Origin of the sequence: Morganella morganii, from assembly GCF_041099235.1 — a bacterium.
Taxonomy (GTDB): domain Bacteria; phylum Pseudomonadota; class Gammaproteobacteria; order Enterobacterales; family Enterobacteriaceae; genus Morganella; species Morganella morganii_E.
The window spans coordinates 115,344-173,014 of the sequence record NZ_JBFZSO010000008.1 but is presented as its reverse complement, the minus strand read 5'-3'; the positions used below and the strand labels follow the sequence as shown (position 1 = coordinate 173,014).

Below are 57,671 nucleotides of genomic sequence, written 5' to 3'. Positions count from 1 at the left end.
GGGTATCGGTTTTGGCGTGACCAGCATTGTTGATAATGCAAAAAGCATTAAAGCACAGAAAGGCCGCGCATAATTAAATTCAGTATTATTATGGATGTTAAAAGGGATATTTACCCGTAATAAATCTGAATCTTATTGGATATCAATCCGCTGACTCATGAGGGCGGATTTTTGATATTAAAAAAATGCCTGCAATATATATTGCAGGCACCCGGTGTTGACTTAAAAAATAAATAATTTAATTATCTTGTTATATTTTTAAACGCTTCTGTGGTGGCTTTTAATGCCACTTCTGTCGGTAAACGCTCCATGGAACTGGCTCCGTAAAAACCGTGGCAGTCCGGGCAGCGATCTAAAATGTATTGTGCATCTTCCGGGGTCGCGATAGGGCCGCCGTGACACAATACAATAATGTCCGGACGGATTGCTTTAGCCGCTTTCGCCCAGTCATTGATCATCTCAACACAGTCATCCAGCGTGGTGGCGGTTTCCGCCCCGATATTACCGCCGGTGGTCAGGCCCATATGCGGCACGAGGATATCCGCACCGGCTTCGGTCATGGCAATGGCATCTTCACGGCTGAAAACATATGGTGTGGTCAGCAGATCCTTTTCACGTGCCTTGCGGATCATTTCCACTTCCAGCGCATAACCCATGCCGGTTTCTTCCAGATTGGCGCGGAATTTACCGTCGATCAGGCCGACCGTCGGGAAGTTCTGTACGCCGGAAAACCCGGTGGCTTTGATATCGTCGAGGAATTTATCAAACTGACAGAACGGATCCGTTCCGTTGACACCCGCCAGAACCGGCGTATGTTTCACGACCGGCAACACTTCTTTTGCCATATCCATGACGATTTCATTGGCATTACCGTAAGCCAGCAGACCGGCCAGTGAGCCGCGTCCTGCCATGCGGTAACGGCCGGAGTTATAGATAACGATGAGATCGATACCGCCGGCTTCCTCACATTTTGCTGACAGACCGGTACCGGCACCGCCGCCGATAATCGGCTCACCGCGTGAAATCATGTCATTGAATTTTTTCAGTAATGCGTCACGGGAAAGTGGCATCTTGTGTCTCCTTATTTCGCCCGTAATTGCTGGTGTTGGTTAATGACAAAACGGGTAAATTCCGGGTCATTAATGTGATACGGGCATTTGCGTAAAATACGTTTTTCTGTCTGTTTATAATAAGTTTCGAACGCCTCAATAAAGGCGCGGTCCGCATCCGGTGACCGGAACGGCATACCTTCAGCATCGAGGGCGGAGAAACCGCCTTCCGGAATGATAAAAATAACATCGCCGTGACACTGGTTGAGTTTTTCCGCAATCCAGCGTCCCATCTGTGCATTTTCTTCCGGGGTGGTACGCATCAGGGTGACCTGGGCGTTGTGGTGATAAAACTGACGATCGGCGAATTTTTCCGGGACGGTGGACGGGCGGCCGAAATTGACCATATCCAGAGCACCGCAGGAGCCGATATACGGTGTCTGTGAACGGGCAATGGCACCGAAACGGTCTTCATCACAGGCCAGAACGCCGCCGAAAAGATAATCACACACTTCCGTGGTGGTCAGGTCAAGGACACTGTCGAACAGATGATCGTCCGCCAGTTTTTCCATGGCTTTACCGCCGCTGCCGGTCGCGTGAAAGACCAGACAATCGTAATCCGCTTCCAGTTCTTTGCTGATTTGCTGGATACACGGTGTGGTGACACCAAACATAGTCAGGGCAATGGCGGGTTTATCAGTAACCTGCTCTTCCTGACAGAAGTAAACCGCCCCGGCAACCTGGTTAGCCGCATTACGGAGAACTTTACGTGAAATTCGGTTCAGGCCGGAGACATCAGTGACAGAGTAGAGCATGGCAATATCGCTTGCGCCGATATAGCCGGAAATATCACCGGAGGCCATGGTGGAAACCATGAGTTTAGGGATGCCGACAGGCAGGGATTGCATTGCTGGTGTAATCAGTGCCGTTCCACCGGATCCGCCCAAACCGAGAAGTGCTGCAATATCATTTTGTTTTGCAAGGAAACGCTCAAAGGCGACAGCCATTGCCGCAATAGCACGGCCGCGGTCACCGCAGAAAACCGCGCTTTCGCCGTCAGGGTGACAGGCGGCGACGTCGCGGGCGCAGACATCCGCTTCCCGGGCCAGCTGACCGGGTTTTGTGGTTAAATCCACAGTCTTTACAGCCAGGCCGGTGCGCTGAATCAGCTCACTGACATAAAAAATCTCATCACTTTTGGTATCGAGCGTTGTGGCGATATAGACAGCGCCTTTATTGCTGTTCATGGTTAACCTCAAAGGGATATCGGATGTCTGATAACGCATCATAACCAGAATGAGACTGCAGTATCATTTTGTTTGGCGGATTTTGAGACATGTATCTCAATTTGTCTATCTTTAAATCAGCTTTTTGATAAAAAAAACACCATAAGGGTGTTGCCGGCGGGGATGTTGTGTAAGATAGCCGCGCAAAATTCACAGAAAATCGTTAAAGGAAAATCAGTTATGGCCTGTACTGATGATGGGGCACCTTACTCCGGCACACGGAAGCGGACATTTAATCTGCTGATCAATACCGCGCTGGCACTATTTGAGCAGGGTGCGATGCCGTCAGTCTCTGAACTGGCGGCGGAAGCCGGAGTGTCACGGGCAACGGCTTATCGCTATTTTCCGACACAAAGTGATTTAATCGCCGCTACTGTGGATGCTAGTCTCGGCCCGATTCTGACCTGGCGCTCAGACAGCCCGGAAACCCGCGACCGGATGGAACAATTACTGGCTTTCGCGTATCCGCAGATGTTCCGCCACGAAGGCGCACTGCGTGCGGCACTGTATGTGTCATTGCAGCAGTGGGCGCAGGATCGCTCTGCATCGGCCAAATCACAGACCAATGATGAGAAAAAACTGGTCAGAGGGCACCGCAAGGCGATTCTGGCGAATGTCACCGAGCCGCTGAAGGCGCATGTCGATCAGGAAACACTGGATAAAGTGATCCGTGCATTCTCGCTGGTGTACGGCTCGGAAGTGTTCCTGGTGATGAAGGATATCTGGAAGATGAATGACGGTGAAGTCATTGATATTACACAATGGATGGCAAAAGCGATTCTGAATCAGGCCATGGCGGACAGCCGTGAACACGATGAACAGCCGTAATCACGGCTGTTCTAACGTCTTGCGGAAGTAAATACGCTCATGCGTCCGGGGATAGGATTCCAGTATCAGCACTTCCTCAAAACCCATTTTCAGATAAAAAGGGCGCGCCTGGAAACTGAAGGTATCCACCTGGGCGAATTTTGCACCATGCTCCCGCGCACTTTCCTGCGCCTGACGCATTAATGCCGTACCGATACGCTGCCCGCGCAGGGATTTATCCACCCATAAATATTTTATCCGCAGCCAGTTACCGATGATGTCGCCGGTCAGTCCGGCTTTGATTTCACCGTTGACCTCATGGAAAACAGCCAGCTCAGTATGTTCGCTTTCATCGAAGAAACCGGTGTTATGGCTGCGCAGACCATTTTGCACCACACTGATTTCCGCTTCTGATGGCGAGAAAGTTACCCGCATAATTATATCCCCTGTAATTAATTGATTCCGGTGATAGACTGATTTTCTGTTCCGGCAACCGGCTGACATTATAACAATATGAATATTATCAAAACAGCAGCGGGGATTTCGGCCTGTTTCGCTGCCGGATTACTGCTGGCGTACCTGAATGTGCCGATGGCGCTGATGTTCGGCCCCATTATTCTGATTATTATTGCGCACCGTTTCACTATTTCGCTCACCATTCCGAAGGGAACATTAACCTTTGTTCAGATGGTGCTCGGAACATCCGTCGGGCTGATGTTTACCCGTGTCGATCTCAGCCAGTTTGATCATCTTCTGCTGATAATGCTTACCATGGTGTCGTGTCTGGCGGTGCAGTTTACCGTCAGTTTCCTCTGGTTCCGCAAACGGGTGGGGTGGTCTGTTCAGGAATCTCTGCTGGGGGCGGTGCCGGGGGCAATGGCGGCGATTCTGGCGCTGATGGATCACACCGGTACACCGCCGCAGAAGGTGGTGATTTCTCATACTATCCGCCTGATTATTCTGATTATGCTGGCGGGCGTGGTGGTCGGCAGTGATCATCCTGTCCCGCCGCCTGCGGATATTCCGCCGCAGAGCCTGGTGTCCGTGCTGTGGCTGCTGGTGATTGCGGTGTGCGGGTATTTATCCGGCAAAGCGCTGGAAAAAATCAATGTCCCTGCACCGTTTATGCTGACATCACTGGGCACAGCGATTGCTGTTCAGAGTGTGGTGAGTACTTACATTGTTTTCCCGCTGCCGCTGAATGATATCAGTATGACGCTGATCGGCATGTATATCGGGAGCTATTTTGTCCTGTTTCCGCTGAGGTCACTGCTGCGCAACATGGTGACTTCCGCGCAGGTGGTGCTGATCAATATTGTGCTGACTGCACTGATTGCATTCGGAGCATCTCACCTGACCGGCTTTTCCTTCCCGATGCTGCTGCTTTCCTGGGCGCCGGGCAGCATGGAAGCGATGACATTCGCTGCAATTGCGATGGGGATAGATGCGGGTTTTGTTATGCTTAACCATATTCTCCGCATGCTGATTATTCAGAGCGTGCCGTCAGTGGTGCTGTATATTCAGGAACGGCGGAGTAAATAATTAAGCGTAGTAAGTAATTACTCCGCTTTTTTCACCGTCAGCCGCAGGGAATAGACCGGATCAGAACTTCCGCACATGGTGCGGTAGGCTGCGCCTTTGATGTTTATCCGGACGTTGCCGTGCTCTGGCGGCGTTCCCTGCAAACGGGCGGCGATCAGCGGACGTTCATCTGCTTTCATTACCCGTGTCTGCCACTCCTCTTCGGTGATAAGCGGGAGCCATTCCCCGGCCTCATTTTTTGACATCAGTGTGACCGTCATCCAGTCCGGTTTCTCACTGACGTAAAACGGGATCATCCCGGTATTCCGGGCGATTTCAATCGTTTGATCATACGCCTGACCGGCCACCGCATCCGGTGCCGGGAGTTTTGTCACTGATTCTGACGGCGTAAACAGGGCCATACTGCCGCACATGGCACCATAAAAGACCCCGCAGCCGCTTAACATCCCGCACAGCAGCAGTACAACGGTTCCCCTGAGAAATGGGTGAGACAGGCGCATTATGGTTTCTTCCCTGATATTTATGCAAAAAATAATTTTGTCAGTATAAAAAAAGATCACAACAAAAACTGTGCCCGGTATCTGTCAATTCAGGAAATCACACAATATGTACTGGTTAATACGAATTACTCTTGTTAGACTTTTGAAAATGTACTAATTAATACATTTTATGAGTGTCTGTTAACCGTGTGAGGAGTAACAATCAAATGACAGAAAAAGCGCAGGATCCGTCAAGACGATCTTTTCTGAAAAATGCTGGTCTCGGCACAATGGGGCTGGCGGCCGGTGCGCTCGGCAGCCACTCTGCATTAGCGGGCGGAAGTGCCGTGCTGGCGGGGGACGATGATAAAAATAAACGCTATATCAAAACTGATAAACAAAACAAACTGATTTATAACGGTTATCTGATCACCATGGATGAAAAATATGGTGATATTGCTGACGGTGCGGTGCTGATTGACGGCGATAAAATTGTCGATATCGGCCCGGTGTCCAAATTTGCCGGGGTGGATGCGGAACTGATTGATGCGGACGGCGGCATTATCCTGCCGGGTATTATCGACAGCCACCGTCATACCTGGATGTCACTGCTGCGCGGGATCTCCGCAGATATGTCACTGGCCGGATTCCTCGGTTCCACGTTTTACGGAATCGGTTCAGTGATGGAGCCGGAGGATATCCGCATGGCGGCGCTGGTGGGATCGGTTGAGGCACTGAATGCCGGGGTGACCACCATTCTTGACTGCTGTGACTGTGTGAACTCACCGGATCATGCCCCGGCAGCGATTGAATCCCTGCGTGCTTCCGGGATCCGCAGTATCTATGCCTACGGTATGCAGGCTTATGATTATAAAGGCAGTAACCGCTTCCGCAGCCATCAGCAGCGTCTGGATGTGATGAAGAATATTCATCAGCACTATTACGGCTACAGCAACCGCAGCCTGAATCAGATGGGGGTTCTGCTGAGTGATTTCGGCACCATTCCGTTTGCCGATACCGCGAAAGAGATCGAACTGGCGAATAAGCTGGGAATTTTTGTCGCATCCCATACCGGGGCGGCGGAAAAATCCATCCTGCTGAAAGGGCTGCATGAGCTGAAACACAATAATCTGCTTAAGCCCGGTCATCTCCATATCCATTGCACGTCACTGGATAACAGCGAGTGGAAGATCCTGAAAGAGACCGGCGGTAAAGTCTCTATCGCGCCGGAAACCGAAATGCAGATGGGGATGGGACGTCCGCCGTTCCGCGCCAGTCTTGATCACGGCTTTAAACCGGGCCTGAGCAGCGACATTGTCTGCGTCGGCTCCGGTGATCTGTTCTCTCAGATGCGTCTGGGTCTTCAGTTCCAGCGCTGTATGGACAACGAAGCAGAAGCAAACCGCACCGGTAAAACCACCACCAAAATTGACCTGAGTGTGCGTGATGCGCTGACCTGGGCGACACACGGCAGTGCGGAAGCGATGGGTATGGAGAAAGAGATCGGCTCCATCAGCAAAGGTAAAAAAGCGGATATTATTATCGTTTCCCAGAAAGAAGCCTTTGTGCCGTCCAGTTATCCGGCGGGCTCAGTCGTATTGCAAACCACCGCGTCCGGGGTGGATACCGTTATCGTCAACGGGGATGTGAAAAAACGTTTTGGTCAGCTGACACAACAGAATACCGATAAAATCCGTTCTGATGCGACAGAAGCACTGCACCGTATTCAGAAAGCAGCGAAAAAGCTGCCGAAGCAGACCGCAGAGGAGGTGGCAACCTTCTTTGATGCCGCTCAGGAGCAGGCGCGTGAGAATTTCTCAGCCGGTTACAACTATAAAAAATAATTGACTGTGCCGTGTGAGCAACACAAAAAAACCGCTTCCGGGAGGAAGCGGTTTTGCATTTCAGGGGAAAATTACTGCTCTTCCGGCAGAATAAACATGCCGTAAGGGTGGATTTGCAGGAACAGACTGTCGCCGACAGACGGCTGCAATTGTGTGGCGTTAATCTGTAACAGCATGGACTGGCCGTGCCAGTCGACAGTCACTTCATACTGCGGCCCCATATAGGCCACATGAGACACGGTGCAGCGCTGGCTCTCATCGCCCTGCAAACTCAGGGTAATGGCTTCCGGACGCACACCGACAGTAACACTGCTTTTGTCCGTGATGAACTGCGGCGGACGCGGCAGGCGGTAGCTGAAAATCTCAACGGCATCACCGGTCAGTGTCGCCGGGAAGATGTTGGCATCACCCATAAAGCTCGCCATAAACTTTGAGGCAGGCTGACGATACAGTTCCTGCGGCGAGCCCAGTTGCATGATTTTCCCTTTGTTCATCACCAGCACCATATCCGAGACCGCAAAGGCCTCGCTCTGGTCGTGAGTCACATACAGGGAGGTGATATTAAACTGCTGCTGCAATTCACGGATTTTTTCCCGCATACTGCGGCGCAGGTTGGCGTCGAGGTTACTCAGCGGCTCATCAAATAACAGCACTTTCGGCTTGAGGATCAGCGCACGGGCCAGCGCAACACGCTGCTGCTGTCCGCCGGAGATCTGATCGACAAAGCGATCGGCGAATCCGGCCAGATCCACCAGTTCCAGCGCTTCCTCCACCCGCTCTTTCACTTCCGCTTTCGGGCGGCCCAGCATTTTCAGCCCGTAACCAACGTTATCGCCGAGGGACATATGCGGGAACAGCGCGTAAGACTGGAACACCATACAGATATCACGCTGCTGGATGGAACGGTCTGTGACATCTTCGCCGTCAATGAACATCTTACCTTCGGTCGGTTTTTCCAGCCCCGCTACCAGACGCAGCACGGTGGTTTTTCCGCAGCCGGACGGGCCGAGCAGGGTGACCATGCTGCCCGCCGGAATAGAAAGACTTAAATCGTCGATGACCGTGTTGGTGCCAAAGCGTTTAGTCACATTTTTTAATTCAACAAAACTTTGTTGTGTCATGTCGGTTACTCCATGATTACTGTGCATTTTTGGCTTTGGAACGTGAAACACGGGCTTCGCCAATCAAAAAGTCGAACAGGAAAATAATCGCCAGCATCACGACGATCAGGATTGAGCCATAGGCAATCGCCACGCCGTACTCGCCGTCTTCCACGCGGTTCAGAATATAGGCGGTTGCCACACGGGTGTCCGGTGTCACGAGGAACACAATGGCACTGACCGTGGTGATGGCGCGGACAAAGCTGTAAATCAGTGCTGACAGAATCGCCGGACGCAGCAGCGGCAGCAGGATGTGGAAGATGGTCCGCATCGAACCGGCGCGCAGACTGAGTGATGCCTCATCCAGGGATTTGTCGATTTGCCCCAGACCGGCGATACCGGCGCGGATCCCGACCGGCACATTTCGCATCGTCATGGAGATAATCACGATTGCTGCGGTTCCGGTTAAATAGAACGGGGAATCGTTAAAGGCGAGGATGTAAGACACACCCGCCACCGTTCCCGGCACCGCGAAGCAGAGCATGGTGGTAAATTCGATGGTCTTTTTACCACGGAATTCCTGACGCACCACAATGTAGGCGATCAGCAGGCCGAGCACGGCGGTGATTGGTGCGGCGATCCCGGCGTAGAGCAGGGTGTCGAGCAGTGAAGGCCATGCGCCGTCATTCATACCCTGGCCGAACAGCTTGATAAAGTTGTCCAGGGTTAAGGTGTAATCCACGCCCCAGTTCACGGTAAAGCTGCCGTAGAAGATGCTGCCGTACAGCACCAGGTTGAAGACAACCCAGATAGCGAGGAACGTGGTGACAAACGCAACCAGTGCGGCAGGCAGCGGCTGCACATCACCGCGGTACGATTTACCGGACACCGTGACATAAGAGCGTTTACCGATCCACATATACTGCACGCAGAAGACCAGCAGCGAGAAGACCAGCAGGGAGGCACCGAGGGTACTGGCGGCCTGATAATCAAGCTGGGAACCGGTGATATAGAAGTAAATCTGGGTGGCAAGCACGTCAAAGTTACCGCCGAGAACCAGCGGGTTACTGAAGTCTGCCAGGGATTGCACAATCACAATCAGGAAGGCGTTAGCCAGCGCCGGTTTCAGCAGCGGCATAAAGACGTTGAAGAACGTCTGAAAACGGTTGGCGCGCAGGGTGTAAGATGCTTCTTCCAGTGACGGGTGAATGGTTTTGATGGCACCGTCGAGGATCATAAAGGACATCGGCGTAAAGGCGAGCACCTGAGCCAGCCAGATCCCGGTGAAACCGTACAGCCAGTTGGTGTTTTCCAGCCCCGCATAAGTTGCGAGGAATTCGGTCACATAACCGGAACGCCCCATCATCAGGGTGACACCCAGGCCGACAATAAACGGCGGGGTGACAATCGGCAGGATGGAGAACACGCGGCCGATAATTGCCGAGCGTTTTGCGATACGGCTGGTATAAATCGCCAGAATCAGCCCGAAGAAGGTACAGCCCGCCCCCACCGCCAGTGAGAGCATCACGGAGTTCCAGATGACCTGCACAATATGGGACTGTGTGAGAATCGACACAAACGCGAACGGCGCGAAATCCCCGTTATTGTCGGTGAACATCGGGATAAAAATCGCGACACTCGGGAATACGATAAACAACGTAATCAGCCCGACCACCGCAATCAGTGAGCCGATAACAAACTGGTCACCGCCCAGCCACTCCAGGCGCTTGAGGGCGAGGGTCATAATCATGCCGAGCGAGATAAACAGCACAATGGCGGAATAGCCGAGACCTTTTCCTCCCCATACGGCGCTGACAACCGCCACAACCGCCGTCAGAACAGCAACCGCAATATCGGTATAGTGGCGTCCGCGCTGGTGGCGGGATGCCGGTGTCAGTGAGCGGAAAAACAGCACGGACGGCAGCAGATACCAGAGCCAGCTGACATTCAGTCCGTGCCAGCCGTAAGCGGCAAGAATTTCATCTGATGTGGAGTCGGTTAAACCATAATCCAGGCTCCAGGACGGCAGCAGGGCAAAGCCCAGCCACGCGATCAGCAGCCATAAGAAGATGGAATCCCGTCCCTGTTTTGAAGGCAGAGTCAGGGTTTCAGACATTAAAGAATCTCCCTTGCCCGTCTTCATTCAGGAGAATGAGACAAGACAATATAATTATTATAATAAAAACAAAACCGCGCGGCAGAACACCGCGCGGCAGACAACATTACTTACTCATTTTGACTTCGGTGACCCACTTGTTGATCAGATTCTTACGGGTTTCTGCATCGCCGTATTTATCCATATCGTAGTTGATCAGTTTCAGATCAGAGAGTTTCAGTGACATTGGTGAGGATTCAGCCGTGGTATTGGTCAGGATCTGGTAAGATTTACCCTCTTTCCAGCTGATTTCCTGGGCTTCTTTGGAGAGTACGAAATCCACGAACAGTTTGGCGTTGTCCATGTTACGGGCATTTTTCAGGATACTGATGCCGCCGATTTCATAACCGGTGCCTTCACACGGGGAAATTAACTCCAGCGGAGCGCCGTTTTCCACTTCCAGGGAATAGTCGTGCAGGAAGCCGATACCGATAGCAGATTCACCACGGGCGGCGTTACGCGCCGGGGCAATACCGGATTTGGTATACTGGGAGATATTGCTGTTGAGTTTTTTCAGGTAATCGAATGCCTGATCGGTGCCCCACAGCTGGTCAAATGTCGCCAGCGCGGTGTAAGCCGTACCGGAACTCTGCGGGTCAGCAATCTGGATTTCGCCTTTGTATTCCGGCTTGGTCAGATCTTTCCAGCAGGTCGGAACCGGCAGGCCTTTCTCTTTCAGACGATCTTTGTTCACACCGAAACCTAAGATACCGACATAAACCGCAGAGGAGTAGTTGCCTTTGCGTTTGGCCGGGTCACGGAACTGCGGCATGATCTGATCTAAATTCGGGGATTTGTATGCTTCCAGCAGATCCATCTCACCTGCCTGTGAATGCGGATCTAATGTGCCGCCGTACCAGACGTCAGCCTGCGGGTTGCGCTTTTCCGCTTCGATTTTGGCCAGGGTGCTGCCGGAACCGTTACGGACAAACGTGGTTTTCACATCATATTTTTTGGCGAAAGCCTGTGTTTCAGCTTCACACATGGCGTTGGTCGCGCTGCAGTAAACCACCAGACGGCCGGCGGCATTCGCGGATGTGGTAACAGCAGCCAGTGATAAACCGGCGGCAGCGAGAGCAGAGAGGGTCTTGAGTTTCATTATCAGTTCATTCCTTATTATAGGGTTCTGTCATCGGAGAGTGAAACAGAGCCTGCCAGATGTTCCCGCTTGCTGACATTGGCTATCAGCAGCGGCATCAGCAGTAATCCCGTCAGTGCCGCGGCACTGGTCAGCAGGGTAAACATGCCCTGCCAGCCGTAATGTGCCATGACCTGCGCGAGCGGCCACCCGGCCATTGCCGCCCCTAAGTAGGCGTAAAGACCCAGGTAACCCGTTACCGTACCGGCGGCTTTTTTATGGCAATATTCTGTCGCCGCCAGTCCGATTAACATTTGCGGCCCGAATACAAAAAAGCCGGTACTGAAGAAACACGCCGCCAGCAGTCCGTAGTGATGAATCGGTATTAACCACAGGGCGCTGACAGCGATAAACAGGCCGAGGGAAAACAGCAGAATCATCGGGGCGCGCTGACCACGGAATAAAATATCCGATCCCCAGCCCGCACAGACCGCACCCAGCAAACCGCCCAGTTCAAACAGTGACAATGTGGCATTGGCACTGAGCAGATTGCTGCCGTGTGTTTCGGATAACCACAGGTTTCCCCAGTCATTGATCGCCATCCGGATGAGATAAACGAGAATGTAGGAGAAACCGAGTAACCAGATCATCCGGTTACATAAAATGGTCTCTTTCAGGATCACCCGCATCGGCAGCGGCGGGGATAACTGCTCCTGACGCAGTTCTGACGGGTCATGCCGCCATTGTCCGACAGACGGTAATCCTTCCTCCTGCGGCGTGCCGTGCAACCGGCCGCACAGCCACAGGCCTGTCACCATCCCGATAATACCGGGCACTATCAGGGCGGTCTGCCAGCTGTAACGGGTTGCCAGCCAGGCAGTCAGCAGCGGCAGGGTAATGCCGCCGAGGTTGATGGAGATATTCCACAATCCCCACCAGAAGCCGCGTTCGTTGCGCGAATACCAGTGTGTCAGGATGCGCGCGCACGGCGGCCAGCCCCAGCCCTGGAAAAAACCGTTCAGTGTCCAGACAATCAGCAGAGCAGGAAATGACAGGCACCATGCGAACACAATATTCAGCACGCCGGTCATAAACAGCCCCGCGCCCATAAACCAGCGGTAACCGGTGATATCGTGGAAAATCCCCGATACAAATTTTGAGATGCCGTAACTCAGGTAAAACGCGGTCGCTATCAGGCCGATATCGCTTTTATCGAGATGCAGTTCTGTCTGCATCACCGGCATCACAAAGTTAAAGCTCTTGCGGGTCAGATAAAACGTGGCGTAACCGATGATCATCGATAACATCAGTTTGTTGCGCCAGAATCGATAGGTTTTATCCATGGTTTTAGTCTGTTTTCCGGCCATTACGTTATGTCCCGTTCAGGCTGCAAATGTAATCAATCTGTCAATAAAAAGGATGAGAGAAGGTAGTAGATGACTAGGAATAAGTCTTAGTTTTCGTGATTTTTATCAGAAAATGTGGGCAGGTTAACAATAATCCGGGTTCCGCCAGCGGTGGTCAGTGTCCAGTCGCCGCCGAGTGCCCTGACCCGCTCCTCAATACCGCGCAGACCAAAGCCGCCGCGGCGTTTGCTTTCCGGGATACCGATGCCGTTATCAGAGACGTGAAGCTGTATCGTGTCACGTTGCTGTTTCAGGGTGATGAGGATATGAGTGGCTCCGGCATGCTTGCTGATATTATTTAACAATTCCTGTACAAGCCGGTAAAGCGTGAACAGCACTGTTTCATTTTCCGGCGGCTGTTTCAGCTCATAATGAAACTCACACTGAATGCCGTTTTCCCCGAACGCAAATTCCGTAATCAGATGGCGCAGTGCATTTTCAAGAGACATTTCACTCAGCACCGGCGGACGCAGCTCCCGCAGTAACTGACGGGTGGAGTGGTGGATTTTTTGTGCCAGTTCATTGATTTGTGCCGCCGCACGGCTGCTTTGCGGATCCGGCGCGGTTTTTCTGACCAGCATCGACTGGATCTGAATTGCCGTGATGTTCTGACCGATTTCATCATGCAGCTCGCGGGCAATCGCTTTTTTGACATCCTCTTCCGTATGTACCAACTGCTGCATCAGATCCCGCCGCGCCTGTAACTCCTGCTCCAGCCGTTCGCGGTAGCGCTGCAAATTACGTGACAGCTGCTGCTGACGGCTGATGGCAATCCCGAGGCCGATACCAATCAGCGCCTGGGTGCTCATAAACATCTGCAATTCCTGTAAATCGGCAAATGCGCCGTTAAACTGGCGGGCAAAGGTGATGATCAGACTGCCGAGCAGGGCAGAGAGCACACCGCCCTGCCAGCCGTAGCGGTAGGCCATAAAGACATTGGGGATAAAAACCAGCAGCACCAGCAGGCGCTCAATTTCCGGGGTAAAAAAGAGCTGGGCACTGAGCCCGGCCAGGCAAAACAGAAAACACCACATGAGTAATGAGGTGCGCAGCTGCGGATCCGGTGTGCCGTAATCCAGGATCAGGCGGAAATGCTGTTCATGGAGGTATTCATAGATCAGATAGACAAACGGTGTCAGCAGGATACCGCCGGTCAGTGTGGTGAGGAAAATCTGAGTAACACTCAGCGGTGTCAGCAGGCTGAACACCAGGGTATGCAGCAGACTGTTGATACCGACACCGGCGATCAGCAGTAACAGGCGCTGCCAGTAAAGGGTGTAGCGCCACCAGGTGGTCTGGATAATAAAGGCGGTGATAAGGCTCAGCAGCGGCGACAGCAGGATCACCGGCTGTGACAGCAGCTGTTCCTGTGCCAGCCAGATATTCAGCAGCAGCTCGGCCAGTAACAGGGTCGGCCAGAAGCGCCGCCACAGCAGGATCATCAGCGCCAGCCGCAATCCTTCCGGCAGAAAAAACGCAGACAACACACTGTTCTGACTGAGGTAAAAACCGATGATCCACAGACCAATCCAGGTCAGGGAATAGGTAAACAGCAGAAATACCGACTGTAACAGCAGACGAGCGCCGCGCCTCATGGCTTATTGCCCCGCGATAAGGTGATGCGCCAGGGCAAAATGAACCAGATCGATCGTGCTGTCACACTGCAGTTTGCCCAGCACATTGGCGCGGTGGACATGCACAGTTTTATGGCTGAGCTCGAGTTTATCCGCAATTGCCCGCACACTCATCCCGGCCACCAGCAGATCAAATACCTCGCGTTCACGCGGGGTCAGCTCTTCCAGCGCCCGGTTCTCCGGCGGTGACTGGCGCAGCGCGCGCATGGCATCCGCACACAGATAGCAGCCGCCCTGATGCACGGAACGCACCGCCTGAACCAGCTCTTCCGGGCCGCAGCGTTTGGTGAGATACGCACTGGCACCGGCATCCAGTGCACTCTGCACAAAGGCAGGGGTATCATAAATACTGAGAATGATGGTACGGAAGGATGTTTTGCGCTCCCGCAGACGGGCGAGCAGCTGTAATCCGTTTTCATCCGGCATGGAAATATCCATGATCACCACATCAATATCCGGACGGGTCAGTGCGGGCCAGGCTTCCGCCGCACTGGCATATTGTCCGGCGATGGTAATATCCGGCTCCAGTGTCAGGAGCTGGGCGAAACCGGATCGCACAACTACATGGTCATCGATGAGCGCTATTTTTATCATGTCCGGACAGCGTATTATCAGCAGAAAGGGATCAATTATTGACAGAGGTTATATCAATATAGCGGGTGATAATCGAGGATATTCATACAGAAATCCGCTCTCCGGCTGTTTTTTTACCGCTTAACCGATTCGGTTGCAGGTAAATTATTTCACATAGGCAAGCAACGGCAGTGAATCACGGGCCAGTGCGGTGCATTTGTAGTTTTCCGGCAGCTTTATATGTTTGATGTCGAAATAGTTCTCTTTATTCATTTCCGCCATCTGCCGGATATCATAATTGCTCATATCCCAGCGGTTACTTTTGGCAAACAGTAAGATCGCTTTTTCGATACGGGCATTCGGTAAATTCCCGTAGCCGCAATCATTTTTCAGATAAATAAAAACCGCAGTCAGTCCGGCAAGGTCTTCAGCCTGTGACGGCGTCAGCGCTTTCGCGGGCAGGGAAAGCAGCAGGGCACAGCTGAATAAAGCGTGAAGGAATATTTTCATAGTAAGTAGTTTACCGGTAGCGCCTGTCAGTTTATGTGAAGATTTTAATAGTTTTGTCGCGAATGTCATCCGCTGACTAAAGTGGTGTAAAGCCCTTATTCCGGTGAAGGGAACACATTGACCTTACCCTTAGGGCAGGGTTTAGCCTGAGCTATAACAGAACCCAATCATTTTGTCATAGCATATCACCACTGATGATAAAGGAAGCATATCATGCAACGACGCGATTTTTTGAAATATAGCGCATTCTTAGGTGCTGCCACGATGCTGCCGGCATGGAGCCGGTTTGCTTTTGCGGCACAGGAGCGCCCGGCTCTCGGTATTCCGCCTCTGTTAACGGCGGATAATGCACAAAAAATCACTCTGAATATTCAGCAGGGAAAAATGGCGTTTATTCCCGGCAAAACCACCCAAACCTGGGGATATAACGGTGATTTACTGGGCCCGGCACTGAAACTGCGGCGCGGTAAACCGGTGACAGTGGATATCGTCAATAAACTGCCGGAAGCGACCACTGTTCACTGGCACGGTCTGGAGATCAGCGGTGAGCAGGATGGCGGGCCGCAGGCTATTATCGCCCCGGGCGGCACCCGCACGGTCAGTTTCACGCCGGAACAGCCGGAAGCCACCTGCTGGTTCCACCCGCACACTCACGGTAAAACCGGCCATCAGGTCGCAATGGGACTGGCCGGGCTGGTGCTGATTGAGGATGACAATACCGCTTCAACCGGCCTGCCGGGCGAGTGGGGCATTGATGATATCCCGGTGGTATTACAGGATAAGCGTCTGACTGCAGACGGCGAAATTGATTATCAGCTGGATGTGATGTCAGCGGCGGTCGGCTGGTTTGGCGACACCATGCTTACCAACGGCGTAGTTTACCCGCAGCATATGGCCCCGCGCGGCTGGTTGCGGCTGCGGTTGCTCAACGGTTGTAACGCCCGCAGTCTGCGGATGGCAGCCGGTGACGGTCGTCCGCTGTATGTGGTCGGCAGTGACGGCGGCCTGCTCGCCGAACCGGTCAAAGTGCAGGAGTTGCCGATGCTGCCGGGGGAACGGTTTGAAGTGCTGGTGGATACATCAGACGGAAAAGTCTTTGATATTGTCACCTTGCCGGTTCGTCAGATGGGGATGACCCTGGCACCGTTTGATGAGGTACTGCCGGTGTTGTCTGTCCGTCCGGCACCGGATGCCGCACGCGGCAAACTGCCGGATGTGCTGGCAGCTATGCCTGCGCTGATCGACACTTCCCGTCTGCCGGTACGTGAGTTCCGTCTGATGATGGATATGCGCCTCGACATGCAGGGCATGATGATGCTGACCGATAAATACGGCCCGCAGGCGATGGCCGGAATGGGCATGCACGGCAACATGGGCGGCGGCCATATGAGCGGCATGAAAGGCATGAGCCGTGGTATGCATAATAACGGCGGTCATTGCGGCTCCGGTGATGTTGATCTGATGAATGCCAACAGCATCAACGGCATCCCGTTCTCCATGACCGAAAGTGCCTTTGATGTGAAACAGGGACAGGCGGAGCGCTGGATTATCTCCGGTGTCGGCGACATGATGCTGCACCCGTTCCATATCCACGGCACCCGTTTCCGTATTCTCAGCGAAGGCGGACGCACACCGGCGGCACACCGGCAGGGCTGGAAAGATATGGTGCGGATCGAAGGCAATGTCAGCGAAGTGCTGGTAAAATTTGACCATCCGGCCACCAATGCGCATCCGTTTATGGCGCACTGTCATCTGCTGGAACATGAAGATACCGGTATGATGACCGGTTTTACTGTCACGGCCTGAATATAACATTAACCGGTGACAATCCGCGTCAGTCATGGCGCGGATACTGTTTATCTGTCCGTGGTATGCTAAACTAACGCGCTTTCTGACCGGTATTAAACCGGGTTTAATGCCGAACCACTGAAACAGCGTACCGTTGACGACAAAAAAATCATGAAGAAACACACCTTAGATACAATGATCTCCGAAGCTGAGATTCAGCAGCGCGTTGCCGATCTGGGCAGCGAAATTTCCGCACACTATCGTCACAGCAACAAAGAGCTGGTCTTAGTCGGGTTACTGAAAGGATCCTTTATTTTTATGGCCGACCTGTGCCGTAAAATTGATGTTCCGCATGAAGTCGATTTTATGACGGTATCCAGTTACGGCAGCGGCACCTCGTCCACCCGTGATGTGAAAATTGTCAAAGACCTGGACGAAGATATCCGCGGCAAAGACGTGCTGATCGTGGAAGATATCATTGACTCCGGCAATACCTTACACCGTGTGCGTGACATTCTGTCCCTGCGCGGCCCGAACTCTGTGGCTATCTGCACCCTGCTGGATAAACCGTCACGCCGTGAAGTGGATGTGCCGGTTAACTGGGTCGGCTACGCAATCGAAGACAAATTTGTGGTCGGCTACGGCATCGATTACGCCCAGAGCTACCGCCATCTGCCGTATATCGGCCATGTGACACTGCTGGAAGAGTAATCTGTCCGGATGTGACAGCGGAAAAAGCACCTGAGGGTGCTTTTTTATTATTGAAAATCTGTGAAACTCCCTTCATCTGTATTAACTGCCGCAGCACGGAGGTCAGAGGAGATGCTGAACGATGAGTAAAAAATCCATTCCGTGGGCAGAAGCCCGCGAAAACATTTTATCCGGCCCGGAAGTGATCGCAATTTATGAAGCGGAACTGCAGGCGGAACGGATCCGGGAACAATTACTGTCGTGCCTTTGTTCAGGATGAGCAAAAATAAAGCCCCGGCATCCGGGGCTTGTTTCTGCCGGGATCAGGACGACGGCATATTCGAGAGTTTGGCCACGGCCTGGCGGTAGACCAGTTCCATTTTCTCGCGGCTGTCAGAGCTGATATCCAGATCATGCAGCAGGCCGTTGTTAATCCCGTAGATCCAGCCGTGGATCATCACACGCTGGCCGCGTTTCCACGCTGCCTGCATAATGGTGGAGTGACCCAGGTTATACACCTGTTCGACCACGTTCAGTTCACACAAACGGTTGATGCGGTCCTGTGGTGCGAGTTCGCCCAGCAGGGAGCTGTGCTGATACCAGATATCCCGGATATGCAGCAACCAGTTATTGATAAGCCCCAGTTCGGTGCCCTCAATGGCGGCCTGAATACCGCCGCAGTTGTAGTGACCGCAGACGATAATATGTTCAACCTGGAGCACATCTACAGCATACTGGATAACTGACAGGCAGTTCAGATCGGTATGGATGACGAGGTTGGCCACATTACGGTGTACAAACAGATCACCTGGTGCGGCGTCGATCAGTTTTTCGGCAGGAACACGGCTGTCAGAGCAGCCGATCCAGAGAAAACGGGGCTTTTGAGCCTGTGCTAACTCTTTGAAAAAATCCGGATCTTTTTCATTTACAGATTCGGACCACTGCTTGTTATGAGCAAACAGTTCTTCGATTTTTTTCATCATGACGGATAGCCTGTTGCAGATCCTTTCGCTAGAATCTTTTGTATAAAAAATTTAAATTTTAATAAATTGTTATTAAATAATTTCAGCAAAGAAGACGAATTGTCAAGAACCGATTTCGGTTCGCAGGTATTATTGCGGTTTATATTGCACCCAAATTTCTAAATTAAAAAGGTATTTTTCTGTTATGACCTATGCACTGGAAATATCACAATTAACCAAGCAGTATGCGGGCGGCGTGCAGGCTTTACGGGGAATTGACCTGAAAGTCAGTGCCGGCGATTTCTACGCCCTGCTGGGTCCGAACGGCGCGGGAAAATCCACCACCATCGGGATCATCAGTTCGCTGGTGAATAAAACCGGCGGGAAAGTCTCCGTGTTCGGTTATGACATCGATACCGACCTGGTTCTGGCCAAACGTCAGCTCGGCCTGGTACCGCAGGAGTTTAACTTTAACCCGTTTGAGACCGTATTACAGATTGTCCTGCAGCAGGCCGGTTATTACGGGGTGCCGCACAAACTGGCGCAGGAGCGGGCGAAAACCTATCTGACGCAACTGGATTTGTGGGAGAAACGTGATGAGCGTGCGATGCGTCTGTCCGGCGGGATGAAGCGCCGCCTGATGATTGCCCGTGCACTGATGCACCAACCGAAACTGCTGATCCTCGACGAACCGACCGCCGGGGTGGATATCGAACTGCGCCGCTCCATGTGGGGATTCCTCAAAACCCTGAATGCGCAGGGCACCACGATCATTCTCACCACGCACTATCTCGAGGAAGCGGAAATGCTGTGCCGCAATATCGGGATTATCCAGCACGGTGAGCTGGTGGAAAACACCAGCATGAAAGCGTTGCTCGGTAAGCTGGAATCGGAAACCTTTATCCTCGATCTGGGCTCGAAAAACCCGCTGCCGCAGCTTGAGGGTTATACGTTCCGGCTGACTGATACCTCAACGCTGGAGGTGGATGTCCGCCGTGAACAGGGACTGAACGGTGTTTTTGCCCAGCTGAATGCGCAGGGCATTGATGTGTTAAGTATGCGCAACAAAGCGAACCGGCTGGAGGAATTATTTGTGCATCTGGTGAATCATGATTTGGAGGCTGCAAAATGATGTCGCTGTACTGGGTGGCGCTGAAAACAATCTGGCGCAAAGAAATCACCCGTTTTATGCGGATTTGGATCCAGACGCTGATCCCGCCGGTGATCACCATGTCACTCTATTTTATTATTTTCGGAAATCTTATCGGTAACCGGATTGGCGAAATGGGCGGTGTCGGTTACATGCAGTTTATCGTGCCCGGCCTGATTATGATGTCAGTGATTACTAACTCTTATGCCAACGTATCCTCTTCTTTTTTCGGGGCAAAATTCCAGAAAAGTATTGAGGAACTGCTGGTGGCACCGGTGCCGACCCACGTCATTATCGCCGGGTTTGTCGGTGGTGGTGTGGCGCGCGGTGTGCTGGTCGGGATTCTGGTCACGCTGGTTTCTCTGTTCTTTGTGCCGTTACAGATCCACTCCTGGTTTATGATCATTGCCACGCTGCTGATGACCTCCATTCTGTTCTCGCTGGCGGGACTGCTTAACGCGCTGTTTGCGAAAAGTTTTGATGATATCAGCATTATCCCGACGTTCGTCCTGACACCGCTGACCTACCTGGGCGGGGTGTTTTACTCCCTGACGCTGTTACCGGCGTTCTGGCAGGCGGTGTCCAAATTGAACCCGATTGTCTATATGATCAGCGGCTTCCGTTATGGTTTCCTCGGTATCAGTGATGTTTCCCTGACCACCACTCTCGGGGTACTGAGCCTGTTTATTGCCGTATTCTATATGCTCACCTGGCGCCTGATTGAGAAAGGGCGCGGACTGAGAACCTGATCCTGCTTTCTGATAATCCGCCCGGCACATCGTTGCCGGGCTTTTTGTATCTGTCCTTATTATTTTCCTGCGCTATGTAATTATTTTTCCTCGGTTTATCTCCGATTAATACAGACCTTCTCCCGTTCCCGTCACTGCCAAAGTTAAATCACAGAATTAGTATGCATTTATCTCCCGCTGCATAGATTAATTAAATTAATGTGTTTATTGTGTGCGGGCTGGTAAAAACCGGCTGTGTACTGATGTTTAAGGATAAATTTCACTCTGTTTCATTATTACATTCGGAGATATTTTTATGAGTATCGCTGCATACGGCAGGGAAGACGGATGGTCGTTGGTCGATGATGTATTAAGCAGCCCGGGACGGGGTAACGGACGCTGGATTAACAATAAAATCTCATATGATGCCTTTGATGCGGGCAGTCAGATTGTCAGAACCAACACCGGCTGGAATGGCGCGGGTGTGCTCGGGCAGCCGGCGGAAATCACCTATTCATTCCCGACATGGGAAGGGATGTATTATAACGTGGCAGGCAACACCGGGTTACACGGTTTCAATGACTATCAGAAAGATCAGGCCCGGTTATCACTGCAGTCATGGGCTGACGTGGCAAACATTACCTTTACTGAAGTGGATGCAGGCCGGGGAGATATCTACACCAATATCACCTTTGGTTATATTAATGATAAATACACACAGGCTTACGCCTGGCTGCCGCACACCAAAGATTATTTCGACAGGCCGTACACTGACTCACGGGGCTTTGATGTCTCCGGTCAGTCCTGGTACAGCTCGGACCCGGAGGCGCTCAATGTGATGCCGAAAGCCGGAAATTACGGGCGTCTGACGTTTACCCATGAAATCGGTCATACCCTCGGATTAAACCATCCGGGTGATTATAACGCGGGCCAGGGGGCACCTTCTTATAAAAATGCGGAGTACGCCGAGGATACCCGGCAGTACAGCGTGATGAGCTACTGGAGTGAGCAAATCACCGGGGCTGATCACAAAGGCTACTATGCTTCAGCACCGCTTCTGGATGATATTACCGCGATTCAGAAACTGTACGGTGCGAATTATCACACCCGCAGTGGTGATACGATTTATGGGTTTGATTCCAATACTGACCGTGACTATTACTCTGCAAACCGTTCATCAGATAAGCTGATTTTCACCGTCTGGGACGGCGGCGGCAATGACACCCTGAATTTCTCCCGTTATAAGCAGGATCAGTTGATCTCTCTGCGTGAAGGTGATTTTTCGGATGTCGGCGGCCTGACCGGAAATGTGTCAATCGCACACGGTGTGGTGATTGAAAATGCGTACGGCGGGTACGGGAATGATGTGATCATCGGTAACGATGCGGACAACATTCTGCTGGGGAACGGCGGGGATGATGTGCTGTACGGTGGTGCAGGGCAGGATCAGCTCTGGGGCGGTACAGGGCGTGATATCTTTGTCTTCTCGGCGGTGACCGATTCCCTGTATGACCGTCCGGATCATATCCGTGATTTCTCAACCGGTCTGGACAGCATTGATTTACAGGGGCTGAATCAGAACAGTTTCGGGGAAAAATTCATTTATTTCACCGATGAATTTACCGGTGCGGCCGGGGAAGCGGTGCTCCGCTATGATGACGGGCTGAACCTGACAGAACTGCTGATTAATATCAGCGGAAATCAGTGTCAGCCTGATTTTAAAGTGGATATCACCGGTATGGTGAATGTTCACACTGACTTTATCGTTTAACGCAGCAGGCGGGCGCGGCCGGTGCGGCGTCCGCAGCATTCAGGAATTCACTATGCAAATTTCCCGGTCAATATTGTTTTCGTTGCTGCTATCAGGGCAGAGTGCGGCAATCAGCCAGAAAATTCCCGCTGCAGAAGAGCTTCAGGGGCACTGGCAGTTTACGGAGGATGGGCAGACACTGCCGGTCGAACTCACGGCGGTTCCTGACAGCGCGGCAGGCGGGTTTCAGCTGCATTTCACGGCACAGCCGCAGATAACGGCCTGGCGCCCGGCACCGGACGGCATTGCGTTTCTTACCGCAGACGGTACAACCCGTTATTTCTTTTCCGCTGAAGCCCCCGGCCGTTACTGTGCGGAAATCTGGCATGACAATGGCGCACGTCTTCTGAAAGAGTAACTTCGTCTCTTTTTTACCCTGTGATTAATACTATCAATCCCGGCAGATATGCCGGGCGGAGTCCCTGTGTATGCTTTCCGGGAAAACCAGAAATGACATTACGGCATTTATTGCCGCCCGCAAGTCCCTGTTTACCTCACTGGCATTATTCAGTGCGCTGATTAATCTGCTGATGCTGGTGCCGTCTGTGTATATGTTGCAGGTGTACGACCGTGTTCTGCCCTCCGGCAACGAAATGACGCTGCTGATGCTGACACTGATGATGGCCGGATTACTGGTGCTGACCGGCGGTCTGGATTATTTACGCAATATGCTGGTGATCCGCATGAGTAACCAGTTCGATCTGGCGCTGAACAGCCGGGTTTACGATGCAGCATTTCAGGCAAAACTGCATCGCACGCCGGGGCATCTGCCGTTACAGGCACAGACCGATCTGATGATCCTGCGTCGTTTTATTACCGGCAACGGTGTTTTCGCTTTTCTCGATCTGCCCTGGTTCCCGCTTTATCTGCTGGTGATCGCCCTGTTTAATCCGTGGCTCGGTGTGTTTGCCTGCGGCGGAGCCGTCGTACTGATCGCGCTGGTATTGCTTAATGAACGGCTTTCCGGGCCGCCGCTGACCGCCGCAAACCGCTCTTCCTCCGCCGCACAGGGCATGCAGAGCAGCCATTTTGCTCATCCGGAGACGGCTGACGCGATGGGAATGCAGCAGTATCTGCGTCAGCGCTGGCTGCACCGGCACTGCGACAGCCTGAAGGAACAGACACAGGCCAGTGATTATTCAGCAAAAATCATGACAACCACCAAAACGGTCCGCCTGATCCTGCAATCCCTGATGCTGGGGCTGGGCGGCTGGCTGGCGCTGGATAACACCATTTCGCCCGGCATGATGATTGCCGGATCAATTTTGCTGGGACGCGCCCTGTCGCCGGTTGAACAGGTGACCGGGGTGTGGAAAAGCGCCAAAGAGAGCAGGCTGGCGTATCAGCGTCTTACGGCGCTGCTGGCGGCTCATCCGGAGCCGCCGCAGAAGCTGGCACTGCCGGTTCCTCAGGGCAATTTGTCTGTCTCGGTGATGCAGGCGGGGTATCCGGCCTGTGACACACCGCTGTTGCACAATCTGCATTTCAGCCTGGCGCCCGGAGAGGTACTGGGGATCATTGGTCCGTCCGGGGCAGGCAAATCAGCACTGGCAAAACTGTTGTCCGGGTTATGGCCTGCAACACGCGGGACTGTCCGGCTGGACGGAGCCGATCTCTGTCAGCAGGATAAAGCGGTGTCGGGGACGTACATCGGTTATCTTCCCCAGGAAATTGCGCTTTTTCCCGGCACAATCGCCGACAATATTGCCCGTTTCGATCCTGATTCCGATCCGGAAAATATCATCCGTGCGGCGCAACTGGCACAGGTGCATGAGCTCATCCTGCAACTGCCGCAGGGCTATGAAACGCTGACCGGTGCAGACGGCACCGGCCTTTCCGGCGGTCAGCGGCAGCGGATCGCACTGGCGCGGGCGCTGTATGGTTCACCGGCACTGATCATTCTGGATGAACCCAATGCCGCGCTGGATGATGCCGGACTCAGTGCACTGATATCTGCCGTTAACATTCTGAAAGAACAGAAAAAAACAATCGTTCTGATTACTCATCATAAACCGCTGCTGTCTGTGACAGACAAACTGCTGCTGTTGTCCGGCGGCCGGATGCAGCTTTTTGGCCCGACGGAGAAGGTCATTGAAACGTTTAATCATCAGGCTGGTAAAAATAGTGCTCACTAAATGGTTGTCCGGGCCCCCGGGGGTAAAAACAGATACCGGCGGGTATCAGCGGGCGGGCGGTTTTCTTATTGCCGCCGGGCTTGCCGGGTTTCTGCTGTGGGCGGGATTTGCACCGCTGGATCAGGGCGTTGCCGCATCGGGAACCGTTGTGATTGCCGGGAATATCAAGCAGGTACAGTCCCCGGCGGACGGCGTGATTTCGGCGATTTATGTGCAGAACGGCCAGCGGGCGGAAAAAGATCAGGTACTGGTACGGCTGCGCCCGGTGCAGTCTCAGGCTCAGGCGGTATCGCTGGCAGAGCAGCTCGACAGCACATTGCTGATCCAACGGCGGTTGGAAGCAGAGCTGCGCGGTGAACCGGCATTTACCCCGGCGGCGGATGATGTGTTTTATGCGCCGTCCGCATATGGCCGGGCGCAATTACAGGTTCAGAATGCACTGCTCACAGACCGGCGGCTTGAACTGGAGAGTGATCTTCAGGTACGTCAGATCACGGTTGACGGCCTGACGCGGCGGCTTATTACTCTGCGGGACATTGCCCGCAGCACTGCGCAACAGGCGGACAGCCTGACGGCACGGGCGGCAAACCTGAAATCGCTGGCGGATGAGGGGTATCTGCCGCGCCACCGCTATCAGGAGAGTCGCCGGGAAAGTGCGGCACTGCGCAATCAGGCGGATGACACCCGGTTACAGATAAGCCGTGCAGAAGAAGAAAAAGCCGCGCAGACAGAGCAGATCACACAGCGGCGGGCGGCTTTTCACAGCGGGATCCGCGAGGAATTATCGCGTCTGTCAGTTCAGCGCAGTGAGCTGAAAAAACAACAGATTATCGAAAACGATCGGCTGGAACAGCATGTTATTACCGCGCCGGTGACCGGCACCGTTATGGATGTGTCGGTGTTTACCGCAGGCGGTGTGGTGAGAGCCGGGGAAAAACTGATGTCAGTGGTGCCGGAACAGCAGACGCTGATTATTGAAGGCAAATTATCACCGCAGTGGATAGATAAAGTCGCTCCCGGTCAGTCTGCAGATCTGCTGTTTACCGCATTTAATCAGAACCTGACTCCCAAATTGCGCGGCGAACTGACGATGATCTCCGCCGATCGTCTGATCAATCCGGCAAACGGGGAGCCTTATTATCAGATTCAGATCGCGGTGCCGGAAACGGCGGCGGCTCAGGTGATTAAACCCGGTATGCCAGCTGAGATTTTTATCCGCACCGGTGAGCGGTCACTGCTCAGTTATCTGTTTAAGCCTGTGACTGACCGGCTCTTTTTCGCACTGACCGAGGAGTGATCTGTATGCATTCTGCAAAACGCCTTTCTGCGGCACTGTTGTGTCTGTTGTCCGCCGGTGTGCAGGCGGTGACTTTGTCTGAACTCGGTCAGTCCGCGCTGAATAATGATCTGTCATTCCGTGCTGCGGGTAAGGCATATGAGACGGAACAGGCAGAGGCTGCCGCCGGGGAATCACACCTGCTGCCGTCCGCCGGGCTGAGTTATCAGAACACGCCGTATAACCGGCTGACACAGCGGGCACCGGTGACCACTCAGCGGCGCTACAGCAGTCATTCCTTCAACCTGGTGGTGACGCAGCCGCTGTTTGATTACACGGCATACCATCAGTACCGGAGCGCACAGATACGCGGCACAGCCGCAGAGAGCCGCTTACAGATACAGCAGGCAGAACTGATTAACCGGCTGGTTTCTGCGTATCTGAACCTGGCCTGTGTTCTGGAAATACAGAAAACAGACCGGCTCCGGCTGGCGCTGAATACCGCTCAGCTGACCGCCGCACAGCGCCTTTTACAGCTCGGGGAAGGAACGGTGACGGAGGTTGAATCTGCCCGTACCCGCCTGCGGCAGCGTCAGGCGCAGGTTGCGGAAACTGAAGCGGAAAGTCTGAATGCGCTGTTGATATTGTCTGATCTCACCGGCCTGCCGCAGCTGCGGATGCAGGATCTTCCGGCACTGAAAGCGGGGGATTTCCGGCTGCCGCCGCTGAATGACGGCGATTATACGGCTCAGGAACAACAGATGCTGGCGGTGCATCCGGAAATCAAAGCGGCACAGCAGGAAACCGCGCTGGCAAAAGCGGCGGCAGAGGTACAGCGCGGGGCGTTTATGCCATCGGCACAGCTCTTTGCCGCCTGGTCAGATACCCAATCGGACAGCAATGATACTGTCGGTCAGCGTTACCGTAATCTCAGTGCCGGGATCCATCTTTCGGTTCCGTTATTCAGCGGCGGAAAAGATCTGGCGGGGATGAGGAAAGTGTCTGCTCAGATTCAGCAGGCGCAGTATGAGCAGGATGCGCTGGTACAGACACTCCGGCGTGATCTGGCGCGTCAGTATCAGGTGTTCCGCCACAGCGGTATACAGCTGGCGGCGCTGGAGCAGGCCGCTGCGGCAGCGCAATTACAGGTAACGGCGGCGGAAAAGGGGTATGCGGCAGGGCAGAACAGTCAGCGGGAGGTGACACATGCCCGGGATCAGTATTATCAGGCGGAGCAGGAACTGATAAAAGCCCGCTATGACGGGCTTCTGGCCTGGTTCCGGCTGCATTATTACAGCAGCACGCCGGAAACCGGGCTTTTCAGGCAGATTGAGGGCTATTTTACAGTGACGGAGAGGCCGTTTCACTGACCGCCGGGTTCGGCATGTTAACATGCAGGCAGTCGATCAGGCGGATATTTCCCAGCCAGGCAGAGGCCAGAATCACTGCCTTCTCGCTGTTGACGCGCACCGCTTCCAGGTCATCAGCATCACAGATTTCCAGGCTGATGTCGCGGAATCCGGCACGGCTTAAATCGTCACGGGCATTATCCAGACTTTCGGCAATAGCACTCGGGCGTTCACGGATCATATCCGCGAGGGTCTGCATAACCTGATACAGACGCGGTGCCGCCTCTTTTTCCTCTTTATTCAGCAGGGTATTGCAGGAGCTGAGTGCCAGCCCGGTTTTTTCCCGGACAGTCGGAATGGTGGCCAGTGCGATATCATAATTCAGGTCACGGATCAGACGACGGATAGTCAGGAAACGCGGATGGTCATTGGTACCGAAGAAAACGATATCCGGCTGCACCAGATTGAACAGCTTGCACATCACGGTGGCGATACCGCGCAGACGGGTGCGCTGATGCGGCTCATCACACTGGCTGAGCAGCGGCGGTACAACCACCTGAGTCTGGTGAGCCAATCCGTACGGATAGACATCACTGACTGCCGGGGCATACACGAGATCCACCTGCGCTTTGCTCAGTTTTTCGCAGTCTGCCTGGAGTGTGCGCGGGTAGCGCTGCAAATCATCTTCGCGGGGGAACTGGAGCGGGTTCACAAAGACAGACACCACGACAATATCTGCCTGAGTACGGGCTTCTTTTATCAGTGCCAGGTGGCCGTCATGCAGGTTTCCCATCGTCGGGATAAACGCAACACGTTTGCCGTCAGTCCGCAGACGGGCAATCTCTTTGCGCAGGATCAGCGCAGTTTCAATAATCCGCATCAGTGTCTCCTTGTCTGTCTGTTGAGCAGAAAGTTCAGCGTACCGGCTCTGATGATGACCAGAGGCCAAGCCCGTTTTCCGGGGTGCGGGCAACAACCGCCGCAAGTGGTTCGCCGTCCGGCAGAATCAGCCCGGGGGCGATTTCGGCCAGCGGGTACAGCATAAATTCACGCACTTTCAGGCCGTAATGCGGCACGGTCAGCCGTTCATCACTGATGACCATATCACCAAACAGCATGATATCTAAGTCTAACGTGCGGGGACCCCAGCGCTCATCCTTGCGGACACGGCCGTGTGCCAGTTCGATGGCCTGGGTGGCATCGAGCAGCTGGTGCGGTGCCAGGTTAGTTTCCAGCAGAACAGCTGCATTAAGATAATCAGGTTGTCCTGCGGGTCCCATCGGTGCTGTACGGTAAAAAGAAGAGTGGCGCACCAGGCGGCTTTGCGGGATCGTATCCAGCGCCGCAATAGCCCGGTTGACCTGGTCAAGCGGATCGGCAAGATTACTGCCGATCGCAATATAGACCGGAATCATGACTCGCTGTTTCCGTTACCCTGACGGGCGCGCGGATGACGGCGGCGCGGGCGCGGACGGCGTTTGACCGGATCACTGCCCAGTTCAGTCACCATCGAGCGCTGCTGCGGGGCATTCGCCTGCTGGAAATCCGCCCACCAGTGAGCCAGTTCCTGCAGTTCATGACGACCTTCCACATTCGCACGCAGTTCCAGCAGATCAAAAGCAGCACGGAATTTCTGATTTTCCATCAGACGGATCGCGCGTTTGCCCTGACGGCGCGGCAGACGTAACTGCAACTGCCAGATATCACGCATGGTGGTGGTCAGGCGTTTCGGAATAGCAATCGCGCGGCACTGTTCATCCAGGATGTCATTAATGGCGATCGCGAAGGCTTCGTAATAGGCGAGCCCGCTCTCCTGGGTCAGTTTTTCCGCATGTTCGCACAGCGGATACCACAGCATCACGGCAAACAGGAAGGCCGGATTGACGCGCTGATCGTTATGAATACGGTAGTCGGTATTTTTCAGTACCTGATCCACGATACGGGACAGCGGGGTGTCCGGGTTCTCTTTCAGCGGCCCGGCAACCAGCGGGAACAGCATATCCAGCAGATCGTATTCACGTAATAATTCAAACGTACGGTGTCCGTCACCGGCCTGTAATAACTTGAGAACTTCCTCGAACAGACGTGCCGGCGGGATATCGCGCAGCAATGTGCTCAGCGTGCGGATAGGCGCGGCCGTTTTCGGTTCGATGGTCATATCCAGTTTGGCGGCAAACCGGATGGCGCGCAGCATACGCACCGGATCTTCCCTGTAACGGGTTTCCGGATCGCCGATCAGACGGATAATGCGCTGCTGTAAATCCGCCAGTCCGCCGACATAATCACGGACAGTAAAATCAGCCACGCTGTAATAAAGGCTGTTAATGGTGAAATCGCGGCGGACAGCATCTTCTTCAATGGTGCCGAAAATATTATCGCGCAGCAGCATGCCGTTTTTGCCCTGCTGAGAGCGGGCTTTGCCGTCATCAGCCGGTTCATTATTGTCATGCGGACCACGGAAGGTCGCGACCTCGATAATGTCCGGGCCGAACATAATGTGAGCCAGACGGAAACGGCGGCCGACCAGACGGCAGTTGCGGAACAGTTTTCTTACTTCGTCCGGCGTGGCATTGGTCGCGATATCGAAATCTTTGGGTTTGCGCTCCAGCAGCAGATCACGGACACCGCCGCCGACCAGATAGGCGTCAAAACCTGATTTATTCAGGCGGTACAGAACCTTCAGCGCATTCTCGCTGATGTCCTGACGGGAAATAGAGTGACTGTTGCGGGGAATTACCGTTGCGCTGACTGTCCCGCTGTTATCCATATTTTTTGCCGGTTTTTTGCGTTTAGCGGCAGGACGCGCGGGGGAAGCCTCACGGGGTGACGGATTCTGCGGCGTATGGTCAGCATTCGGGGCCGGCCTTTCACTGGCAGCCTCTGTGCAATCTGCCTTATTCTCACGGGAAATCAGACTGCGACAGAACTTTGCGACTCGGTTTAAAATGGTACACCTCTGTATAACAATTAAATGATCTAAAAAATAAGCGACTAATAATATCGTACACTTGGTTTTTTGAGAATGCCTTAGCCCGGATATTGCGGAATTATTCCCTGTCCGTCACCACATCATCACGTGGTACGGCAGCAATATCCCAGTTTCGCACACTGTATGCCAGCAGTTCAGTCAGGGAAAGCGACAGCGGATCCGTTTCCGGCAGCGGCTGCCGGAGCACCTGCAACGCCTGCCATAACAGCGGGCGCGGATCACTGAGCGGCACCGGGGTGGCATGATTTTGCTTGGAGAGTTTACGCGCCGCCGGGCCCAGCATCAACGGCAAATGCAGATAATGCGGCTCCGGCAGCCCGAGCTGGCGGTATAATGAGAGCTGATGTGAGGTGGGATACAGTAAATCCGCGCCTCTGACCACCTCTGTCACGCCCTGATAATCATCATCGAGCACCACCACCAGGTTATAGGCAAACAGCTTATCTTTGCGGAAGATAATGATATCTTCCTCTGCCGTGGCGTTATCCGTAAACACATTGCCCCGCAGGCCATCGGTAAAATGGTATACCGGATGCGTTCTGATAAGCCGCAGTGCGGCGTTATCCGGCGGCAGTCCGCGCTGACGGCAGGTGCCGGGGTAATGGCCGCCGCTGTCATGGACATCATGCCGTGTGCAGGTGCAGTAATAGCAAAGCCCGGTGGCTTTCAGCTGTTCAATCACTTCGCGGTAAGCATCATGGCGGCGCGACTGATACAGCACATCGCCGTCCCAGTGCAGGCCGTAATGGTCAAGAATACGCAGAATGGCATCCGCAGCTCCCGGAACTTCGCGGGGCGGGTCAATATCATCAATACGGAGAAGCCAGCGTCCGCCGAGGTGACGGGCCTGAAGATAACTCCCCAGTGCGGTCACCAGAGAGCCGAAATGAAGCGCACCGGAAGGTGAGGGTGCGAAGCGGCCGGTATAGCCGGGCGCTGAGCCGGCAGAATATTCCGTCATCTGTAGTGGCATAAAAACGGACGGCGCTGTCAAAGCGCCGTCTGTGGTGAATCTGTCAGCCCGCCATCTGCTTTTCGCGGATTTCAGCCAGCGTCTTACAGTCGATACATAAATCTGCGGTCGGACGCGCCTCTAAACGGCGGATACCGATTTCAACCCCGCAGGACTCACAAAAACCAAAATCGTCGTCCTCAACCTTTTTGAGGGTTTTTTCGATCTTTTTGATCAGTTTGCGTTCGCGGTCACGGTTGCGCAGTTCCAGGCTGAATTCTTCTTCCTGAGCGGCCCGGTCAACCGGGTCAGGGAAGTTAGCTGCTTCATCCTGCATGTGCGTGACAGTGCGGTTTACTTCATCCCTGAGTTGGTTGCGCCATGCTTCAAGTATCAGCTTGAAATGGGCCAACTGGGCTTCGTTCATGTATTCTTCGCCTGCCTTCTCGTGATACGGCTCCACGCCGGCAATGGCAAGAATGCTCAGGGACGAGGTTTTACGTTTTTGCCCTTCTTGCATAATGCTTCTCCTACACACGCATGTCTGACAATATCCCTTAGAGGGGAAAAATAGGCCGCTATAGATAGCAGATGATTACGGATAATGCAACCCTTGCTTTCATTAGTTTTGTAAGGTGTGAAGAACAGCGTGTTTATTCACCCCGCAACTCACAAAACATCCTATTTATTATTAAAAAAATTGATATTCACCCTGTGAATGCAAAGGGTATCTTTTCTCCGGCAGTGATGCCATCCGGTGTCATCCGCATTCTGTAACAAATTACTTCAGTTCCGGATTGTGATGCCTGCTGCAAAAGTGATGAATATTTTTTATCAATGTGTGCTGCGTCCGATACGGCCTCAATCCCTGAATGCAGTACAGCAAAAAACAGAACAGCACGATTTCCCGCTTCAGCAATTGCTTGTAACTCACGTAAGTGTTTTTGTCCACGTAAAGTTACTGTGTCGGGAAAATAACCGTGTCCGTTTTCCAGCAGCGTGACGGATTTTACCTCGACATAACAGGGCTTTTTCTGCGGATCCGTCAGTAAAAAATCAACCCGGCTGTTTTCACTGCCGTATCTTACTTCCTGTGCCAGCGTCTGATACCCGGCAAGTTCCGGGATCCGGTTCTGTGTAATGGCCTCTGCCACCACCCGGTTCGCCTGCATCGTATTCACACAAATCAGATGCCCGGCCTGTGTCTGCGTCAGTTCCCAGCTGTGCGGGTACTTGCGTTTTGCATTGGCGGATTCGGAATACCAGACGGTATCACCCGGCGTGGCGCAGCCTGTCATCGCGCCGGTATTGGCACAATGAATGGTGATGGTGCGCCCGTCCTGCGTGATAATATCCGCCAGAAAACGTTTGTAACGCTGCACCAGCGTGCCCGCCTGTAACGGGGGATGAAATTCCATCGCAACTCCTGTCAATGTGACTGCACTTTTCAGGGGGCGGCAATGCTACAATGTTGCGCGTCGAAAGTTAAGCAGATAATGATGAGGTTTTTGTGACATATTCCCCCGTTTGTAACATTTATCCGGCACTCAGTACGGCACTGAAAAGTGCCCCGCAGGTGTTGTTACAGGCTCCGACCGGCAGCGGGAAATCCACCATTCTGCCGTTGCTGATGCTGAAAGACGCTTCTGTCACCGGACGGATTATCATGCTGGAGCCCCGCCGTATCGCGGCCCGCAGCGTGGCATACCGGCTGGCGTCACAGCTCGGGGAACGTCCGGGGGAAACCGTGGGTTACCGGATGCGTGGTGAAACCAGGATCAGCGCCGCCACCCGGTTTGAGGTTGTTACAGAGGGAATTCTGGTCAGAATGTTACAGCAGGATCCGGAATTATCCGAAGTAAGTATCATTATTCTGGATGAATTCCATGAACGGAATTTACAGGCTGATCTCGCTCTTGCGCTGCTGCTGGATGTCCAGTCCTCCCTGCGTGATGATTTGCGTCTGCTGGTGATGTCCGCGACCTTAGATAATGAACAGCTGCTGTCCCTGCTGCCGCAGGCGGAGGTGATCACGGCGGAGGGGCGGGCTTTCCCGGTGGAGAGACGGTATCAGCCGCTCAGTGCTCATCAGTCTTTTATCAGTGAGGTGTCCCGGGCGGTGTTACAGCTGTATCAGCAGGAGGAAGGCTCTGTGCTGGTGTTTCTGCCGGGACAGGCGGAAATCTGCCGGTTACAGGAACAACTGACCGGTAAAACGGATGCAGATACCCTTATCTGCCCGCTGTACGGCGCATTGTCGCTGAAAGAGCAGCAGCAGGCGATTGAACCGCCGCCACCAGGTATGCGCAAAATCGTGCTGGCGACCAATATTGCCGAAACCAGTCTGACTATCGAAGGTGTGACACTGGTGGTGGACAGCTGCCTGGAGAAAACCGCGCAGTTTGATCCGCGCAGCGGACTGACCCGGCTGGTACGCAGCCGCATCAGCCGCTCATCGATGACGCAGCGTGCCGGTCGCGCCGGACGTCTGGCGCCGGGGATCTGTCTGCATCTGTGCGGACAGGCGGAAGCGGAACGCGCCGCTGCGCACAGTGAACCGGAAATCTGTCACAGTGACCTGGCCGGGCTGATGCTGAACCTGGCGCAGTGGGGCTGCCGTGAGGTATCAGAGCTTGCCTGGCTTGATACCCCGCCTGCCGTGGCGGTACAGGTGGCGAAAAAATTACTGACAGAAATGGGCTGTCTTCTGCCTCACGGCGGACTGACCGCCAAAGGCGCGGCAATGGCAGCCTCCGGGACAGAGCCGCGCCTTTCTGCGTTGTGGCTTTATACCTTTAATGAAGAACCGGCGCAGATATACTATGCCGCCCGGCTGATTGCCGCGCTGGAAGAGCCTTCCCGCGAAGGTAACGGCAATCTTCTGCATGATCTGACACACCCGTCCGCACGATGGGATAAACGGGCGCACCAGCTGTTGCAGGCCGCCGGTCAGCCGGTCAGAAAACCATCTCATGATCCGGACAGTGGCTGGCTGTGCCGCACCTTATTACAGGGATTTCCGGACAGAATCGCCGGCAGCCGCGGGCGTTCCGGTGCGTTTCTGCTGGCAAACGGCACCGGCGCGGTTACGGATGAAAGCAGTCCGCTGGGTAATGAGCCCGGGCTTATTGCCCCGCTGCTCCTGCAAAATGAGCAGCAGGCTAACGCACGGATACTGAAAGCCGTGCCGTTTGCATTATCACAACTGACAGAAATGGCCCCGCATCTGCTGAAAACCGAAAACCGTCTGACCCGTGATGAAAACAAAGGCAACTGGCAGGCGTGGCAGGCGGTTACCTGCGGACAACTGATCATTGAACGCAAACCGCTGGCGGCACCGTCTGATGAGGTTGTCCGCGAAGCCCTGCTCAGTTGGATCCGCGAGCAGGGATTGTCTGTTCTGCCACTCAGTGAAGCCTGTGAGCAGTTACTTATCCGCCAGAATCTGGCAAACGATCTGTTCCCGGAACAGCCGCTGCCGGCGGCGGATAATGATACACTGCTCGCCGGGCTGGATGAGTGGCTGTCACCGTACCTGAGTGGTGTGCGCAATCAGCAGCAGCTGGCAAAGCTGGATTTATACGGCGCGCTGCGTCAGCGCATGGACTGGTCGCAGCAGCAATGGCTTGATGCACAGCTCCCGCGTCATTTTGAAGTACCCACCGGCACCCGGATCCCTGTAGAATATGCGGCGGATAAACCGCCGGTGATGGCAGTCCGCATTCAGGAGATGTATGGTGTGCGTGAAACGCCGGTGGTGGCGCAGGGACGGCTGCCGGTGACGGTCAGTCTGTTATCGCCCGCACACCGCCCGATACAGGTGACAGCAGACCTGAAAGCCTTCTGGGGCGGGAGCTACCGCGAGGTGCAGAAAGAGATGAAAGGGCGTTATCCCAAACATTTCTGGCCGGACGATCCGGCAAATGCACAGCCGACAAAGCGTGTAAAAAAGTTTATGTAAATGCAAAGATAGTCTTTGTTTAACGGATTTTTACTGTGTCTGTTGCCGGAATCGGCGACAATAGCAACTGATGAAATAACCGCCTGTCCCGCCCGGCACATTATTGTGCGGCAGACAGACTGACGGGAGAGACCATGTCTGATTTTGATCGTGAACCCACCGGCCGCAGGGGCAGTAAAGTCTCTGCCGGTAAAAAAAGAGGGCGCTCAGACCGCCGTCGCCGCCGGGATGAGGATTATGACGATGATATTGAATACGATGATGATTTCGGGGATGACGAACCGGATGATGATGATTATGACGATGAAGAGGACAGCCCGCGCATGAGTAAAAAAGGGCGCAAAAACAAGCCGCCTAAACGACGCTGGCGCTGGTTCTGGTTCCTGGTCAAACTCGGCATTGTGATGGCCATCCTGCTGGGGATCTATGGCGTTTATCTGGCCGGGAAAATCAGTGACCGCCTGGACGGCAAAGTCTGGGATCTGCCTGCCGCGGTTTACGGACGCACAGTGAACCTTGAGCCGGGTATGGATTACAGCCTCAATGAGATGGTGAAACTGCTGGAAGGTATGCAGTACCGCAAAGTCACCAAAATCACCCGTGCCGGTGAATTTTCCGTGACCGGTAATACCATTCAGATGCTGCGCCGTCCGTTTGATTTCCCGGACAGTAAAGAGGGGCAGATCAATGCCCGTCTGACCTTCGGCAGCAGCGGACTGGAAAAAATTGAAAACGTGGATAACGGCCGCGAATTCGGCTTTTTCCGCCTCGATCCGAAACTGATCACCATGATGCAGTCCGCGAATGGTGAGCAGCGTCTGTTCCTGGCCCGCAGCGGCTTCCCGGATGAGCTGGTCAAAGCCCTGCTGGTGACCGAAGACCGCAATTTCTATGAGCATGACGGTATCAGCATCACCTCCATCGGACGCGCCCTGCTGGCAAACCTGACGGCGGGACGTGCGGTGCAGGGCGGCAGTACGCTGACACAGCAGCTGGTGAAAAACCTGTTCTTATCCAACGAACGGACACTGGTGCGTAAAGCTAATGAAGCCTATATGGCGCTCATTATGGATTACCGCTACGACAAAGACCGCATCCTGGAACTGTATCTCAACGAAGTGTATCTGGGGCAGAGCGGGGATGAGCAAATCCGTGGCTTCCCGCTGGCGAGCCTCTATTACTTCGGCCGTCCGGTGGATGAGCTGAGTCTCGACCAGGTGGCACTGCTGGTGGGGATGGTAAAAGGTGCGTCGGTCTATAACCCGTGGCGTAACCCGAAAAATGCCCTTGAGCGCCGTAACGTGGTGCTGAAACTCCTGCAAACCCAGGGCGGTGTGATCGATCAGGAAATGTATGATGTCCTGAGCGCACGTCCGCTGGGTGTGAAAGAGAAAAGTGGCGTGATCACTCCGCAGCCGGCCTTTATGCAGTTGGTTCGTCAGGAACTGCGCGAGAAGCTCGGTGATAAAGTGGATGATCTGTCCGGCGTGAAAATCTTCACCACACTGGATCCGGTCTCACAGGATGCGGCTGAAAATGCCGTTGAGGAAGGCGTGAAAGCCATCCGTGCAGAGCGTAAAAAACCGGAACTGGAAGGGGCGATGGTGGTGGTTGACCGCATCAGCGGCGAAGTCCGTGCGATGGTCGGCGGCTCCCAGCCGCAGTTTGCCGGATTTAACCGTGCTATGGCTGCAGAGCGCTCTATCGGCTCGCTGGCCAAACCGATGACCTATCTCACCGCGCTCGGTATTCCGGACACTTATCGCCTGAACACCTGGCTGGACGACCAGCCGCTGACTATTAATGTGCCGGGCGGCGGCGGTACCTGGTCACCGCGTAATGACAGCAAAACCTTCAGCGGTCGTGTGATGCTGGTGGATGCGCTGGCGCGCTCTATCAACGTACCGACGGTTAATCTCGGTATGGCGGTCGGCCTGGATGCGGTGGCGGATACCTTTGTCCGTCTCGGCGCACCGGCGAAAAATATCCAGAAAGTCCCGGCAATGCTGCTCGGTGCGGTAAACCTGACACCATTACAGGTTTCTCAGCTGTTCCAGACCATCGGCAGCGGCGGTAACCGTGCGACACTGTCCGCACTGCGCTCGGTGATCGCGGAAGACGGTACAGTGATTTATCAGAGCTTCCCGCAGGCACAGCGTGCTGTGGCTCCGCAGGCGGCCTATATGACGCTGTACGGCATGCAGCAGGTGGTGGAACGCGGTACCGCGGCCCGTCGTCTGGGATCGAAATTCGGTAAATATCATCTGGCCGGGAAGACCGGGACCACCAACCTGATGCGCGACAGCTGGTTTGTCGGTATCGACGGCAAAGAGGTCACCGTATCCTGGATGGGGCTGGATGATAACAGCCCGTCCGGCCTGTACGGCGGCTCCGGTGCGCTGGTGCTTTACGGACGTTATCTGGACAATCAGCCGCCGCTGGCACTGAACCTCACACCGCCGGAAGATATCGCGGAGATGTCGGTCAATGCGGACGGCAATTTTGTCTGCAACGGCGTGGGTGTCACCCGGATATTACCGGTCTGGACAACAGACGCACAAGCGTTGTGCGGCCAGCAGGTCCCGGCTCAGCAGCAGGGCGAAGAAGCCCCCGGCTGGCTGAAAGAGATGTTTGAACAGTAATCCCCTGTTCTGTAAGAAGCACTGAAAACCCGCCTTTTGGCGGGTTTTGTTTTTTGTGGTATGTTTGAGTAATGACCAAATAATGAGTTATAAAATCATTAGATGGCATCTTTAAACGCATCTTTTTAAGTGCTATACATGTCCGGAGGATAACAGTGCGGAGGCGTAAAATGACGTATCAGATACTCAGTAATACGGCTGCAAGTATTACTGATTTAAAACGTAATCCGATGGGAACGGTACAGGAAGGTGAAGGTAATCCGGTTGCCATTCTTAATCGTAATGAACCTGCGTTTTATTGTGTTCCGCCAGAGTTATTTGCCTGGTATGTGGAACTGGCAGAAGATGCTTTGCTTAATCAGTTGGCGGATGAACGCATGAAATCACCTGAGATCGTGAGTGTATCTCTGGATGACCTATAAACTTGCATTTGAAAAGAAAGCACTGAAGGAATGGCATAAGCTTGGTCATCCTGTTCAGATGCAATTTAAGAAAAAACTGGCAGAACGTCTGGAAAATCCGTATGTCCCGTCAGCACGACTGAGCGGATGTAATAACCGTTATAAAATTAAACTCAAAGCGTCCGGTTATCGTCTGATTTATGAAGTTATTGATGACTGTGTTGTTCTGTTAGTGATTGCGGTCGCTAAGCGGGAAAATAATACCGTTTATCTTATAGCTGATGGACGCTGACATAATGAAGTCTAATCCATTGATGAAACAAGCTATCCGGATAGCGGCGTTAGGTTGTAACCCGGCATTCTGAAGACGATGTATGGCTTAATGAGTTGCCGGATGAACATACGGAATCACCTGAATTTGAAAAGAAATAGTACTGGCCGGTCATAAAGTGACCCATAGCGCCGGACGAGAAAAACAGTAAAAAAACACAACAGATGCTGATAATGCCTGATAGTGAAGAGTTAATTCGTCACGAAACGGAGGAATCAGAATAAAGCCAGTGTGTACGACTGAAATGTGCCAAGAGTAGACGTTGGTAATATCGAGCTATGTTGAACTTTGGCAGAGAGCTCAAATTATTAAAATGGAAAAATACCTTTGAAGTATGCATGGGAAAATTGCATCATAGACATTACGATAAATGTGGGTAACTTAGGCTTAGTTAAAAATAGTCTAAAAGTTAGGATGATAGCGAACGAGGGACGCTGATGAATATTGGTATTGTAATTGGTGTTGAAAATTATAAAAGCGATATTTACGACAATCTTACAGCTTGCAAAAATGATGCGGAGTTGTTTAAAGATGTTTTAGAAAGCGTAAAGGATTTTGAAGAAATCCTTTACCTAAATAATGATGACCCTGGAACATTAATAAAAAGAAATATTGCTGACTTTATCGAAAAATATAAAGAAAAAGAAATTTCTGAGTTTATATTTTATTTTAGTGGACATGGCGAAAGATTTGAAGATGATTTTTTCTATTTACCTTCTGATTTTGACAAAAAAAGAAGAGAAACAACAGGTCTACGAAATTCAGAACTAGATGAATGGATGAAATCCATATCTCCAAAGCTATGCGTAAAGATTGTTGATGCTTGCTTTAGTGGGACTCAGTACATAAAGAGTGAATTTAACACAGAAAATAACCTAAAGAAATCAGCAAAAGAGCATGGCCTGAATGATATTTATTTCTGGTTTTCTTCCAGAGATGATGAGGTATCATATGCTGGGACAGAATTTAGTCAATTTACAGAAAGTATCCTGACTTCGTTGCTAGATAGAAATGGAGAAATTCGATATAGAGAAATTATGGATGCAGTAGCTGATGATTTTGCAAACTCAGGAAGTTCTTCACCTATTTTTGTTACTCAATCAACTAACTTAGAAAAATTTGGTTTAGTTTCAAATGATACACATCAATTAATTTATAAAGCCTTTGGTATCAAATTAGATGATGAAACAAAAGAAAATAATGATAGTAAGCCTTCGCTACCATTAGAAGAAGATAAACAACCCAGTACTAATGTTTACGATTTAGTATCAATAAAATCAAAAGAAATTTGTTTCGATGAGGGAAGTTTACGAAATTTTGTTAAAGAATTTAATTCAAAATTATCATCTTGGAATCAAGATATAAAAAAATTATATACAATTAAAATTGATAACTCAGTTTCAAGTTACGATGTTCCAAACAACACTAAGTTGGGGGAGTGGCTTGAAAGTAATAAAGAAAAGAACTATTACGCTGTTGCAACTTTTGATACAGAAGATTATGAGGTTGAAGAATACAAGCAATTGCCTAAAAAGCCGAGAGGAATATCGGGTTATCTTTCAGATTTAGATCGTTTTGGGATGTTAGGTGGACTTGATGATGGGAAAGAATATAAATTAGAAAAAGTAATTAAAAAGAGAACGTTTGTAGATGGTTTTGCGTACAGTCATTACATGGATGATAGAATTCTGCATGTATCCTTTGAGCCTTTATTTGAAATAGTTGATCCTATATGCCTTTATGTGGTTCCATTTTATTCAAACAAAGATGTAATGATAAGTTTTTCTTATGAATTTCTAAAAAGGCAGAGTTGGGATGAGTATTTCAGACCGCAATGTAATAAGTGGAGAAATATAAAAGTTAATATTAATTCAACAGATTCAGCTAACGCAGCAGCTCAACATATACAAAAAGAGGTTGAAGGATGGCTAAAAGATAGTATCAGCAAGATTATTGAATGATATCTTTGGAAAATAGACTCCGTTTTAAGGTCTGCAATTCACTCATAACAGACCTAAGAACCACCCGGCCTGTCCTCTGCGGGTCAACAGCTGGCGTTAAGCGTAAGTTGACGGATCATACTCCCACTGTGATTCGTTACTGTAAATCGTACCCTCATCATCCATCACCCGGGCATTAAGGTGCTTTGCAATCTGCAACATCTTTCTGTACAGGTATGTATCAGGCCATTTGGTATAAATATTACCTTCACTCCAGTCAAGCCATGAATCTTCGTACAACGGGTGACCTGACCACAAGGCGTGGTAATCGCCGTTTATAATATATCTGTTTAATTCATTATCGTTATTAATGTAGTTAAGCCATTCATCAGCAGTTATCTGTGCATCTTCATTCTCTGCCCAAAATTCAGCTCTCGTTATGTGAAATTCAACACCCATAGCATCTCCTTAACGCTGGTACAGACTTCACCAGACCAATAATTATTCCCAATCTGCAAAATCAGTTACTATTCCGGACAGAAATTAAACCATAAAAAAACTGCGCCGCATTCGTTGCATTGAACGTTTGCGGCGCAGTTCACAGTTAAAAGCCGGTGACGATTACTTCTTCTGCTTCGCTTCCTCAGCAGCTTCTTCGGCTTCCACTTCTTCATACCAGCGCGGGTGATGTTTCTTCGCCCAGCGGCGGCTGACTTTACCTTCCACCATGCCTTTGATAGACCCTTTCACCCAGAAGGCCATATACATATGGATCAGGATGGCGTGGATCAGAACAATAGCCGCCGTTGCGTGGATCAGCAGGCTCCAGCGGATCATCCACATCGGGAAGTAGTGCGCAAAGTACGGACGCCAGATGATGATCCCGGTGGCAAGCAGGACGAAGATCATGCTCATAATGCTCCAGAACATCATTTTTTGTCCGGCGTTGTATTTACCGACACGCGCCACATGGTGCTCATTGCCTTTCAGTACTTCGATAATATTTTTAATCCACGGCAGATCTTCTCTTTCCGGGATGTTGTGCTTAACGAAGCGGAAAAACATAAACATCAGCACGACGAAAATCAGCACACCAAAGAACGGGTGCAGAATGCGCCCCATCGCCGGTGTCCCGAAGGTTTCCGTCAGCCATTGCAGTGTCGGGAAGAACAGCGCAATACCGGATAAGGAGACCAGGAAAAAGCAGATCACCACTGTCCAGTGACAGGCACGATCAATAAATTTCGTGCGGACGATCATTTTGCTTTTCTTACTCATGGTGAGTTTCCTCCTCTTCCTCATCGTCCGTCTCTTTGTTCGGGCCGATCCCCACATAGTGGAATACCAGTCCGGCAAAGGTGGCGATAAACCCGATAGCCGACAGCGGTTTCAGTACCCCTTTCCAGAGATCAATCGGTGTATCAATCTGCGGATCTTTCGGCAGCCCGTGATAGAGCTCCGGATTATCCGCGTGCTGCAGCACATACATCACATGTGTGCCGCCGACACCGTCCGGGTTGTAGACTCCGGCATTGGCAAAGCCGCGTTTTTTCAGCTTCTGCACGCGCTCGTCCGCCACTTCCAGCATGTCTTTTTTGGTGCCGAAATGGATAGCACCGGTCGGACAGGTTTTCACACAGGCCGGCTCCTGGCCCACGCTGACCCGGTCAACACAGAGTGTGCATTTGTACACCCGGTTATCTTTCGGATTCAGACGCGGAATATTGAACGGACAACCCGCAATGCAGTAGCCGCAGCCGATGCAGTGTTCTGACTGAAAATCAACGATACCGTTGGCGTACTGAATAATTGCACCGGCAGACGGGCAGGCTTTCAGACAGCCCGGGTCCGAACAGTGCATGCAGCCATCCTTGCGGATCAGCCACTCCAGTTTGCCGTTCTCTTTGGTCTCGCTGAACCGCATGACAGTCCAGGATTTGGCGCTGAGGTCGGTCGGGTTATCATAAACCCCGGTACAGAACCCGACCTCATCACGAATGTCATTCCATTCGGAACAGGCCACCTGACAGGCTTTACAGCCGATACAGGTGGATACATCGATCAGCTTGGCGACTTCAAACTTGTCGTCACGGGCCTGAGGAGGCGGCGTTATGCTGTTGGTCGCAGAACGTTTGATAATGTCTTGAGATTGCATGGACATAATTCCTCCTTACGCCTTCTCGATGTTGACTAAGAACGCTTTGAATTCAGGCGTTTGCGAGTTGGCATCACCGACTCCCGGCGTCAGTGTGTTGGTGATAAAGCCTTTTTGGGCGGCACCCTCGAAACCCCAGTGGATCGGGATCCCGACAGTTTCGACCGGCTTACCGTCCACCATCAGTGTCTGCAGACGTGGCGTGACCACAGCAACCGCACGGATAAAGCCGCGTTTACTGCTGACTCTCACTTTATCGCCGCTGCGGATCCCTTTGGCTGCGCCCAGGGTTTCACTGATTTCCACAAACTGTTCCGGTTGTGCGATAGCATTGAGCCGCGCATGTTTGGTCCAGGTATGGAAATGCTCTGTCAGACGATAAGTCGTGCCGACGTACGGGAACTCCGTATGATTTCCGAGACGTTTTTTATCATCCTCAAAGATACGGGCAGCCGGGTTGGATACGACTTCCGGATGCAGCGGGTTAGTACCAATCGGTGTTTCAAACGGCTCGTAGTGTTCCGGGAACGGTCCTTCCGCCATTTTATCAATGGCAAACAGACGGCCTAAGCCCTCCGGCTGCATAATAAACGGACCGGTACCGGCTTCCGGTGCAGAGGCGTTGAAGTCAGGGATATCGTTACCGACCCATTTCTTGCCGTTCCACTCGATAAGCACGCGGTTTTTATCCCACGGTTTACCCTGCAGATCGGCAGAGGCGCGGTTATAAATAACACGGCGGTTCAGCGGCCATGCCCAGGCCCAGCCTAGGGTGTTACCGATACCTGACGGGTCACTGTTATCCCGTTTCGCCATCTGGTTACCCTGTTCCGTCCAGCAGCCGGTGTAGATCCAGCAGGAGGACGCGGTGGAGCCGTCATCACGCAGCAGCGCAAAGGAGCTGAGCAGTTCGCCTTTTTTCGCCTGTAAGTTGCCGTTGGCATCATACAGATCGTCAAGGGCCACGCCGTTGTTCTCTTTGGCGACTTCGTCGGATTCCGGATTAAACGGCTGCTTGTAATCCCAGGACATTTTCATCAGCTGATCGACACCCTGACCGCCTTCCTGTTGATACAGCTCGCGCATTTTCCACAGAATACCGGCAAGGATCTGACCATCGGTACGGGCTTCCCCCGGGGCATCCGCTGCTTTCCAGTGCCACTGTAACCAGCGGCCGGAGTTGGCAATCGAGCCGTCTTCTTCCGCGAAACAGGTGGACGGCAGACGGAACACCTCAGTCTGAATGGATGCCGGATCCACATCATTCATATCGCCGTGGTTCTGCCAGAAGCTCGCGGTTTCAGTGCTCAGCGGGTCAACGGTTATCAGGTATTTCAGTTTGCTCAGGCAGCTGACCACTTTGTTTTTGTCCGGGAAGGACGCGACCGGGTTAAAGCCCTGACAGATATAGCCGTTGATTTCGCCTTTGTTCATCATGTCGAAATACTTCAGCACGTCATAAGCCTGATCCCATTTCGGCAGCCAGTCATAGCCCCACTGGTTCTCTTTGGTTGCTTCATCGCCGTAGAACGATTTCATCAGGCTGACGAAGAACTTCGGATAGTTGCTCCAGTAGTTGACCTGGCCCGGCAGCGTGGCTTTCGGCGTATTGGCGTTCAGATAGCTGGTGAGATCCGTCTGTTTTTCGGACGGCAGGGTCAGATAACCCGGCAGGCTGGTGGAAAGCAGACCCAGGTCCGTCAGACCCTGAATATTGGAGTGACCGCGCAGGGCGTTCACGCCGCCGCCTGCCACACCCATATTACCGAGCAGCAGCTGGATCATCGCCATGGTACGGATGTTCTGCGCGCCGACGGTATGCTGTGTCCAGCCGAGGGCATACAGGAAGGTTGCCGCACGGTTGGCCGGGCTGGTGGATGCCAGAATCTCACAGACTTTGAGGAAATCCGCCTGCGGTGTACCGCAGATTTTTTCCACCATCTCCGGAGTATAACGGCTGACGTGTTCTTTCAGCTTATTCCACACACACTGCGGATTCTGCAGGGTGTCGTCACGCAGCGCATAGCCGTCTTCACCGAACTGATAATTCCAGGTAGTTTTGTCGTAACGGCGTTTTTCAGCGTCATAGCCGCTGAATAAACCGTCTTTGAATGTGTAATCCTCACGGACCAGTAACGGCGCATTGGTGTAATGGCGCACATACTCGTCGTGGAATTTCCCGTTTTCCATCAGGTACAGGATCACGCCGGAAAGGAACGTAATATCGGTCCCGGAACGGATAGGGATGTAGTGATCCGCCACGGAAGCGGTCCGCGTAAAGCGCGGATCGATAACGATCAGTGTGGCATCATTGTTGTTTTTCGCTTCCATCGCCCAGCGGAAACCGACAGGATGTGCTTCCGCAGCATTCCCGCCCATCACCACAACGACGTTGGCGTTTTTGATATCAACCCAGTGGTTGGTCATGGCACCGCGACCAAATGTCGGAGCAAGACTTGCTACCGTTGGTCCGTGTCAGACACGCGCCTGGTTATCGACTGCCAGCATCCCGAGGGAACGGGTAAATTTCTGGGTTAACATCCCGGTTTCGTTGCTGGCGGCAGAGGCGCAGAGCATCCCGGTGGTCAGCCAGCGGTTTACCGTGGTGCCTTCGCTGTTTTTCTCAATGAAGTTGGCATCACGGTCGGCTTTCATCAGACGGGCGATACGCTCAAATGCGTCATCCCAGCTGATGCGCTGCCATTTATCCGAGCCCGGCGCGCGGTACTGCGGATAACGCAGACGGCTTTCACTGTGAATATAATCGAGCAGACCGGCACCTTTCGGGCATAACGCCCCGCGGTTGACCGGATGATCAGGGTCACCCTCGACGTGGAAAATCGCTGATTTGGCATTCATGGCACCATCGCCCATGCTGTAAATCAGTAACCCGCATCCGACGGAGCAGTAGGTACAGGTGTTACGGGTCTCTTTTGAACGGAGTAATTTGTATTCCCGGACATTGGACATTGCTACTGACGGCATAAAGCCTAAAGCGGCGGCAGTTGTTCCGGCGAGACCGCCGGCACAAACCTTAAAGAACTGTCTGCGGCTGAAATTCATCGCATCCTCTTTTTTATTTATTTGTAAAAAATCGTGAGGAGAATATCAGCAAAGGTTGAATTTATATTGCCTGAAATCAATGAAAGTGAACTTTGATGTTTAATAATTATTAATTGAGGTTTTTAGTGTTTTGTAAATAATCACAAAGTGGTAGTAAGGTAAATTTAAATTTGATTCAGATCAATTAAACAAAATACACAAAAAGAGAAAACAGGAAAATAAATCAAATGTGTTCCGGACATCATACTAAAATTATATTTGTTAAAAAACAATTTAAAAATGGCGGATATCCGAATCGTCATTTTTAAAATGGGAAGGGGATTGCCCCATCTGTTTTTTAAACATAATCGAGAATGCCCCCGCACTGTTGTAACCCAGCTCATACGCCACTTCGGTAATCGATTTTCCGGACAGAATATGAGACAGCGAGTTCAGCAGACACGCCTGTTGCCGCCATTCTGAAAACGACATCCCGGTCTGGGTGCGGAAAAAACGGCTGAAAGAGCGCTCGCTTTTGTGCAGTTGCTCCGCCCACTCCCCCGGCTGTGAGGTGATAACCGGTTTGCGCATAAACTCACGGCACAGGCGGCCGAGTTTCTCATCACGCGGGATCGGTGCGAAAAACGGCAGCGGGGGCATGCGCGCCAGTTCGCAGAGGATCAGCTGCATCAGAACACCGTCACGCCCCTGAATATCATATTCCGCCGGGATATCCACCGCCTCCAGCAGCAGCTGGCGCAGCAGCGGGGAGACACTCACCACCTCACAACTGACGGCGTGACGCGGCTTTGCCGCCGGTTCAATATACAGACTGCGGGTACTGACATTCAGCATCCGGGTTTCATGAGCGACCTGTTCCGGGATCCACACTCCGCAGGAGGGCGGGATCACCCACTCACCGTCTGCGGTACTGACTTCAATCAGCCCGGTGGCCGGATACAAAAACTGTGCCCGGCGGTGGGCGTGGTATTCCAGCAGGGTATCGGGCAGATAATCAGTGCCGAGCGCAATGACATCCCGCGCGATATTATCCACGCTTTTTAACGGAATATTTCTCATGAGTACCGCGCTCCGTATCTGACTGAAGGAAAAACCGGCGGGTGTTATATCAGATCCCGCCACCGCAAAACAGGGCTTTTGTGATAATAACAGACCCGGACAGCGTGTTTGTATTTTTACAGTAACAAATAGAAAACGTTCAGTTAACAGTAACGTGAAAGAGGCCGGAATTCAATTGTCGTTGTCTGATTTGCGCATGGCGGCAATATATTAATCCATTACTATTTTGCTGCCGCCATTCTGTTTATACAGATTTTAATTATTTCCGGTTATTAAGCGATTACCGGTGGCGTGAAGTTATTTCCGGTCATTTAAAATCAAATAATATTTATTATTTCCTGATGTTTTAAATACCGCACTCTGTTTCTCACCCGGGGTAAATCCATTATGAGTCATCAATCCGGCCACGATAATGAAAAATCCGGCGCTCCCGGCGAAATAAGCCGCCGCCGCTTTATACAGGTCAGTTCTGTATTATCTGCGGTGCCGTTTCTGGCATCCGAAAGTATTGCATCCGTACCGGCCAATCCGGCACATATTCCGGTTCATCAGACGGATGACGGCGTGCGCATTGTACCGACCTGCAGCAGTTTTGACTGCGGCGGGAAATGTGATATCCGCGCTCACATCAAAGACGGAAAAGCTATCCGCATCACAACCCGGCCGGATGCGGAACTCAATGAAGAGATGCCGATCATGCGGGCCTGTGTGCGCGGACGCGGCTACCGGAAATTTATTTATCATCCTGATCGCCTGAAATACCCGATGAAACGGGTCGGTAAGCGCGGTGAGGGACGTTTTGAACGTATCAGCTGGGAAGAAGCCACCAGCCTGATTGCCGCCGAATGGCAGCGCATCAGTGACAAATACGGCCCGGCATCGCGCTTTGTCAGCCTGAGTACCGGGGTGACCGGCGGGATTTTTTCCGGCGCGAATATGCTGCGCCGCCTGTTTAACCTGACCGGCGGTTTTCTGGAAAACTATCATTCCGTCAGTAACGGCAACACCATGGCGGCCACGCCCTATACTTATGGCACGGCGGCCAGCGGCAGCACACTCGATACCCTGGAAAATACGCCGCTGGTGATCCTGTGGGGACATAATCCGAACGAAACGATTTTCGGGCACAGTAACCACTATTTCCAGAAAATGAAAAAGAACGGCACCAAATTTGTTGTCGTTGATCCGCGCTATTCCGATACCGCTTCTTCGCTGGCGGATCAGTGGATACCGCTGCTGCCGACCACCGACAATGCCATGATGGATGCGATGATGTATGTCATCGTGACAGAAAATCTGCACGATCAGGCGTTTATTGATAAATACACTCTGGGTTTCCGTGAAGATCAGATGCCGGAAGGCGTGGCGGATAATGAATCACTGGTGGCGTATCTGACCGGTCAGAAAGACGGTGTGGTCAAAACCCCGGAATGGGCAGAAAAAATCACCAAAGTTCCGGCGGACACTATCCGTCAGCTGGCGCGTGAATATGCCACAACCAAACCGGCGGTGCTGATGCAGGGCTGGGGGCCGCAGCGTCATATCTGCGGTGAGCGCAGTGCGCGCGGGGCCACGCTGCTGGCAACCATCACCGGCAATGTCGGTGTGCGCGGCGGCTGGGCTGCGGGTTACGGCATGGCGCTGAATCCGGAACTGCGTAAAACCATCGCCGGACCAAAGCTGTTTGATAACCCGGTCAAAGCCAAAATCAACATCACCAACTGGGTGCAGGCGTGCGAAGACAAAACCCTGGTGACACCGGAGAACGGACTGAAAAATGCAGACAAACTCGACACCGAAATCAAAATGATTTTTTCGATGGCGGGTAACTACATGACCAACCAGAATACCGATATTCTTCATGCCGCCAGCGTGCTGGAGGATGAATCGAAAGTCGAATTTATCGTCTGCAGTGACCTCTATCTCACCCCGAGTGCGAAATATGCGGATCTGCTGCTGCCGGAAACCAGTTTTCTGGAACGCTGGAATATCGGCGGTACCTGGAGTTACGGCGATTATCTGATCCTGTCTGAAAAAGCCATTGAGCCGGAATTTGAACGGCGCACGGACTATGACTGGCTGTGTGAAGTGGCAGAGAAACTGGGTGTCCGTGATGAATTTACTGAAGGCCATGAAACGGATCGCGACTGGATAGAGTTTCTCGTCAATGATGCGGCACAGAAGCGCCCGGAAGATAACATTCCAACCTTTGATGAACTGCTGATCAAACGCCGTCATTTATTAACTCATCGTCCGCATACGCAGAACGTCGTGTTTGAGCAGAATATTCAGGATCCGGAAAACAACCCGTTCCCGACCCCGTCCGGCAAAATCGAGATTTTCTCCAAACGCCTGTATGACATGCACAATCCGGAGATCCCGGCGTTGTCTCATTATGTGGCGGCCACCGAGGGGCCGGAGGATAGTCTCACGGCGAGATACCCGTTACAGCTGATCACCTGGAAAGGGCGCAACCGCGCGAATTCCACCCAGTTTGCCAACCCGTGGTTACAGGAAGTGCAGCGCCAGGAGCTGTGGATCAACCCGGCGGATGCGGCTGATCGCGGCATCAGTGACGGTGAGAAAGTGAAAGTGCATAACGATCGCGGTATCACCATGATTGCGGTGAAAATCACACCGCGCATTATGCCGGGGGTGGTGGCATTACAGGCCGGCGCCTGGTGGCAACCGGACAGCGACGGCATTGATCAGGGCGGATGTGCCAATGTGCTCACCTCGTCACGCAGTACCGCGCTCGCCCACGGCAACGCGCACCAGACACTATTAGTTGAGGTGGAAAAAGCATGAGCAAATTCATTGTTTATCCGGCAGTCAGTGACAAACAATTAGGTTTCTATATTGATTCCGCCCGCTGCTCCGGCTGCAAGGCGTGTCAGGTGGCGTGCAAGGACAAAAATAATCTTGATGTCGGCCGCCGCTTCCGCCGCGTGTATGAAATGACCGGCGGCGGCTACAGCCGCAATAAAAACGGCGCGCTGATTAATAACGTGTTCGCCTATACGCTTTCCATCTCCTGTAACCACTGCAAAGATCCGATCTGCGTGCGCAACTGTCCGACAACTGCAATGCATAAGCGGGAAGGGGACGGCATTGTGATGGTTAATACCGATAAATGTGTCGGATGCGGTGCCTGTGCGTGGTCGTGTCCGTACGGCGCACCGCAGATGGATCCGGAAACGAAACAGATGTCGAAATGCGATTTCTGTATTGATCTTCAGCAGAATGGTGAGCAGCCGGTATGTGTCAGCACCTGTCCGCTCGGGGCGATTCAGTTCGGGCCAATTGAGGAACTGCGGGCGAAATACGGCTCACTCGATTACGTGACCGGACTGCCGGATCCCTCAATCACGCATCCGAATCTGGTGATCAATCCGCATCAGGGCGCGAATTTTGATGACATGAACAGTGAGAGAAAAGAAAAATGAATGAGTGGTCACTTTTAATTTTCACTTACATGATGAATGCGGCGGCGGGGCTGTGCGTTGTGAGCGGGGTGTTTGCCGTGCATCTCTGCCGCCGCCTCCCGGCAGACAGTTTTAAGCGCTTTATGATGCTGACGATTTTTATTATCTGCGCCATTGCAGGGGTGGGCTCAGTCGCGTCAATTACCCACCTCGGTGTGCCGCTCAATGCCCCGAATGCGATCAATAATGTGTTCAGTGCCTGGCTCAGCCGGGAAGTGGTGGTCACGGCGGCGTTTGTCGGCGCATTGGGTGTCAGTTTCCTCTGGTTGTGGAAAACGGGAAAATTCTCTTTCCTGTTATACGGCGGTGCGATGGCGATCGGGCTGGCGGATATTTTTTGTATGGCATCGATTTACCGCTATACCTCGATTCTGACCTGGAATGACATCAACACCTACCTGATGTTTTACGGCACAACACTGACACTCGGTGCCATCCTGTTTGTGCTGGTGGTGATGGTGATCCGGAAAGCCGGACACAGGGCCGGGATTATACTGCCCGCAGACGCACTGTCCTTATCACAGCAGTGGCTGCTGTGGAGTGTGATGGCGGTAAGTCTGATCGGGCGTCTGCTGTATCAGCCGTTTTATGCGCATTACCTGACCCGTACACAGCTGACACACAAATCAATCACATTCCCGCTGTCACCGATTGAGGCGTATGACAGTATTGCCGGGCTGCGGATTGGTGTCTGGGCAGCGGCGGTGATGGGGGTGACACTCTGCGGTATCTCTCTGGTGCGGGCACAGAAAAAAGCACACAGCGGTTTACCGGTCTGCGCCGGGTTTATCACCGACTGTTTGCTGACCATCGCGGCAGAGTTTATGCTGCGTTATGTGTTCTATTACATTCATATCTGACGGGGGATGTAATGAGTAAAACAGCCCACTATGCAGCCGCGTTTAACGTGCTGGGGATCTGTTATCTGTTCCCGCCGGATGATGACAGCAACCGGGCCGCTATGCGCCTGTTTACCCTGCCTGGATTTGCACAGCAGTGGCCGTGTGAGGTGGACAATACACTGTGTTCACAATTGAGCCGCACGGCGGGTGAGGGCACGGAGGTGCTGAAATCCGCATGGCAGTCGCTGTTTGCCGGGCCGGGGGCGTTACCGGCTCCGCCCTGGGGCTCGGTGTATCTGGATGCGGAAGGATTACTGCAGGGAGATTCGACCCTTGCGCTGAGCGCGTTCTTAAAACGGGAGCGGCTGAAACTGGATACCCCGTATCCGGAACCGGCGGACCATATCGGGCTGATTTTATTCCAGGCAGCGGTACTGGCCTCTGAAATGCGGAGCGCGGCAGTGAACACACTGCTCAGTCAGCATTTGATGAATTGGCTGCCGCGTTATGCGCAGCGGCTGGATACATACGGGCACAGTCCGTTTTACTCCGCGCTGACCCGGCTGGCGCTGACCACCGTGCAATCATTTATAAAAGCATAATATTCACAGTTATCGGTTTGATTACATTGCTCGTAATCTTATACGCCTCTTTCTCCGGAGGCGTATTTTTTTATCTGTTGTATTACGTATTTCTTTCTAAGTCGGATTCCCGGTTAGCCGTATATCACTGTTAATTTATCTTTCGGGTGCTATTATTCTTATGATTTCAAAAATGTAAAACTTTTATCATGATGATTGCTTTTAAAGGATAAGGAATATTCAAAATGGCATGGAAATACGATGTTGCAACACGGGCATTTTCACTGAACGGTGTACATAAATTTTATGCGGAATATGCCGGTGCGGAAGGGTACAAAAATGATTCAGCCAATGAATGTAAAGTGAATCAGGGGCCGCTGCCGCGCGGAACATACACCATCGGCGCACCTTTCACCCACAGCACTGCCGGAGCTTATACCCTGAGATTAACGCCGGATGCCGGTAATGATATGTGCGGCCGGTCAGGATTCCTGATCCACGGAGACAGTGTCAGTAATCCCGGGACGGCATCCACCGGTTGTATTGTGCTGATAAAATCCCGCAGAAAAGAAATCGTGGACAGTGGTGATACGGAGCTGATTGTCGAATGAAACTGAAATATTTATCGCCGCTGCTGTTATCACTGGTCAGTGCGCCGTTGTTTGCTGCACCGGATATTGTCAGTGAGTGCAGCAAACCGGGCCGCTCGGTTGACCGGGAAATGCAGATAGTGATGGAGCATACGCTTCACATTGATCTGAAACAGATTGATGCAGGCAAAACCAAAACAGAAATTCTGTCTGCTCAACCGGCCGGGGAATTGCTGATTTCTCAGCTTGCGCAGGAAACCTATGATTCCCTGACAGACAAATCCAAAAGTTCACCGGAATCCTATAAGAAACTGTTTTCCGCTAACCCGGCGTATAACCTGGTTTTACGGATCACGTATGTGAATAAAGATAATAAGAAGAATATCTTTATCGCCTCCGGACTGGCCGACAAAGATGAGTGCTCGGTGCACTTTAACGGCTGGCTGACAGAGCAGCGGGAATTCTGATCCGGTAAGATTCAGACAGCGGAAAGATACGGCGGCACCAGATCGTCCAGCAGGGCGATCAGTGCCGGATCACCGTAATGATAATCATCCGGGATCTCAAGGACATGAAGGGGTTTATGATCCAGCAGGCGGGTAAACTCTGCTTTCAGGCGGTTTTTATGTTTGTGCTCCATCACAAAAATCACATCAGCCCACTGAAGTAACGCCGGGGTAACCCGGCGTTTTGCATTGCGGCTGGTACCGGCTGAACGGACAGACCACTGCGGATGATTCCGCCAGTGATGTTCGGCAGTCGGGCTGCGCCATTGGTTGCGGCTGCAGATAAACAGGACATTCACAGACTCTTTTCCTCGTCGCAGGCGTTACGTGTCAGAACCGCCTGACTGATCTGCGGATATGCCATGCCTAACTGAGCCGCCCGGATCATCTTTTCACTGCGTCCGTACATCATTTTCCAGCATTTCTCTGCCGGATAATCATATAACGATGCGTCATGTTTCTGATCACGGGACTTATTGATACGGTTTTTGAATCTGCGCCAGGCGCGGTTTCGGGTGTTATCCATCTTTTTCTCTCTTTCAGAATTGAATTACCGGGTTCAGCAGCCGCGGTAATACGGAAAAAGAGTGGGCTAACAGAGGGAATTTTAAGCAGAAAAAAACAGAAAGCAAGCTGAAAAACAAAAACGCCCGGGCAGATGCCGGGCGTGACAGGTTATGCGGGCATTACAGCTCTGAGAAAGCGTAAGCGGCCGCATCAATGGTTTTGCGGATATCTTCGTCGCTGTGCGCGACAGACATAAATCCGGCCTCAAAGGCGGATGGTGCCAGGTAAATGCCCTGTTGCAGCATCAGGTGGAAGAATTTCTTAAAGCGCTCAACATCGCAGTTCATCACATCCTGATAGCAGGTGACTGCCGGTGCATCGGTAAAGAACAGGCCGAACATCCCGCCGACATGGTTAACCACAAACGGAATACCGGCTTCACGGGCTTTTTCGCACAGACCGTCTGCCAGCATATCCGTCAGTTCGGTCAGGCGCTGATGCACACCCGGCTGGGCAATTTCATGCAGGCAGGCAAGACCCGCCGCCATCGCGATCGGGTTACCGGACAGCGTTCCCGCCTGATAAACCGGGCCGGTCGGGGCGAGTTTTTCCATGATCTCACCGCGGCCACCGAAAGCGCCCACCGGCATTCCGCCGCCGATAATTTTACCCAGACAGGTCAGATCCGGCTCAACATCATAATGCGCCTGAGCACCACCCAGCGCGACACGGAAGCCGGTCATCACTTCATCGATAATCAGCAGCGCACCGAACTCATCACACAAGGCGCGCAGGCCGGGCAGGAAATCCGCTGACGGCGGTATACAGTTCATATTCCCGGCGACCGGCTCGACAATGATACAGGCGATGTCGTGCGGGTGTTTTTCAAACGCCTCACGGACAGAGCTCAGGTCATTGTAGGTACAGGTTAGTGTGTGTTTGGCAAAATCTGCCGGCACACCCGGTGAGTTCGGCTGGCCGATGGTCAGTGCGCCGGACCCGGCTTTGACCAGCAGGCAGTCTGCGTGTCCGTGGTAGCAGCCTTCAAATTTGATGATTTTATCGCGGGCGGTATAACCGCGTGCCAGACGAATCGCACTCATCGTGGCTTCGGTACCGGAGTTCACCATGCGCACCATATCCATGGACGGCACCAGTTCGGTGACAAATTTCGCCATTTCCACTTCGTCGGCAGTCGGAGCACCGAAACTCAGCCCTTTTTCCACCGCTTTGATGACAGCGGTGCGGATGGCCGGGTGATTATGCCCCAGCACCATCGGCCCCCAGGAGCCGACATAGTCGATATAGGCTTTGCCGTCGACATCATAAATATAAGCCCCGTTGGCGCGCTCGATAAACAGCGGCGTACCGCCGACACCGTTAAAGGCACGAACCGGTGAGTTCACACCACCCGGGATAAAATGTTGTGCTTCAGTATAGAGATTTTCAGAACGGCTCATGCAGGACTCCTGTCAGTCGGTGAGCGGGAAATTGCGGCTATTGTAAAGGAGAGCGGCGGTGAATCCAACTTATCGCATTATCCTCATGATAACTATATCCTTATTAATAGTGTGGACACTATGCTTTCTGTGTGGCGAAACTTGAACGATTGCCGGAGGTGGTGGATAATCAGCAGTAGTGTCCGGAAGCGGTCAGCTTCTGCGTGTGTTTACTGGTCGCGGCCAGTCTGGAGTAATAAATGAGCGATGATGCAGCAATGCCCCTGCAATTTACTGATGCGGCAGCTAAAAAAGTAAAAATCTTAATCGCGGATGAAGAAAATCCGAACCTGCGTCTGCGTGTGTATATCACCGGCGGCGGTTGCAGCGGTTTCCAGTATGGCTTCACGTTTGATGATGCCATCAATGACGGCGACATGACCATCGAAAAAGAAGGCGTGGCGCTGGTGGTTGATCCGATGAGCCTGCAATATCTGGTCGGCGGTTGTGTGGATTATACCGAAGGGCTGGAAGGTTCGCGGTTTATCGTCACCAACCCGAATGCCAAAACAACCTGTGGCTGTGGTTCTTCTTTCAGTATCTGATTTATCCGCAGACAAAAAACGGGCGCTCAGAAAGCGCCCGTTTTTTTATTCTGCTTTATCTGTGTTATAACGGATAAATAATAACGGTAAACCCCGTTACCGGCTGATGAAAGGAGCAGGAAATGAAACGGAATATATTGACCGGCATGGCGGTTACCTGTGTGTTGTTATTTCCTGTGATATCACAGGCGGAAACCAAAACCACCAAAGTGTATGTATCTGAAGTTGATAATGTACAGTATGCCTCGACGGCCGGTTATATTCTGGTGGATTTTAAAGGCAGGAAAGTACTGGAAAAACCGGATGAATTCAGTATGTATAATGATAATAAAAGTATGTTTATCGCAGAATACACCCGGTATTCATTCAGCTCACATTTCCTGGTGGAAGGGGATGTCCGTTATGGTGATTATGATCTTATCCCGGTTCACAATAATTACCGCTACGGAGAGACATTCCGGTTAATGAGCAAAGAAGGGAAACCGCAGGATTTCGTCAGATATAAAATTATTAATCTGTGTGACCCGGATGATACCTATACCGGCATGACCGGCGCTAACGGATTAACGGTCAGGTTCACCACGGAAAAACCCTGTGATGTCCGGCTGCTGACAGGCAACGATATTGACTGATATATCGCGCCTGCCGTAACAGTATTATATACAGCGTCCGGTTCAGCGGTTTACCGGTGTAATTTTTTCCGGCGGCAGCGGCATCCCGGCACAATCATCCTCTGTGACGTTCCGTTTATCCGGTACAGAACAGTCTTTACCAGTTACATTACCGTCATTATCATAACTGTAAGTCCAGCCGTGTCTCCGGTTATTACGCTCTGACATCATGTACTTTGTCATGCGTGTGTTCACAAAATAAAATCCGTTACTGAGACCGTCTTTATAATCGCGAAAATAAGTAACATCTCCGTATTTGTTATATTCAACACTCCGGCCGTCTAATTCATCGTTCTTGTAGTGCTCTTTTTTAGTCAGGATATTGTCGGTGTAGTATTCAGCATCACCGTGTTTTTTATCATCTTTATACTGTATTTTGTTTCTGACACTGCCGTCTGTATTAAAGGTTATCTGAATACCGTTTTTCATGCCCAGCCGGTAGTCTGTATGTCCGTTTACTTTTCCGTCTCCGCAGTTGTAGTCAGTTTCTTTTCCGTCTTTAAGGCCGTTTTTATATTCAGCGGTTAATTTTATTTTTGCTTTATCTTCGGATTTATTATCGTTCTCATCATAGACAATACAGTATTCAGCCGTAGTACCCGTAAAGGGAGCTGGTACTATCTGATAAAACTGTTCATCCAAAGATGCGAGTGTATTAACGTTAATAGTGTTATCTGATTTCTGATAATAAACCGGCGGAAAATCATCCGGGGTGAGTTTTTTATTTTCCGGGACGGGAGAGAGATAGTCATTATCATACCATGTTATAGCATAAGGCATTCCCGGCCAGGCATAACGGATAGCCCAGCCATATTGCTTATTACCTTTATAATGCCGGATTTCGGTAATTAAGCCGCTGTGACAATCATAATCAATGGCTTTGCCATTCAGTTCTCCGTCGTGAAATTCATAATAATGCTCTGCATTATCCGTTACGGTTTTCTGGTTGTTTTCGTTGCGGATACAATATTTTACCGCAGATCCGCTGAAGGTCTGAGCGGCACGCTGATAGGCAATATCGTCTTTATAGACGATTCTCTGTGAGGGTACGATATTATTGTCCGCTGCCGGTGAGGCAAATACCGTTCCGGCTGTTACTAACAGCAGCGGGGACAGAAGAATATTGCATTGTTTCATTTTATATCCTTAAAAAAACAGCATGCCATGTTAACAAACTAAAATAACGGAAAAACGTGTAAGTATAAATCAGATTTATACCGCAATAGTATTATGTGCCGGAAAACTGAGAGTGATTCCTGTTCCGCTTTTGCCGGTTTGCCGGAAATGTAACAAAATAATGCAAAAAATAATATTTCTGCAGATTTATGTTTTGCGGTCAGCGCTATTCCGGCGATTTTTTATTTTCAACCGGTTGTGTGTTTTTTCCTGCTTTTATGTTTTGAAATTCCGGTGATTTAACAACGTTTTCTCTTTTTTGGTTTCTGTTTTCCTGCATAAATATAATTGCACAGATAAGCATATCCGTTTAATTACATGACGTGAAAAATAATATTGATCCTGCTAAACATCTTTATATTCCATTCACTTACACTGAAAGTGTAAAAATAATACGACTTTACGGCGCACTATTTTCCGCAGCG

The 57,671-nt window shown here is 52.1% G+C and carries 54 protein-coding genes (1 of these 54 only partly in view); 27 read left to right on the top strand and 27 right to left on the bottom strand.

All coding sequences use genetic code 11. The features are described from left to right. A protein-coding gene (locus tag AB7038_RS14075) for a class IIb bacteriocin, lactobin A/cerein 7B family (RefSeq protein WP_368890041.1) crosses the window boundary here: on the top strand, positions 1–73 show its end. Its footprint begins 224 nt before the window's first position; only the last 73 of its 297 coding nucleotides appear in the window; its start codon lies beyond the left edge, outside the window; its stop codon occupies positions 71–73. Positions 74–242: 169 nt separating this feature from the next. On the opposite strand, the gene AB7038_RS14070 is transcribed toward AB7038_RS14075, so the two are convergent. Then, positions 243–1,070, bottom strand: coding sequence for a phosphoenolpyruvate hydrolase family protein (locus tag AB7038_RS14070; protein ID WP_072871975.1), 828 nt, complete (start codon positions 1,068–1,070; stop codon positions 243–245). A gap of 11 nt (positions 1,071–1,081) precedes the next feature. Continuing rightward, positions 1,082–2,296 (bottom strand): Tm-1-like ATP-binding domain-containing protein, encoded by a 1,215-nt coding sequence (locus AB7038_RS14065; protein WP_369453521.1) that lies wholly within the window; start codon positions 2,294–2,296, stop codon positions 1,082–1,084. A gap of 219 nt (positions 2,297–2,515) precedes the next feature. Here AB7038_RS14065 and AB7038_RS14060 point away from each other — a divergent pair, with 219 nt between their 5' ends. Next, positions 2,516–3,163 (top strand): TetR/AcrR family transcriptional regulator, encoded by a 648-nt coding sequence (locus tag AB7038_RS14060; RefSeq protein WP_368890039.1) that lies wholly within the window; start codon positions 2,516–2,518, stop codon positions 3,161–3,163. Here AB7038_RS14060 and AB7038_RS14055 read toward each other — a convergent pair whose 3' ends face one another. Then, positions 3,164–3,577, bottom strand: a complete 414-nt coding sequence (locus AB7038_RS14055; protein WP_368890038.1) for a GNAT family N-acetyltransferase — start codon at positions 3,575–3,577, stop codon at positions 3,164–3,166. 78 nt (positions 3,578–3,655) lie between these two features. On the opposite strand from AB7038_RS14055, the gene AB7038_RS14050 reads away from it, so the two are divergent. Then, positions 3,656–4,684 (top strand): AbrB family transcriptional regulator, encoded by a 1,029-nt coding sequence (locus AB7038_RS14050; protein WP_279796040.1) that lies wholly within the window; start codon positions 3,656–3,658, stop codon positions 4,682–4,684. Positions 4,685–4,701: 17 nt separating this feature from the next. On the opposite strand, the gene AB7038_RS14045 is transcribed toward AB7038_RS14050, so the two are convergent. After that, on the bottom strand, positions 4,702–5,184 hold the full coding sequence (locus tag AB7038_RS14045) for a hypothetical protein (protein WP_369453520.1): 483 nt from the start codon (positions 5,182–5,184) through the stop codon (positions 4,702–4,704). Positions 5,185–5,390: 206 nt separating this feature from the next. On the opposite strand from AB7038_RS14045, the gene AB7038_RS14040 reads away from it, so the two are divergent. Beyond that, positions 5,391–7,007, top strand: coding sequence for an amidohydrolase family protein (locus AB7038_RS14040; protein WP_369453519.1), 1,617 nt, complete (start codon positions 5,391–5,393; stop codon positions 7,005–7,007). Positions 7,008–7,078: 71 nt separating this feature from the next. Here AB7038_RS14040 and fbpC read toward each other — a convergent pair whose 3' ends face one another. The 7 genes from fbpC to AB7038_RS14005 all read right to left on the bottom strand — a co-directional run bounded on the left by fbpC (position 7,079) and on the right by AB7038_RS14005 (position 15,463). Then, positions 7,079–8,128: a ferric ABC transporter ATP-binding protein gene (gene fbpC, locus AB7038_RS14035; RefSeq protein ID WP_025154039.1), complete on the bottom strand. Its 1,050-nt coding sequence runs from the start codon at positions 8,126–8,128 to the stop codon at positions 7,079–7,081. A gap of 16 nt (positions 8,129–8,144) precedes the next feature. Next, positions 8,145–10,223, bottom strand: a complete 2,079-nt coding sequence (locus AB7038_RS14030; protein ID WP_369453518.1) for an ABC transporter permease — start codon at positions 10,221–10,223, stop codon at positions 8,145–8,147. A gap of 106 nt (positions 10,224–10,329) precedes the next feature. Then, the gene (locus tag AB7038_RS14025; RefSeq protein WP_368890032.1) at positions 10,330–11,361 is read right to left on the bottom strand and encodes an ABC transporter substrate-binding protein; all 1,032 of its coding nucleotides are present in this window, start codon (positions 11,359–11,361) and stop codon (positions 10,330–10,332) included. 17 nt (positions 11,362–11,378) lie between these two features. Then, on the bottom strand, positions 11,379–12,707 hold the full coding sequence (gene uhpC, locus AB7038_RS14020) for an MFS transporter family glucose-6-phosphate receptor UhpC (protein WP_214179044.1): 1,329 nt from the start codon (positions 12,705–12,707) through the stop codon (positions 11,379–11,381). Between the two features lie 86 nt (positions 12,708–12,793). Beyond that, the gene (locus AB7038_RS14015; RefSeq protein ID WP_368890031.1) at positions 12,794–14,341 is read right to left on the bottom strand and encodes an MASE1 domain-containing sensor histidine kinase; all 1,548 of its coding nucleotides are present in this window, start codon (positions 14,339–14,341) and stop codon (positions 12,794–12,796) included. 3 nt (positions 14,342–14,344) lie between these two features. Further along, positions 14,345–14,974, bottom strand: a complete 630-nt coding sequence (locus AB7038_RS14010) for a response regulator transcription factor (RefSeq protein WP_004236009.1) — start codon at positions 14,972–14,974, stop codon at positions 14,345–14,347. Positions 14,975–15,118: 144 nt separating this feature from the next. Continuing rightward, entirely contained in the window at positions 15,119–15,463 is a 345-nt protein-coding gene (locus AB7038_RS14005) for a YacC family pilotin-like protein (RefSeq protein ID WP_369453517.1), read from the bottom strand. Between the two features lie 213 nt (positions 15,464–15,676). Between AB7038_RS14005 and cueO the strand changes: the two genes are divergently transcribed. From cueO to AB7038_RS13990, 3 genes are all read left to right on the top strand, one after another. After that, positions 15,677–17,269, top strand: a complete 1,593-nt coding sequence (gene cueO, locus AB7038_RS14000; protein WP_369453516.1) for a multicopper oxidase CueO — start codon at positions 15,677–15,679, stop codon at positions 17,267–17,269. A 153-nt stretch (positions 17,270–17,422) separates the two neighbouring features. Further along, positions 17,423–17,962 (top strand): hypoxanthine phosphoribosyltransferase, encoded by a 540-nt coding sequence (hpt, locus tag AB7038_RS13995; protein ID WP_171819759.1) that lies wholly within the window; start codon positions 17,423–17,425, stop codon positions 17,960–17,962. A gap of 121 nt (positions 17,963–18,083) precedes the next feature. Then, entirely contained in the window at positions 18,084–18,221 is a 138-nt protein-coding gene (locus AB7038_RS13990; RefSeq protein ID WP_369453515.1) for a hypothetical protein, read from the top strand. 43 nt (positions 18,222–18,264) lie between these two features. On the opposite strand, the gene can is transcribed toward AB7038_RS13990, so the two are convergent. Further along, positions 18,265–18,924 (bottom strand): carbonate dehydratase, encoded by a 660-nt coding sequence (gene can / locus AB7038_RS13985; protein ID WP_143970355.1) that lies wholly within the window; start codon positions 18,922–18,924, stop codon positions 18,265–18,267. Between the two features lie 184 nt (positions 18,925–19,108). On the opposite strand from can, the gene AB7038_RS13980 reads away from it, so the two are divergent. The 7 genes from AB7038_RS13980 (at position 19,109) to AB7038_RS13950 (ending at position 27,372) form a co-directional block, all read left to right on the top strand. Continuing rightward, a complete protein-coding gene (locus tag AB7038_RS13980) occupies positions 19,109–20,035 on the top strand; it encodes an ABC transporter ATP-binding protein (protein WP_004238932.1) in 927 nt (308 codons plus the stop codon). Next, positions 20,032–20,802 carry an ABC transporter permease gene (locus AB7038_RS13975; RefSeq protein ID WP_368890027.1) on the top strand — a complete coding sequence of 257 codons (771 nt, stop codon included), beginning with the start codon at positions 20,032–20,034 and terminating at the stop codon, positions 20,800–20,802. Before AB7038_RS13980 ends, AB7038_RS13975 begins: the two co-directional genes overlap by 4 nt. 295 nt (positions 20,803–21,097) lie before the next feature. Then, on the top strand, positions 21,098–22,552 hold the full coding sequence (locus tag AB7038_RS13970; RefSeq protein ID WP_369453514.1) for a serralysin family metalloprotease: 1,455 nt from the start codon (positions 21,098–21,100) through the stop codon (positions 22,550–22,552). A 52-nt stretch (positions 22,553–22,604) separates the two neighbouring features. Beyond that, positions 22,605–22,949, top strand: a complete 345-nt coding sequence (locus AB7038_RS13965) for an AprI/Inh family metalloprotease inhibitor (protein ID WP_368890025.1) — start codon at positions 22,605–22,607, stop codon at positions 22,947–22,949. 70 nt (positions 22,950–23,019) lie between these two features. Further along, a complete protein-coding gene (locus tag AB7038_RS13960) occupies positions 23,020–24,726 on the top strand; it encodes a type I secretion system permease/ATPase (RefSeq protein ID WP_369453513.1) in 1,707 nt (568 codons plus the stop codon). Next, positions 24,716–26,023 (top strand): HlyD family type I secretion periplasmic adaptor subunit, encoded by a 1,308-nt coding sequence (locus AB7038_RS13955; protein WP_369453512.1) that lies wholly within the window; start codon positions 24,716–24,718, stop codon positions 26,021–26,023. The genes AB7038_RS13960 and AB7038_RS13955 overlap by 11 nt, the downstream gene beginning before the upstream one ends. Before the next feature lie 5 nt (positions 26,024–26,028). Continuing rightward, entirely contained in the window at positions 26,029–27,372 is a 1,344-nt protein-coding gene (locus AB7038_RS13950; RefSeq protein ID WP_369453511.1) for a TolC family protein, read from the top strand. Here the strand turns inward: AB7038_RS13950 and panC are convergent. From panC to sfsA, 6 genes are all read right to left on the bottom strand, one after another. Continuing rightward, complete coding sequence (panC, locus tag AB7038_RS13945; protein WP_072871960.1) at positions 27,344–28,231, bottom strand: pantoate--beta-alanine ligase; 888 nt, start codon at positions 28,229–28,231, stop codon at positions 27,344–27,346. The genes AB7038_RS13950 and panC overlap by 29 nt on opposite strands. 34 nt (positions 28,232–28,265) lie before the next feature. After that, positions 28,266–28,766, bottom strand: a complete 501-nt coding sequence (gene folK / locus AB7038_RS13940) for a 2-amino-4-hydroxy-6-hydroxymethyldihydropteridine diphosphokinase (RefSeq protein ID WP_368890021.1) — start codon at positions 28,764–28,766, stop codon at positions 28,266–28,268. Then, complete coding sequence (gene pcnB, locus AB7038_RS13935; RefSeq protein WP_419357634.1) at positions 28,763–30,298, bottom strand: polynucleotide adenylyltransferase PcnB; 1,536 nt, start codon at positions 30,296–30,298, stop codon at positions 28,763–28,765. The genes folK and pcnB overlap by 4 nt, the downstream gene beginning before the upstream one ends. A gap of 100 nt (positions 30,299–30,398) precedes the next feature. Further along, a complete protein-coding gene (gene gluQRS, locus AB7038_RS13930) occupies positions 30,399–31,301 on the bottom strand; it encodes a tRNA glutamyl-Q(34) synthetase GluQRS (RefSeq protein WP_072871958.1) in 903 nt (300 codons plus the stop codon). A gap of 55 nt (positions 31,302–31,356) precedes the next feature. Next, positions 31,357–31,812, bottom strand: coding sequence for an RNA polymerase-binding protein DksA (gene dksA, locus AB7038_RS13925; RefSeq protein ID WP_004238923.1), 456 nt, complete (start codon positions 31,810–31,812; stop codon positions 31,357–31,359). Between the two features lie 187 nt (positions 31,813–31,999). After that, positions 32,000–32,710, bottom strand: coding sequence for a DNA/RNA nuclease SfsA (sfsA, locus tag AB7038_RS13920; RefSeq protein ID WP_368890019.1), 711 nt, complete (start codon positions 32,708–32,710; stop codon positions 32,000–32,002). Between the two features lie 92 nt (positions 32,711–32,802). On the opposite strand from sfsA, the gene hrpB reads away from it, so the two are divergent. From hrpB to AB7038_RS13895, 5 genes are all read left to right on the top strand, one after another. Further along, complete coding sequence (hrpB, locus tag AB7038_RS13915; RefSeq protein WP_369453510.1) at positions 32,803–35,253, top strand: ATP-dependent helicase HrpB; 2,451 nt, start codon at positions 32,803–32,805, stop codon at positions 35,251–35,253. Between the two features lie 134 nt (positions 35,254–35,387). Continuing rightward, entirely contained in the window at positions 35,388–37,895 is a 2,508-nt protein-coding gene (gene mrcB, locus AB7038_RS13910) for a bifunctional glycosyl transferase/transpeptidase (RefSeq protein WP_369453509.1), read from the top strand. A gap of 170 nt (positions 37,896–38,065) precedes the next feature. Continuing rightward, positions 38,066–38,317, top strand: coding sequence for a type II toxin-antitoxin system Phd/YefM family antitoxin (locus AB7038_RS13905; RefSeq protein ID WP_032097815.1), 252 nt, complete (start codon positions 38,066–38,068; stop codon positions 38,315–38,317). Beyond that, on the top strand, positions 38,307–38,588 hold the full coding sequence (locus AB7038_RS13900; protein WP_032097816.1) for a type II toxin-antitoxin system RelE family toxin: 282 nt from the start codon (positions 38,307–38,309) through the stop codon (positions 38,586–38,588). Before AB7038_RS13905 ends, AB7038_RS13900 begins: the two co-directional genes overlap by 11 nt. Positions 38,589–39,064: 476 nt before the next feature. After that, on the top strand, positions 39,065–40,588 hold the full coding sequence (locus tag AB7038_RS13895; RefSeq protein WP_032097817.1) for a caspase family protein: 1,524 nt from the start codon (positions 39,065–39,067) through the stop codon (positions 40,586–40,588). A 96-nt stretch (positions 40,589–40,684) separates the two neighbouring features. Here AB7038_RS13895 and AB7038_RS13890 read toward each other — a convergent pair whose 3' ends face one another. From AB7038_RS13890 to AB7038_RS13870, 5 genes are all read right to left on the bottom strand, one after another. Then, on the bottom strand, positions 40,685–41,026 hold the full coding sequence (locus tag AB7038_RS13890) for a hypothetical protein (RefSeq protein ID WP_369453508.1): 342 nt from the start codon (positions 41,024–41,026) through the stop codon (positions 40,685–40,687). A gap of 162 nt (positions 41,027–41,188) precedes the next feature. After that, entirely contained in the window at positions 41,189–41,845 is a 657-nt protein-coding gene (fdnI, locus tag AB7038_RS13885; protein WP_004238913.1) for a formate dehydrogenase-N subunit gamma, read from the bottom strand. Continuing rightward, positions 41,838–42,728: a formate dehydrogenase subunit beta gene (gene fdxH, locus AB7038_RS13880; protein ID WP_004235986.1), complete on the bottom strand. Its 891-nt coding sequence runs from the start codon at positions 42,726–42,728 to the stop codon at positions 41,838–41,840. The genes fdnI and fdxH overlap by 8 nt, the downstream gene beginning before the upstream one ends. A gap of 9 nt (positions 42,729–42,737) precedes the next feature. Next, complete coding sequence (fdnG, locus tag AB7038_RS13875; RefSeq protein WP_369453507.1) at positions 42,738–45,785, bottom strand: formate dehydrogenase-N subunit alpha; 3,048 nt, start codon at positions 45,783–45,785, stop codon at positions 42,738–42,740. A gap of 273 nt (positions 45,786–46,058) precedes the next feature. After that, positions 46,059–46,844: an AraC family transcriptional regulator gene (locus AB7038_RS13870; protein ID WP_025154011.1), complete on the bottom strand. Its 786-nt coding sequence runs from the start codon at positions 46,842–46,844 to the stop codon at positions 46,059–46,061. A 387-nt stretch (positions 46,845–47,231) separates the two neighbouring features. On the opposite strand from AB7038_RS13870, the gene AB7038_RS13865 reads away from it, so the two are divergent. The 6 genes from AB7038_RS13865 to AB7038_RS13840 all read left to right on the top strand — a co-directional run bounded on the left by AB7038_RS13865 (position 47,232) and on the right by AB7038_RS13840 (position 52,809). Continuing rightward, on the top strand, positions 47,232–49,652 hold the full coding sequence (locus tag AB7038_RS13865) for a DMSO/selenate family reductase complex A subunit (protein ID WP_369453506.1): 2,421 nt from the start codon (positions 47,232–47,234) through the stop codon (positions 49,650–49,652). Continuing rightward, positions 49,649–50,290, top strand: coding sequence for a DMSO/selenate family reductase complex B subunit (locus AB7038_RS13860; protein ID WP_354621644.1), 642 nt, complete (start codon positions 49,649–49,651; stop codon positions 50,288–50,290). Before AB7038_RS13865 ends, AB7038_RS13860 begins: the two co-directional genes overlap by 4 nt. Then, positions 50,287–51,189, top strand: a complete 903-nt coding sequence (locus AB7038_RS13855; protein ID WP_369453505.1) for a dimethyl sulfoxide reductase anchor subunit family protein — start codon at positions 50,287–50,289, stop codon at positions 51,187–51,189. Before AB7038_RS13860 ends, AB7038_RS13855 begins: the two co-directional genes overlap by 4 nt. 11 nt (positions 51,190–51,200) lie before the next feature. Next, the gene (locus AB7038_RS13850) at positions 51,201–51,773 is read left to right on the top strand and encodes a molecular chaperone TorD family protein (RefSeq protein ID WP_368890009.1); all 573 of its coding nucleotides are present in this window, start codon (positions 51,201–51,203) and stop codon (positions 51,771–51,773) included. Between the two features lie 224 nt (positions 51,774–51,997). Next, a complete protein-coding gene (locus AB7038_RS13845) occupies positions 51,998–52,363 on the top strand; it encodes a tlde1 domain-containing protein (RefSeq protein ID WP_368890008.1) in 366 nt (121 codons plus the stop codon). Next, positions 52,360–52,809 carry a hypothetical protein gene (locus AB7038_RS13840; RefSeq protein ID WP_349418826.1) on the top strand — a complete coding sequence of 150 codons (450 nt, stop codon included), beginning with the start codon at positions 52,360–52,362 and terminating at the stop codon, positions 52,807–52,809. The genes AB7038_RS13845 and AB7038_RS13840 overlap by 4 nt, the downstream gene beginning before the upstream one ends. An 11-nt stretch (positions 52,810–52,820) precedes the next feature. Here AB7038_RS13840 and AB7038_RS13835 read toward each other — a convergent pair whose 3' ends face one another. The 3 genes from AB7038_RS13835 to hemL all read right to left on the bottom strand — a co-directional run bounded on the left by AB7038_RS13835 (position 52,821) and on the right by hemL (position 54,815). Further along, positions 52,821–53,147 (bottom strand): low molecular weight protein tyrosine phosphatase family protein, encoded by a 327-nt coding sequence (locus tag AB7038_RS13835; RefSeq protein WP_368890006.1) that lies wholly within the window; start codon positions 53,145–53,147, stop codon positions 52,821–52,823. Further along, the gene (locus AB7038_RS13830; protein ID WP_072871937.1) at positions 53,144–53,374 is read right to left on the bottom strand and encodes a hypothetical protein; all 231 of its coding nucleotides are present in this window, start codon (positions 53,372–53,374) and stop codon (positions 53,144–53,146) included. The genes AB7038_RS13835 and AB7038_RS13830 overlap by 4 nt, the downstream gene beginning before the upstream one ends. Positions 53,375–53,534: 160 nt before the next feature. Then, a complete protein-coding gene (hemL, locus tag AB7038_RS13825; RefSeq protein WP_072871936.1) occupies positions 53,535–54,815 on the bottom strand; it encodes a glutamate-1-semialdehyde 2,1-aminomutase in 1,281 nt (426 codons plus the stop codon). A 239-nt stretch (positions 54,816–55,054) separates the two neighbouring features. Here hemL and erpA point away from each other — a divergent pair, with 239 nt between their 5' ends. Together erpA and AB7038_RS13815 are read left to right on the top strand one after the other, a co-directional pair. Further along, positions 55,055–55,399, top strand: a complete 345-nt coding sequence (gene erpA / locus AB7038_RS13820; RefSeq protein WP_025154003.1) for an iron-sulfur cluster insertion protein ErpA — start codon at positions 55,055–55,057, stop codon at positions 55,397–55,399. 122 nt (positions 55,400–55,521) lie between these two features. Continuing rightward, on the top strand, positions 55,522–56,031 hold the full coding sequence (locus tag AB7038_RS13815; RefSeq protein ID WP_368890005.1) for a hypothetical protein: 510 nt from the start codon (positions 55,522–55,524) through the stop codon (positions 56,029–56,031). Positions 56,032–56,073: 42 nt separating this feature from the next. Here AB7038_RS13815 and AB7038_RS13810 read toward each other — a convergent pair whose 3' ends face one another. After that, the gene (locus AB7038_RS13810) at positions 56,074–57,207 is read right to left on the bottom strand and encodes a toxin-antitoxin system YwqK family antitoxin (RefSeq protein ID WP_369453504.1); all 1,134 of its coding nucleotides are present in this window, start codon (positions 57,205–57,207) and stop codon (positions 56,074–56,076) included. Between the last annotated feature and the right edge of the window lie 464 nt (positions 57,208–57,671).

Excerpts from the sequence above, each read along its gene's own strand:
- AB7038_RS13850 (WP_368890009.1), top strand. The coding sequence starts at position 51,201 with ATGAGTAAAACAGCCCACTATGCAGCCGCGTTTAACGTGCTGGGGATC.
- AB7038_RS14065 (WP_369453521.1), bottom strand. The coding sequence starts at position 2,296 with ATGAACAGCAATAAAGGCGCTGTCTATATCGCCACAACGCTCGATACC.
- AB7038_RS13870 (WP_025154011.1), bottom strand. The coding sequence starts at position 46,844 with ATGAGAAATATTCCGTTAAAAAGCGTGGATAATATCGCGCGGGATGTC.
- AB7038_RS13895 (WP_032097817.1), top strand. The coding sequence starts at position 39,065 with ATGAATATTGGTATTGTAATTGGTGTTGAAAATTATAAAAGCGATATT.
- AB7038_RS14025 (WP_368890032.1), bottom strand. The coding sequence starts at position 11,361 with ATGAAACTCAAGACCCTCTCTGCTCTCGCTGCCGCCGGTTTATCACTG.
- AB7038_RS13845 (WP_368890008.1), top strand. The coding sequence starts at position 51,998 with ATGGCATGGAAATACGATGTTGCAACACGGGCATTTTCACTGAACGGT.
- panC (WP_072871960.1), bottom strand. The coding sequence starts at position 28,231 with ATGCGGATTATTGAAACTGCGCTGATCCTGCGCAAAGAGATTGCCCGT.
- gluQRS (WP_072871958.1), bottom strand. The coding sequence starts at position 31,301 with ATGACGGAATATTCTGCCGGCTCAGCGCCCGGCTATACCGGCCGCTTC.
- AB7038_RS13950 (WP_369453511.1), top strand. The coding sequence starts at position 26,029 with ATGCATTCTGCAAAACGCCTTTCTGCGGCACTGTTGTGTCTGTTGTCC.
- AB7038_RS14010 (WP_004236009.1), bottom strand. The coding sequence starts at position 14,974 with ATGATAAAAATAGCGCTCATCGATGACCATGTAGTTGTGCGATCCGGT.
- AB7038_RS13830 (WP_072871937.1), bottom strand. The coding sequence starts at position 53,374 with ATGGATAACACCCGAAACCGCGCCTGGCGCAGATTCAAAAACCGTATC.
- fbpC (WP_025154039.1), bottom strand. The coding sequence starts at position 8,128 with ATGACACAACAAAGTTTTGTTGAATTAAAAAATGTGACTAAACGCTTT.
- AB7038_RS14050 (WP_279796040.1), top strand. The coding sequence starts at position 3,656 with ATGAATATTATCAAAACAGCAGCGGGGATTTCGGCCTGTTTCGCTGCC.
- AB7038_RS13980 (WP_004238932.1), top strand. The coding sequence starts at position 19,109 with ATGACCTATGCACTGGAAATATCACAATTAACCAAGCAGTATGCGGGC.
- AB7038_RS13815 (WP_368890005.1), top strand. The coding sequence starts at position 55,522 with ATGAAACGGAATATATTGACCGGCATGGCGGTTACCTGTGTGTTGTTA.
- AB7038_RS13810 (WP_369453504.1), bottom strand. The coding sequence starts at position 57,207 with ATGAAACAATGCAATATTCTTCTGTCCCCGCTGCTGTTAGTAACAGCC.
- AB7038_RS14060 (WP_368890039.1), top strand. The coding sequence starts at position 2,516 with ATGGCCTGTACTGATGATGGGGCACCTTACTCCGGCACACGGAAGCGG.
- AB7038_RS13865 (WP_369453506.1), top strand. The coding sequence starts at position 47,232 with ATGAGTCATCAATCCGGCCACGATAATGAAAAATCCGGCGCTCCCGGC.
- fdnI (WP_004238913.1), bottom strand. The coding sequence starts at position 41,845 with ATGAGTAAGAAAAGCAAAATGATCGTCCGCACGAAATTTATTGATCGT.
- AB7038_RS14005 (WP_369453517.1), bottom strand. The coding sequence starts at position 15,463 with ATGAAAATATTCCTTCACGCTTTATTCAGCTGTGCCCTGCTGCTTTCC.
- AB7038_RS13975 (WP_368890027.1), top strand. The coding sequence starts at position 20,032 with ATGATGTCGCTGTACTGGGTGGCGCTGAAAACAATCTGGCGCAAAGAA.
- AB7038_RS13960 (WP_369453513.1), top strand. The coding sequence starts at position 23,020 with ATGCTTTCCGGGAAAACCAGAAATGACATTACGGCATTTATTGCCGCC.
- hpt (WP_171819759.1), top strand. The coding sequence starts at position 17,423 with ATGAAGAAACACACCTTAGATACAATGATCTCCGAAGCTGAGATTCAG.
- AB7038_RS13890 (WP_369453508.1), bottom strand. The coding sequence starts at position 41,026 with ATGGGTGTTGAATTTCACATAACGAGAGCTGAATTTTGGGCAGAGAAT.
- folK (WP_368890021.1), bottom strand. The coding sequence starts at position 28,766 with ATGATTCCGGTCTATATTGCGATCGGCAGTAATCTTGCCGATCCGCTT.
- cueO (WP_369453516.1), top strand. The coding sequence starts at position 15,677 with ATGCAACGACGCGATTTTTTGAAATATAGCGCATTCTTAGGTGCTGCC.
- fdxH (WP_004235986.1), bottom strand. The coding sequence starts at position 42,728 with ATGTCCATGCAATCTCAAGACATTATCAAACGTTCTGCGACCAACAGC.
- AB7038_RS14055 (WP_368890038.1), bottom strand. The coding sequence starts at position 3,577 with ATGCGGGTAACTTTCTCGCCATCAGAAGCGGAAATCAGTGTGGTGCAA.
- sfsA (WP_368890019.1), bottom strand. The coding sequence starts at position 32,710 with ATGGAATTTCATCCCCCGTTACAGGCGGGCACGCTGGTGCAGCGTTAC.
- AB7038_RS13840 (WP_349418826.1), top strand. The coding sequence starts at position 52,360 with ATGAAACTGAAATATTTATCGCCGCTGCTGTTATCACTGGTCAGTGCG.
- mrcB (WP_369453509.1), top strand. The coding sequence starts at position 35,388 with ATGTCTGATTTTGATCGTGAACCCACCGGCCGCAGGGGCAGTAAAGTC.
- AB7038_RS13905 (WP_032097815.1), top strand. The coding sequence starts at position 38,066 with ATGACGTATCAGATACTCAGTAATACGGCTGCAAGTATTACTGATTTA.
- AB7038_RS13900 (WP_032097816.1), top strand. The coding sequence starts at position 38,307 with ATGACCTATAAACTTGCATTTGAAAAGAAAGCACTGAAGGAATGGCAT.
- AB7038_RS14045 (WP_369453520.1), bottom strand. The coding sequence starts at position 5,184 with ATGCGCCTGTCTCACCCATTTCTCAGGGGAACCGTTGTACTGCTGCTG.
- uhpC (WP_214179044.1), bottom strand. The coding sequence starts at position 12,707 with ATGGCCGGAAAACAGACTAAAACCATGGATAAAACCTATCGATTCTGG.
- dksA (WP_004238923.1), bottom strand. The coding sequence starts at position 31,812 with ATGCAAGAAGGGCAAAAACGTAAAACCTCGTCCCTGAGCATTCTTGCC.
- AB7038_RS14015 (WP_368890031.1), bottom strand. The coding sequence starts at position 14,341 with ATGAGGCGCGGCGCTCGTCTGCTGTTACAGTCGGTATTTCTGCTGTTT.
- AB7038_RS14070 (WP_072871975.1), bottom strand. The coding sequence starts at position 1,070 with ATGCCACTTTCCCGTGACGCATTACTGAAAAAATTCAATGACATGATT.
- AB7038_RS13970 (WP_369453514.1), top strand. The coding sequence starts at position 21,098 with ATGAGTATCGCTGCATACGGCAGGGAAGACGGATGGTCGTTGGTCGAT.
- AB7038_RS13855 (WP_369453505.1), top strand. The coding sequence starts at position 50,287 with ATGAATGAGTGGTCACTTTTAATTTTCACTTACATGATGAATGCGGCG.
- AB7038_RS13965 (WP_368890025.1), top strand. The coding sequence starts at position 22,605 with ATGCAAATTTCCCGGTCAATATTGTTTTCGTTGCTGCTATCAGGGCAG.
- AB7038_RS13860 (WP_354621644.1), top strand. The coding sequence starts at position 49,649 with ATGAGCAAATTCATTGTTTATCCGGCAGTCAGTGACAAACAATTAGGT.
- AB7038_RS14040 (WP_369453519.1), top strand. The coding sequence starts at position 5,391 with ATGACAGAAAAAGCGCAGGATCCGTCAAGACGATCTTTTCTGAAAAAT.
- erpA (WP_025154003.1), top strand. The coding sequence starts at position 55,055 with ATGAGCGATGATGCAGCAATGCCCCTGCAATTTACTGATGCGGCAGCT.
- AB7038_RS14030 (WP_369453518.1), bottom strand. The coding sequence starts at position 10,223 with ATGTCTGAAACCCTGACTCTGCCTTCAAAACAGGGACGGGATTCCATC.
- AB7038_RS13990 (WP_369453515.1), top strand. The coding sequence starts at position 18,084 with ATGAGTAAAAAATCCATTCCGTGGGCAGAAGCCCGCGAAAACATTTTA.
- hemL (WP_072871936.1), bottom strand. The coding sequence starts at position 54,815 with ATGAGCCGTTCTGAAAATCTCTATACTGAAGCACAACATTTTATCCCG.
- can (WP_143970355.1), bottom strand. The coding sequence starts at position 18,924 with ATGATGAAAAAAATCGAAGAACTGTTTGCTCATAACAAGCAGTGGTCC.